This is a genomic window from Tianweitania sp., assembly GCF_032053605.1.
In the GTDB taxonomy this organism is placed as follows: domain Bacteria; phylum Pseudomonadota; class Alphaproteobacteria; order Rhizobiales; family Rhizobiaceae; genus Tianweitania.
Genome location: NZ_DAMBUH010000021.1, coordinates 1 through 47,825, shown reverse-complemented (window position 1 = coordinate 47,825; position 47,825 = coordinate 1). Strand labels below are relative to the sequence as shown.

Here is a 47,825-nt window from a genome sequence, read left to right as displayed (position 1 = left end):
TGCGCGCGATCTTGCGGATGCCGGCTAGAACAGGCCGCGCCGTTTCGCTGCGTGCACCGAAGCCACCGATGACGATCAGCGCATCCGTTGCGGCAGCTGCATCGAATGCGCCTTCCACGGCGATGGGCAGGCCGCAACTCGTCAAAGCCGGTAGCCCGTCGGCTGAAACCAGGCGGAAGTCGAACAGTCTTTCACCGGCGATGCGGTTGGCTGCCCGCAGCGGGTCGATGGCGGATGCGACGCACAGAATCGAGGCGCCTGGCACTACCAGAAAGGTGAGGCGAAGAGGCGTCGTCTCAGGCTGAAAGATCGATTGCTTTGCGTGCTTCATCAAATCAGTTTCGTAAAGTGTGAAGTGACATCTCGCAATGGTGGCCATGATGGCGGCCAACAAAGGGAGATGTTCATGCCGCTCGAAATGAACCGCGAGGTTTTCATCACCTGTGCCGTGACGGGATCGGGCGGCACACAGGATCGAAGCCCGCATGTGCCGCGCTCGCCTGAGCAGATCGCCGCATCGGCAATCGATGCTGCAAAGGCTGGTGCTGCGATCGTGCATTGCCATGTTCGCGACCCTGAAACAGGCAAACCGCGTCGCGATATCGCTCTTTATCGCGAACTCACCGAGCGCATCCGCGATGCAGATATCGATGTGGTGTTGAACCTGACCGCCGGCATGGGCGGTGACATGGTGTTCGGCAGTGTCGAGCAGCCGCTGCCCTTGAAAGAGCAAGGCACCGACATGGGCGGCGCGAGCGATCGCGTTGAGCATATCCGGCAGTGCCTGCCGGAAATCTGCACGTTGGATTGCGGCACGATGAACTTCAACGAAGCCGATTACGTCATGACCAACACGCCCGGCATGCTGCGCGCGATGGGCGCCAAGATGACGGAAATGGGCGTGAAGCCGGAGATCGAGGCTTTCGACACCGGCCATCTGTGGTTTGCCAAGCAGTTGGTCAGTGAAGGTGTGTTGGCTCCTGATGCGCTGGTGCAGCTCTGCATGGGGGTGCCCTGGGGTGCACCGGATGACCTCAACACCTTCATGGCGATGGTCAACAACGTGCCTGACGACTGGACGTGGTCGGCCTTTGCGCTGGGCCGCAACCAGATGGCCTACGCGGCGGCGGCCGTTCTTGCCGGCGGCAATGTGCGTGTGGGGCTGGAAGACAATCTGTGGCTCGACAAGGGTGTGCTCGCCACCAACGCGCAACTCGTGGAGCGCGCGGCGACGATCGTCACCAATATGGGCGCGCGGGTGCTTGGGCCGGACGAAGTCCGCAAAAAGCTCAACCTGACCAAGCGTGCCCCGCGGGCGCAGGCGGTTTGAAGGAAATGACCATGCAGATCACCAAGGCAGCCTGCATCGGCGGTGGCGTTATTGGAGCGGGGTGGGTGGCGCGGCTGGTGCTCAACGGCATTGATGTTGCGCTTTACGATCCCGATCCACAAGCGAGCCGCAAGGTTGATGAAGTTCTCGCCGGTGCGCGACGCGCTTACGCGCAGATGGTGCCGTCAGGCCTGCCGAAGGAAGGCCGCGTCACCTATGCCAGCACGGTTGCAGAGGCTGTCGCAGATGCGGACTTCATCCAGGAAAACGTACCGGAACGTCTCGACCTCAAGCACAAGGTGCTGGCCGAAATTGATGCCCATGCACGTCCCGACGCGCTGATCGGTTCATCGACCTCCGGCATCAAGCCGACGGAGATGGCGAGCGCGCTTCAGCATCCCGAGCGGCTGGTCGTCGCGCATCCCTTCAACCCGGTTTACCTTCTGCCGCTGGTGGAGATCGTCGGCGGGGAAAAGACGCAGCCTGAGTTCATCGACAAGGCCAAAGCGCTTTACGCGTCGATCGGCATGAAGCCGGTGGTGATCCGCAAGGAGATCGAGGCCTTTGTGGGCGACCGTCTGTTGGAAGCGATCTGGCGCGAATCCTTGTGGCTGATCAAGGACGGCATCACGACTGTTGAAGAGCTGGACGACATCATCCGCTATTCCTTCGGCCTGCGCTGGGCCCAAATGGGCTTGTTCCAGACCTATCGCATTGCCGGCGGCGAGGCGGGCATGCGCCACTTCATGGAACAGTTCGGCCCTTGTTTGTCCTGGCCCTGGACCAAGCTGACCGATGTGCCGGAGTTCAACGACGAGCTTGTCGATCTCATCGCGGGCCAATCCGACGAACAATCAGGCCACTACACCATCCGCGAACTGGAGAAGATCCGCGACGATAATCTCGTGGCGATCATGGGAACGCTTGCGCAGCAGAACGAGGGGCAGGGCTGGGGCGCGGGTGCGTTGCAGAAGGACTATGTGGCCAGGCTGAAAGGGGCTGGCGAAGCGCAGAGCTGAAAGACAGGCTCAGCCGTGATGGGACAGGAGAACCGTCACGGCAATGGCGGCGAGTGCAAAAACTGCAATCTTCCAGGCATCGCGTCGCGCGCGCAGGCCTGGAAGCCCGAGCGGACGCCAGAGATGCAGCGCCATCATCGCCAGGATGAGGAGGGATAGTGCCTTGCTCACAGGCGCGGTCTCGATCCGCCCGCGCCGGTCCGCCGGCCATTTCCAAACCTCTGCAAAGTCATGCCCGCCCTGTGCTCGCCGTCTCGTTCAATGGTTGGATGGACCTTTGGTGACGGCTTGCTAATCTGCCGGCTGCAGGGAGGCATCTATGACATCGCAGTATCATGAAACCATGGCCGCGTGGCGCAAAAATCCGGAAGCGTTCTTCGGAGAGGTTGCGAAGGAAATCGACTGGTTTACGCCTTGGACGAAGGTGTTCGACCCCCAAGCCGGCGTTTACGGCCACTGGTTCACCGGCGGAACCTGCAACATGTGCTACAATGCGCTCGACCGCCATGTCGCCGGCGGCCGCGCCGATCAAACCGCGCTGATCTATGACAGCCCGGTCACGTCAACCAAGAAGCACTACACCTATCGCGAGATCCTGGACGAGGTGGTGGCGCTGGCTGCCGTGTTGCGCGCGCAGGGTGTGGAGAAAGGCGACCGCGTCATCATCTACATGCCGATGGTGCCGGAAGCTGGCTTCGCCATGCTGGCCTGTGCGCGGCTCGGCGCTATTCATTCCGTGGTGTTCGGTGGCTTTGCCGCCAAGGAGTTGGCGGCCCGCATCGACGATGCACAACCAAAGGTGATCGTGTCGGCGTCCTGCGGCATCGAGACCACGCGTATCGTCGACTACAAGCCGCTGCTCGACCAGGCGATCGCGTTCTCGTCCGCCAAGCCGCCGGCCTGCATCATCCTGCAGCGGCCACAGAAGCCGTGTTCTCTCGTTGAAGGACGCGACATCGATTATGCGCAAGCAGTTAGTAATGCGCGTGCTGCTGGGACTAAGGTCGACTGTGTGCCGGTGCACGCACCCGATCCACTCTACATCCTTTACACCTCAGGCACGACTGGCAAGCCGAAGGGCGTGGTGCATGACACCGGCGGGCTCATGGTCATGCTGAAATGGACCATGTGGCACGAGTTCGGCGTGAAGCCTGGCGAGGTTTTCTTCTGCTCCTCCGATGTCGGCTGGATCGTCGGACATCATTACATCGTCTATGGCCCGCTTCTGCATGGTGCGACCTCCATCCTTTACGAAGGCAAGCCGGTCGGCACGCCGGATGCCGGCGCGTATTGGCGCGTGATTGCCGAACATGGCGCAGTCGGGCTGTTCACCGCGCCCACAGCGTTTAGAGCCATCAAGAAGGAGGATCCGGAAGGCCTGCTGATCAAGAACTATGATCTCTCCAAGTTCCGCAATCTGTTCCTTGCGGGCGAACGCGGCGATCCGGAAACCATCAAATGGGCGGAAAACAAGCTTGGCGTGCCGGTGGTCGACCATTGGTGGCAGACCGAAAGCGGCTCGCCGATCAGCCACAATCCGGTAGGCTTGGGAATGCTGCCGGTGAAATACGGCTCACCGGGCGTTCCCATGCCCGGCTATGACGTGAAGGTGGTGGATGACAATTGTGACCCTGTGGAAGCTGGAACGCTCGGCAATGTCGTGATCCGTTTGCCCTTGCCGCCTGGTGCCTTGCCCACCCTGTGGCAGGCCGATGGGCGCTTTCGCGAAGCCTACCTGGAAGAGTTCCCTGGCTACTACAAGACGGCCGATGCCGGCATCATCGACGATGACGGCTATATCTTCATCATGTCGCGTACGGACGACATCATCAATGTCGCCGGCCATCGTCTTTCAACCGGCGCAATGGAAGAGGTTGTTGCGGCCCATCCCAATGTCGCGGAATGCGCGGTGATCGGCATTGCCGATCCGTTGAAGGGGCAGGTGCCGCTTGGGCTGGTGGTGCTGAACTCGGGCGTTGATCGTGATGCTTCCGAGGTCGAGCGCGAAGTGGTCCAGCTTGTGCGCGAGCGCATCGGGGCGGTGGCGGCCCTGAAGCAGGTGATCGTGATCAAGCGCCTGCCTAAGACGCGTTCCGGCAAGATTTTGCGCGCCACCATGCAGAAGCTGGCGGATCAACAGGAATGGACCATGCCGGCCACGATCGACGATCCCCTGATCATGGATGAGATCGGCGAGGCGATGTCCCGGCATGGACTTGGCGAGGGTGCTCAAGCCGCGAAAGGTTGATTTCGCAACGCGCTCCAACCATTGTCGGCGGCGGCCCGGGGTGGGCCGCCAAGCTGGAGCAATGGAATGGCACTCGACGGCAAGGTCGCGATCGTAACAGGAGCGGCGACCGGTATCGGCTATGCCATTGCCGAACGGTTCGTGCGCGATCGCGTCAAGGTGGTCGTGGCTGATGTCGATACGGTTGCGGGCGAGAAGGCGGTGGATGATTTTCGCCGGCTGGGTGACGCGACCTTCGTCCGCGCCGATGTTTCCAAGCGGCTCGACATCCACAATCTCTTTGCGGCGACCATCGACACCTATGGCGATGTCGACATCCTCGTGAACAATGCCGGCATCGTGCGCGGCGCCGATTTTCTGGATGTCACGGAAGAGGACTTCGACCGCGTGCTCGCGGTCAATCTCAAGGGGTCGTTTCTGGCTGGTCAAGCCGCCGCACGCTTCATGGTCGACAAGATCAAGAATGGCGGTGCTGCCGGCGTCATCATCAACATGTCGTCGATCAATGCGATCTTCGGTCTGCCGGATCAGGGGCCCTATTCCATCTCGAAGGGCGGTGTGAGCCAACTCACGAAGGTCATGGCTCTTTCGCTTGCACCCTATGGCATCCGCGTCAACGCGATCGGGCCGGGTTCGATTGCCACCGCGATGCTGGATGCTGTCAACAGTGATCCTGACGCTCGGCAGCGCATCCTGTCACGCACGCCTATGGGACGGGTGGGTGAGGCCTCGGAGATTGCTGCTATCGCGGCGTTCCTGGCATCAAACGAAGCGAGCTATATCACGGGCCAGACCATCTATGCGGACGGCGGCCGCTTGCCGCTGAACTATACCGTTTCCGTAAAAAGCTGATCCCTCCTTCAACCTCCTGACAATCCTGACAGAGGGCTGTCAGGAGCCGTGTGGCATGATCATCTTGCCGTTCGAGGGGTAAGCCACCATTTTGCTGGCTACCACCGATTGTTCGGCGCGTAAGGAGGATCAGCATGCGCCGGGCAGACCGTTTATTCCAGATTGTGCAGCATATGCGTGGCAGCCGGCTAGTGACAGCACAGAAGCTGGCGCAGTGGCTCGAAGTGTCCGAACGGACGATCTATCGCGACATCGCCGACCTGCAGTCCACTGGCGTTCCCATCGAAGGTGAAGCCGGTGTCGGCTACATGATGCGCGAGGGTTTCGACCTGCCGCCACTGATGTTCACGCGCGATGAGATCGTGGCGCTGGTGGCGGGTGCTCGCATGGTGCGCGCGTTTGGCGGATCGACCATGGCGCGGGCAGCGGAAGAGGCTTTGGTCAAGATCGGCGCCGTGCTGCCGGAAGCCGAGCGCATGCGCATCGACCGCACCGAAATTCACTCTCCTATGTGGGTCGTGTCTGATGCAGATCGTACGGCGATCGACGTCATCGAACGTGCCGTGGAATCGCATGACGTGCTGACAGTCGATTATCAGGATGAACAGGGCCAGCATTCGCAGCGCGAAGTGCGCGCGCTCGGCCTTTGGTTCTGGGGTCGCGTTTGGACTTTGGCTTGCTGGTGCGAGCTGCGCGGTGATTTCCGCACGTTCCGGATCGACCGCATCAAGATCATCGGCCAGGCTGGGCGTCGTTTCAAACCGGAAAAGGGCAAGCTGCTGAGCGACTTCTACCGTGCGATGGAAAAACGCAAGATCGAGCAGGGCGGTATGGGGCTACGCTACACCGCCTGAGTTGAACCATGCAGACATGAAAAAGGCGGCTCGAGGCCGCCTTTTTTGTTGCGCTCCGATCGGCGCTTATTCTTCGTCTTCGTCCTGGTTGCGGTTCTTCAGCGACGACAGCTTCGCGAAGACTGCGTTTGCATCGAGTTCGCGATCTTCCTCGTTCTGCTCCTGGTTGACCTCGAGCCGTTCGGTCATCGAAGCCGGCAGCAGCGTTTCGCCGGTCGACGGCGCAGCCGGCTTGTCGCGCGAGGCGCGGCTGACTTCGAGGTCGAGATCGATCTGCGAGCACAGACCCAGCGTGACCGGATCCATCGGCGTCAGGTTTGCGGCATTCCAGTGCTTGCGGTCACGGATCTGCTCGATGGTCGCCTTGGTGGTGCCGACGAGGCGCGAAACCTGGGCGTCCTTCAGTTCTGGATGGTTGCGCACCAGCCAGAGAATGGCATTCGGACGATCCTGGCGCTTCGACAAAGGCGTGTAGCGCGGGCCCTTGCGCTTGGTTTCCGGCACGCGAACCTTGGGCTCCGACAGCTTGAGGCGATGGTTCTGGTCAGCTTCGGCCTTGGCGATCTCGTCGCGGGTCAGCTGGCCGCTGATCATCGGGTCCATGCCCTTGATGCCCTGCGCGGCCTCGCCATCGGCAATTGCCTTCACTTCGAGCGGATGTAGCGAGCAGAACTGCGCGATCTGGTCGAAGGACAGAGCAGTGTTGTCGACGAGCCAAACGGCGGTCGCCTTCGGCATCAGGAGGGTATTGGCCATAAGGTGCATCCTCTCGTTCGCCCGCGCTTCTCTCGCGGGCGGTGGTTTAAGCCACCGGATTTGGGAAATCGCGTTCAATATAGCGAAGCCGGAGCAAAGTCGCAACGGAAATGGCTGTCGGCCGAATGACAAGCCTGTGCGATAAAGCTGGACAGGTCCTTCGAACATCGTTCATGCTGACCATCTGCCAGGAGGAGTTCACATGGCCAAGGGTCAAGTTCGCAGCAACAAGGAAGTCCGCAAACCCAAGAAGGAAAAGGTCGTCACAAAGCCGTCTGCGCCGATTTTGGGTTCGCAGAGCAAGGATGCCGGCAAGCCGGCATCCAAGTCCAAGTAAAACCGATTGTTCTGGCGCGGGATCAGTCGCGCGCCAGAACCCGGTCGGCCCCGCCGAAACGACCGCTCGCCGTTTGCCCCTGATGCCAATAGGGGTAGAGCACTGGCGGGCGGCTGACCTCGTCCAAGCGACGCAGGTCTTCATCGCTTAGCTTCAGGGATGCGGCCGCGATATTGTCGGCGAACTGCTCCTGGTTGCGGGCGCCGACCACCAGGGTCGTCACGGCCGGCCGGGTAAGAAGCCAGGCAAGTGCGACCTGCGCGGCCGAAACATTGTGTTCCTGCCCAATCGTCTTCAACACATCGACGATGCGCCACAGCCTGTCGGCATCGCGGATCGGCGGCTCGCTCCAGCCTGCCAACTGCCGTGCGCTTTCGGTGTCGCGGCTATATTTGCCCGATAGCAGACCTCCGGCGATGGGGCTCCACACCATGATGCCCAGGCCTTGATCGACGGAGATCGGCAGAAGCTCGTATTCGGCTTCACGCGCTTCCACCGTGTAGTGGATCTGCTGCGTGATGAAGCGCGGATGGCCTTCGCGCTCGGAAATGCCCAGCGCCTTCATGATGTGCCAGCCGGAATAGTTGGAACAGCCGATATAGCGGATCTTGCCCTGCTCGACCAAGGTGTCGAGCGCGGCCAGCGTTTCCTCCAGCGGCGTCAGGCCGTCCCACTGATGCAGGAAGTAGATGTCGATAACATCGGTCTTCAGCCGCTTCAGGCTTTTCTCGCATTCGCGAATGATGTGGTAGCGCGACAGGCCTTCTTCGTTGGGGCCTTCGCCCGTACGGAAGCGCACCTTGGTGGAAATCAGCACATCGTTCTTGCGCTTGCCGCCGAGCGCTTCGCCGACAATCTCCTCGGACTGGCCGGCCGAATAGATGTTGGCGGTGTCGATCAGGTTGATGCCGGCATCCAGGCACTGGTCGATCTGGCGCCGGGCTTCATCGAGGCCAGTGCTGCCGACCTTGGCAAAATTGCCGCTGCCGCCGAAGGTCATCGTGCCCATGGTTAGGGTCGAGATCTTCAGGCCGGAACGGCCGAGTAGGCGATAATCCATTGGTGTCTCCTTGTGCTCCGATGCCTAACTACGCAACATCGAGAATGATCTTGCCGATATGGCTGCCTTCTTCCATCCGCTCATGCGCGCGCCAGGCCTCGCTGAGCGGAAAGACCTGGTCCATCACCGGTGCGACCTGCCGTGAGCCAAGCAGCGGCCAGACATGGGCTTCCAGCGCACCTGCGACGGCTGCCTTGAACTCGACTGTGCGGGGCCGCAGGGTCGAGCCGGTATGTGTCAGCCGCTTCATCATCAGCTTGGCGACGTTGATCTGGACCTTGGCGCCTTGCAGCACGGCGATCTGCACGATGCGCCCATCGACCGCTGCCGCATCGTAGTTGCGGCCGACATAATCGCCGCCGACCATATCGAGGATGAGATCGACGCCGTTCCCACCCGTAAACGCATTTACGGCTTCGACGAAGTCTTCGTCGCGGTAGTTGATCGCGCGATCGGCACCAAGCTTTTCGCAGGCGGCGCATTTCTCAGCCGAACCTGCCGTCGTGATCACCTTGGCACCGAATGCCTTGGCGAGTTGGATGGCGGTGGTGCCAATGCCGGACGTCCCTCCATGCACCAGAAATGTCTCACCCGCCTGCAAGCCACCGCGTTCGAAGACGTTGTGCCAGACGGTGAAAAAGGTTTCCGGCACCGCCGCGCCTTCGATGAAGGTGAAGCCGTCGGGAAGCGGCAGAACATTGGAGCCGTGGACGCGGCAATATTCGGCATAGCCGCCGCCTGGCGTCAGCGCGACGACTGCATCGCCCACCCGCCAGCGCGGCGTGTCGGGACCAAGGGCTGCGATTTCGCCGGAAACTTCAAGGCCTGGTAGATCGGACGCATCCTTCGGTGCGGGATAGGTGCCTTGTCGTTGCGCCACATCCGGCCGATTGACGCCAGCAGCGCGAACGCGGATCAGGACTTCGCCGGGACGAAGTTCGGGGAGAGGACGCTGTTCGGGCTTGAGCACCGATGGCTCGCCGGGTTCGGTGATGGCAATTGCCGTCATGACCTCAGGCAAATCCGTTTGCGTCGCCGTGTCGTCCATCTTGTTTCTCCAAGCTTGGGTCTTGCCGGTTGTCTTTCTTGTGTTCCGATTATCTATCCCTGGAACAAGCGGGGGCAATCGGAGGAACCCATGAGCATCTTCGACGACGAACCGACAAAGCGCGCCAAGACCCACGAGATCGGACAAGATCTCAGTCTCTTGTCGATAGGCGAGTTGAACGAACGCATCGGCACGCTGAAGGCTGAAATTAAACGGTTGCAGACCACGATCGACGCAAAGGGCGAAACGAAATCTGCCGCCGAGGCGCTTTTCCGCCGCAGTTAGGCGCGACCTGTCGCTTTCGCTCAAACCGAATCGCATAAGCGATGTCTGATAAGCGGTGCCGACGGTTCTCTGATGCTTGCTACTTACCGCCCGATCTTTTCGCTGCTGCGCGGAACAGCCTTTCTCCTGGCTGCGTCCGGTCTGCATAACCTCCTGTTGCCTTTGCGCGGGCAGGCGGAAGGGTTTTCGACCTTCGCGCTGGGTCTTCTCGGCACGGCCTGGGCAGGAGGCTTTGTTACCGGCTGCATCTTTGCGCCGCGCCTCGTGCGTCGCGTCGGCCATGTGCGTGCCTTCGGGACCTTTGCGGCTTCGGCTGCGATCATCGTTCTGTTTACCGGCCTGTTTATCAACGAGGCCGCCTGGATTCTGTCGCGAGTCTGCACCGGCTTCGTCATGGCCGGCGCCTTCATGGTCGTTGAAAGCTGGCTGAACGAGAAGGCGACGAACGAGAATCGCGGCACGGTGTTCGGCCTTTACATGATGGTAACCTACGCTTCGATCATGGCGGGGCAGATGGCGGTGGCGGCCTTCGATGTCCGGCAGAGCTCGCTGTTCATGGTGTCGGGCATCCTGTTCTGCTGCTCGCTGATCCCGACAGCGATTTCCACGGCCGTAACGCCGCGCCCGTTGCAGGAAGTCTCGCTCGATCTGCGTGGGCTTTTCGCGAACTCCCCGGTTTCGTTCATGGCCTGCCTCCTGATCGGCGTCGCCAACGGCGCCTGGGGAACGCTGGGGCCGGTTTATGGCGCACGGATCGGGATCTCCACGGCACAGATCGCTCTGATGATGAGCCTTGTGGTGATCGCCGGTGCTGCGATGCAGATGCCGGCAGGACGGCTGTCGGACAAAACCGACCGCCGCTATATCCTGGCGGGCGCCGGCTTTCTGGCCGCACTCATTGGCGTACTTGCCTTTTCCGTCGAGGCGCGATCCGGCAGTGTGGTGATCGCCTTGGCCGCTTGTTACGGAGCGATGGCCTATATTCTTTATTCCCTGGCCGTAGCGCATGCTAACGACCACGCAGACTCCAGCAACTTCGTGAAAATTTCCGGCGGGCTGCTGCTGCTTTATGGTTTCGGTACGATGATCGGGCCGCTGCTTGGCTCGTTTCTGATGGCGCGCCTGCGCCCGGAAGCTTTGTTTCTGGCCACCGCGCTGCCTCACTTCCTGCTTGGCTGTTACACGCTGGTCCGTGTCTCGCAACGCGCGGCTGTGCCGCCCGAAAACAAGGAAGCGTTCAATGCCTTGCCGGCCGAACGCGCCGTCACGCCCCAGGCCGGTTTGCTTGATCCGCGTGGGCCGGACGACCCGGAACCAGAGCCGGAGCCGGAGACATCGGACAGCACGGTATCGGACGTTGAAAACGAGCGGGAACTCGTGTCTTCTGCCTGAATGGCGGACAGTGATCCATTCCTTGCCGTTGCCGATCCCAATCGGCGCCGGTTGCTCGAAGATCTACGACGCGGACCCAAGACAGTTGGTCAGCTAGCGGCGGGTCTCACCGTTTCGCGGCCCGCAGTGTCGCAGCATCTTAGGGTCCTGCTGGATGCGGGGCTGGCAACGGTCAAGGCAGAGGGTACCAAGCGCATCTATGCCGCCGGCGGTCCGGGCTTTCTCAAGCTCAATCTTTGGGTGGATCAGTTCTGGGAACTTGAAGATTAGTTGAAACGAAAACCGCGCCACCCGGAGGGCAGCGCGGAGCGTTGAAGACGTCTGCTTCGTTCGGCCCTAAGGGCCATTGCGCACGATCAATGGGTCGTGTGCGCCACCTTGAGTTTCGTGATCTCATCCTTCAGCGCGAGCTTGCGCCGCTTCAACGTCAGAACTTGGAGGTCGTCAACTGAGGGGCTTGCCTGCGCCTGATCGATCTCGCGCTCGAGATCGCCATGCTTGCGTTCCAACACCTCAAGATGGGAAGTCAAAGACATCAACTAGTCTCCCTTCTGGTTCCTCTGAACCATCCAGGCCCGTTCCACCGCGGAACAGGCTCCGTGACAGCTCGATGACAGTTTGCCACCAAAGAACCGGGATGTCGAACGTCAGATTCTCACGATGCTGAATGTGATCGGAATCTTTTTCTAAAAAGCCGAGCGATGCCGGATGAGCCCGGTCTATTTGCTTGTGTCCGTCCCTTAGTTCTTGAGGGAGACGGATTTTATCCGCAGTTGAGGTATGCTATGCGCGAGCAAGCAGCCGGGTAGTGGCTTGAGCCATGTTCGCCCGCGTATGGATATCGGAGTTGTTTCTTTATGCCCGATCAGGATCAGGCCGAAAACCGCCTGGAATATGCCCGCATAAAGCAGGAACACGCTGATTTCGACGCGGCCATCAATGCCATGATGGCCACCGGATGCGATCCGCTTCAGATCCAGCGCATGAAAAAGAAGAAGCTTGCGCTGAAGGATCGCCTGTCTCAGGCCAACGACAAGATCATCCCCGATATCATCGCCTGATTTCAGGCGAACAGGAACAGGACGCCACATGGACGGGAAGCCCGCCGATGTCGCTGTTATCATGGGAAGCCAGTCCGACTGGGCGACCATGAAGCACGCAGCTGAAACGCTGGATCAACTCGGCATCTCGCATGATGACCGGATCGTGTCGGCACATCGCACGCCCGATCGCCTTGTTGCGTTCGCTCACGGCGCGAAAGCAGCCGGCTTCAAGGTCGTGATCGCCGGGGCAGGGGGCGCTGCGCATCTTCCGGGCATGACGGCGGCCATGACACCCTTGCCGGTGTTCGGCGTACCGGTGGAATCTAAGGCTTTGTCAGGGCAGGACTCGCTTTTATCGATCGTGCAGATGCCGGCCGGCATCCCTGTCGGCACGTTGGCGATCGGCCGTGCGGGAGCGGTGAACGCAGCATTGCTGGCTGCGGCCGTTCTCGCCCTGACCGATCCGGCTCTGGCTGAACGGCTGGATGCCTATCGCGCCGAACAGACCGCGAAAGTGGCCGCAGCACCTTCGGATGACGCATGAGCGCGCTGCCGGCCGGATCAACCATCGGCATCGTCGGCGGCGGGCAGCTTGGCCGCATGCTGGCCATGGCTGCCGCACGGCTATCCTACAAAACGATCATTCTTGAGCCCGCTGAGGATTGTCCGGCTGCGCAAGTCGCCAACCGGCAGATCGTGGCGGCCTATGACGATCCCGCGGCCTTGGACGAGCTCGCACAGGCTTCTGACGTCGTCACCTACGAGTTCGAGAACGTGCCCTTGCCAGCGGGTGAGCGGCTGGTTGCCCATGGTTTGCTGTTTCCGCCAGCGCGCGCCTTGGAAGTGGCTCAAGATCGTTTGACGGAAAAGCAGTTTCTGAATGGCATAGGCATCGAAACGGCTGACTTCGTGGCCGTCGACGACGATGCTGGGCTAGGCGCAGCGATCCAGCAATTCGGCGGCCGTGGCATCCTCAAGACGCGGCGGCTAGGTTATGACGGCAAGGGGCAACGGGTGTTCCGCGATGCGCGAGACGCGGACACGGCTGGCGCCTGTGCAGAGATGGGCAGCGTTCCGCTGATCCTGGAAGCGCTGGTGCCCTTCGAGCGGGAAATCTCGGTCATTGCCGGGCGCGGGCAGGACGGCACAATCGTCGCCTTCGATCCGGCCGAGAATATCCACCGCGAGGGCATTCTAAGAACGTCGACGGTGCCGGCCCATGTGTCAACCGAGGTGGTTGAGACCGCAAAGGCCGTCGCAGGCCGCATCCTCGAAGCGCTCGATTATGTCGGCGTCATCGGCGTCGAGTTCTTTGCGCTCGCCGATGGCACGCTCAAGGTCAACGAGATCGCGCCACGCGTGCACAACTCCGGTCATTGGACGGAAGCTGCCTGCGTCCTGTCCCAGTTTGAGCTGCATATTCGTGCCATCGCCGGGCAGGCGCTGGGATCGACTGCCCGCCACTCCGATTGCTTGATGGAGAACCTGATCGGCGACGACGTGCTGAGGGTGCCGGACTTGTTGGCTGAGCCAGATACGTTGGTGCATCTTTACGGCAAGACCGAGTCCCGGCCCGGCCGTAAGATGGGGCATGCGACCAGGCTCAAACGCAACTAAGCATCAGTCGCGCGGCACGGGGCAGCTCAGATCGCCTTCTTCGCACTGCAGAGTGCCTTCCAGCGTTTCGATGCGCTGATTGGTCATGTCCGTCAGGCACTGGTTGATCAGCGTTGCATACAAAGTGCCACCGCCTGCCTGAGCGTTGGAGAACTCGCATTCCGCATCGCGGAAGCTGATCCAGGCGCGCTGCGCCTTGGTCAGGCTGGTCTTGACCTCAGGCAGATCCGCAAGGCGGCTTGTCACCTTGCCATAGGTCTCGTTGAGCTTGCGATCGGCTTCTTCGTAAGCCTTCGCCGCGCATTCCGTCATTTCCGCCTGGGTCGGTGCTTCATTGCAATCCTGCGCTGTGGCAGTGCCTGTTACGCCTGCTATCATCAGGAACGCCAGGATCGGCAGTGTGGCTCCAAGCTTCAACATCGCATTTCCTTTAGCTCATCTGGAGGTGCAATGGGGTTCCTCATCCACAAGGTCAAGTGGCGGTTGACACGTCGGGGAAGCCTCGGCTAAGGACACCTCACAGTTTCGGCGCGTCTTCGGGCGCGTCTTTCATTTCGGCCTCAAGGCCGCATCTGACGGATTGAATCGATGAAGATCAAGAACTCGCTTAAGGCTCTCAAGGCCCGTCACCGCGACAACCAGCTGGTCCGTCGCAAGGGTCGTATCTACATCATCAACAAGACGGCGCCGCGTTACAAGGCTCGTCAGGGTTGATGTCGAGCTGGCTTTTGGCCGGCTCACATAGATATCAGTTTGACGTTCCGCATGCTGCCGCTAAGGTTGGCATCATGCGGAACGTTTTCGTTTGTCTTGCGCTTGGCGCATCTGTTTTCACGCTCTCGCCTGCCGTTGCGCAGACGGTCAGCGCGCGCCATGTTCTGGAGCCTTCCGCGCGCGAAGCGGAGCGGCAGAAGAAAGCCCTGGATGAGCTGTTCGATTCGCTGAAACGGCAGCGCAATCAGGTCGAGGCCGAGCGAACTGCTGCGCGCATCGGCGCAGCTTTTGGACAATCCGGCAGCGCCAGCATCGATTTGATGATGGGCTGGGCCGCCAAGGCTCTGACCGACAAGAAGTTCGACCTTGCGCTCGATTACCTCGATCAAGTCATCGCTTTGAAGCCAGGCTATGCGGAAGCCTATAATCGCCGCGCGACCGTTCACTTCGCCATGCAGAACTATTCCAAGTCGATGGCGGACATCGAACGGACCATCACGCTTGAACCGCGCCACTTCGGTGCCTTAAGCGGACTAGCGCAGATCATGGACAATACGGGACGCGAAGAGCTCGCTTTGCGAGCCTATGAGCGTGTTCTGGATGTTTATCCCGCCCTGCGCAGCGCGCAGGACGAGGTCGGCCGCCTCGCCGACAAACTAGCCGGCGACGGCGCTTAACGCTTTTTAGACGGCTGAGTGAGCTTCCGCGGTCAGAGACCGCGCAGCCCGTCGGAGCCGATATAGGCAATGCGCAGCATGTTGGTCGCACCCGGCGTCCTAAGCGGCACACCGGCGGTGACGATCACCCGATCCCCCGGCGATCCAAACGCTTCCGAATGCGCGATCCGGCATGCGCGGTTCACCATGTCGTCGAGATCGGCGGCATCCGGCGTTACGACGCAATGCGTGCCCCAGACCAGCGACAAGCGGCGGGCTGTTTCCACCACTGGCGACAAGGCGATAATCGGTACCTGCGGACGCTCACGGGCCGCACGCAGACCGGTGGTGCCCGATGCGGTGTAGGTTACGATCGCGGCCAGCTTCAGCGTTTCGGCGATCTGGCGCGATGCCAGCGAAATGGCGTCGGCACCGGTGGCTTCTGGTTCCGAACGCTGGGCGTTGATGATGCCGGAGTAGGTCGGATCACGCTCCACCCGCTCGGCAATCTTGTTCATCATGCTGACCGCCTCGACGGGGTATTTGCCCGCTGCCGATTCGGCCGAAAGCATGATCGCGTCCGCCCCTTCAAACACCGCGATTGAGACATCAGACACTTCGGCGCGCGTTGGCACCGGTGCTTCGATCATCGACTCCAGCATCTGGGTGGCAACCACCACCGGCTTGCCGGCTCGGCGTGCCGCACGCGTAATCTGCTTCTGGATGCCGGGCACAGCTTCGATCGGCATTTCCACGCCAAGATCGCCGCGCGCCACCATCAAGGCGTCGGACAGTTCGATGATCTCGGCCAGCCGCGTAACAGCCTGCGGCTTCTCGATCTTGGACATGAGAAGCGCGCGGCCGCGTGCCACCTTGCGCGCTTCGGCAAGATCTTCCGGACGCTGGATGAAGGACAGCGCGATCCAGTCGACGCCGGTTGCCAACACGGCATCGAGGTCGAGCCGGTCTTTCTCGGTCAGCGCACCTACCGGCAGGTCGGTATCGGGCAGGCTGACGCCCTTCTTGTCGGAAATCTTGGTGCCGGCCACCACGCGGCAGATGATGCGCTTGCCATCGGCCTCTTCCGCCAAGAGCTGGAGCTTGCCGTCATCGATCAGAAGGCGGTGACCAGCCTGCACGGATGCGAGGATCTCGGGATGCGGCAGATGCACACGCATGGCATCGCCCGGCGTCGGATCATCGTCGAGCGTAAAGGTCTGGCCGACTTCCAGCGCAACCGACTTGTCGGCGAACTTGCCGACGCGCAGCTTGGGGCCCTGGAGGTCGGCAAGAATGCCGATTGGGCGGCCGACATCCTTTTCAACCGAACGGATGCGGCGCACCAGTTCCTGCATCGAGGGATGATCGGTATGGCTCATATTGATGCGGAAGACGTCGGCTCCCGCTTCAAAGAGCTTGCGGATCATGGCTTCGTCTGACGAAGCGGGTCCGAGCGTTGCGAGAATCTTGACTTTGCGGCTGCGTCTCATGGCGTACCTGTTCCGGTGACGGCGTTGGCGCCGTCGGCTCCCGGCTCATCGGTCAACTGAACCATCCAGCTTCCCTGATCACCGGTGTCATATTCTTGAAAGCCGGAGCGCTGGAAACCGCGAGCGAAGCAGTCGTTAACGCCGGCTATTTTGAACTCTCGTTCGGCCACACACATATTGATCTGGCCGTCCCAGCGTCCTCCACGCTCGGCATCCTCCGCATAAAGATAGTAGTAACGCGACGAGAGCGGACCCTCGATCAGCGTCTTGCAGGTCGATCCCTCCACATGCCACCAGCCTTCCGTAACCCAGCCGGCATTGGCACGATAACCGATCGCCACGCCGACCAGATTCTGCGTGGCATTGCAGACCCTGAAATCCGCCTTGGCCGCCTGCGTTCCCGCAGCCAAGGCCAGCGGTGAAAGCAGGATCATGGCCAGGCTGACGCGCAGACCGCGCGGCAAAGACCCCAGCGCCGACAGCAACGATGCGAAGCGCCTCAGCGTCAATTTTCCAGCCCCAGCCAAATCGTCGTGGTTCACGTTCCTTTTCGAAGAAGTCGGCGCATGTGTCAACGAAAGGAAGCCCTCGATCTAATCGCTTGAATCGCTTCTCACTGGAAGTTCGGTGGATTGGGCTGCAACAATGTCGAAACCACGGCATTGCTCCGAGCAAGCTGGCATGGGATGCAGGCTGTTCCATCCCTCTGCTTTGGCCACATGATGACCGATCCGGATTTCCAGCCTTTTGAAGTGATCGACGGTGATTGGAGCAGGGGGCTGCTGCTTGTGGCAGATCATGCCGGGCGAAAGCTCCCTTCGCGCTACAATAGCCTCGGCTTGCCACCTTCGGAGTTCGAGCGCCATATTGCCTATGACATCGGGGTGGAAGCCACCACGCGCGGTTTGGCGAAAGCCATGGGCGTGCCCGCGGTGCTGTGCCACTTTTCCCGCCTGCTGATCGATCCCAATCGCGGTGACGACGATCCGACGCTGATCCGCCAGCTTTATGATGGCACCGTCATTTCCGGTAATTACCCGATGAGCGCTGATGAGCGCGAATCACGGCTGAACAGCTTTTATCGCCCCTATCACCAGGCAGTGGCTGAGGCCGTAGGACGCGTTACGCAGACCAGAGGCCAGGCACCGTTCATCTTTTCCGTTCATTCGTTCACGCCGATAATGCAGGGTATCGTGCGTCCGTGGCATGTCGGGGTCCTGTGGGACATGGATCACCGCGTGGCCTGGCCGCTGATCGAGATGCTGGCCGTCGACCCTGCTTTGCGTGTCGGCGACAACGAGCCTTACGACGGCGCCTTGCGCGGTGACACGATGTACAGCCATGCGATTACCCAAGGCTTTGCGCATGCGCTGATCGAAATCCGCCAGGATCTCATTGCCGATCAAGAGGGTGTCGATGGCTGGGTGGAGCGGCTCGTGCCGATCCTTGACGCGATCAATGCCCGCCCCGATATCCATGACGTCCAGCATTTCGGTTCCCGCACCGGGCCAGTGGATCATCGGAAAGGTTGATTATGACACCTGATTTGTCACCAGAGCAGCAGCGCGACTTTGAAGCGGCTGCATTCCGCCGTTTGCTTGCGCATTTATCTGATCGTAGCGACGTGCAGAATATCGACATGATGAATCTTGCGGGCTTTTGCCGCAACTGCCTCGCTAACTGGTATCGTGATGCCGCCGAGGGCGCGGGGCAGGTGCTGTCGAAGGATGAGGCGCGCGAAATCGTTTATGGCATGCCTTACGCAGACTGGCAGGCGCGGAACCAGACCGAAGCCTCGCCTCAGCAGAAAGCCGCTTTCGAGGCTGCACGTCCGCACGATCATTGATGGGCTGGTTTCCCTTGCCTGGCCGAACGGGGTTGACCCATTCGCCCGGCTTTGGCATCGAACCGCCCCGCGACTGACGGTAACGCCTCCGAGTCGCTTCCCGAATTTCTGGAGATCAGCATGGCCGATGAAGTCACCGATTCCTCGCAAACCGTAGCGGCTGGCCAGCTGCGCGCGTTCATCGAGCGCATCGAGCGCCTCGAAGAGGAAAAAAAGACCATTTCGGACGACATCAAGGATGTCTATGCGGAGTGCAAGGGTACGGGGTTCGACACGAAGGCAGTGCGACAGATCATACGCCTGCGTAAGCAGGATCAGGCTGAGCGAGAAGAAGCCGAGGCGCTGCTTGATCTTTATATGAATGCACTTGGGATGGCCTAGCTTTCGCTGCCTAAGAGTTCTTCAGCCCCGCAGGCTCAAGCCTCGCGGGGCTTCTTGTTTTCATGCGTTGGCTTCGTCGGAGCATAAAAAGCTCACGGCGCGGCGGAAGCCGTTTCAGGATTGGTAACCATGTTCAGGCACATCTGCCGGCATGGCTCAAATCATGTCCTTTCCTCTTTATCGCCGTGAGGCACTCGTGCGCGAGATTGCCGATCGCCTGCAAACACTTCATGGCCCGCATGCCAATGCTTATTGGCGTGAAAGGGTGGCAATGGTCGCTGCCGTGCTTAGGGAAGCGGGGGTCGGCCAGGACAAGGTTCGTGCGGAAATTCTGGGCCTCCAAGACGCAGTTCAGATCCGTATCCGCGGCGAGGCGGCTTCATATTACGGCGAATAGCGATAGCGCTGGTCGTTTCAGGCGAATGGCACAGGGTGCGGATATTGGCGGCTGCACCATTCGCAAGAAATCAGGCTTGTCGGGCTGAAAGTCGCTTGAAGAGAAGCAGGCTGGGCCACCGACGGATGCGTGCTTCGCACATCGTGTCGATCACCCGGCCCAGACCTGTGCAGGTCATCACAGCAGCGTCTTGCGCTACTCGGCTAATGCTTCTTTCCGCTTCCTCAGCACCGCTGGCGACAGCATCGCGATCAGCATCAATGCGACCACGCCCAGCAACACAGCGCTGATCGGACGCGTCAGGAAAACGGATGGATCACCGTCCGACAGTTGCATGGCGCGCCGGAAGTTTTCTTCCAACTGCGGGCCGAGCACGAGGCCGAGAAGAAGCGGGGCGGGTTCGACGCCGACCTTGATGAAGAAGTAGCCGAGCACCGCGCATCCCAGCATGAGCCAGACGTTGAAGGCACTGTTGGAGATGCCGTAGGTGCCGATGCAGCAAAACAGGACGATCGCCGGGAACAACAGGCGATAGGGGATTTTCAGCATCGATACCCAAAGGCCGACCAGCGGCAGGTTGATGACGAGAAGCATCAGGTTGCCGGTCCACATGCTGGCGATGACACCCCAAACGAGTTCCGGCTGCTCGGTCATGACCTGTGGACCGGGCTGGATGCCCTGCATCATCAGCGCACCGATCATCAATGCCATCAACGCATTGGCGGGGATGCCGAGCGTCAGCAGCGGAATGAAGCTGGTTTGCGCACCGGCATTGTTGGCTGCTTCCGGTCCGGCCACACCCTCGATCGCGCCCTTGCCGAAGCGCGAAGGATCCTTCGCCAGCTTCTTTTCGAGCGCGTAAGAGCTGAAGGGAGGCAAAGCGGCACCACCGCCCGGCAGAACGCCGAGAGCCGAGCCGAGGAAGGTGCCCCGAACCATGGCCGGGAAAGCTGCCTTCAGGTCTGCTCTTGAGGGGATGAGGTCGTGCAGCTTCTGGCTGACCACGCGCTGCACGCTTGGCCGCTCCAGATTGGCGATGATCTCGGCCAGACCGAACATGCCCATCGCAACCGGAACGAAGTCGAGCCCGTCGGCCAGCGAGGGAACGCCGAAGGTCATTCGCGCGGCACCGGAATTCACGTCGATGCCGATGACGCCAAGCAGCAGTCCGAGAAAGACCATGGCAAGCGACTTCATCACCGACCCGTGGGCCAGAACAACGGCCGCGATCAGCCCGAGAACCAGGAGGCTGAAATATTCGACGGCCGTAAACCGCATCGCGAGATCGGCCAGCGGCAGGCTGAGCACGGCGATAATGATGGTGGCCACGGTGCCAGCGAAAAACGATGATATGGCAGCGATCGCCAGCGCGGGACCGGCGCGGCCCTGCTTGGCCATTTCGTGACCGTCGAGACAGGTTACCACTGACGAGGTTTCGCCCGGCACGTTGACGAGAATGGCGGTCGTGGAGCCGCCATACTGTGCACCGTAAAAGATGCCGGCCAGCATGATCAGCGAGGACGCAGGCTCGAGGCCGAAGGTGAACGGCAGCAGCAGGGCGATGGTGGGGATCGGGCCGATGCCCGGCAAAACGCCGATGGCCGTGCCGATTACGACGCCGATCAGGCAGTAGAGCAGGTTGTTGAATTGCAGGGCCGTCGACAGGCCGAGCAGGAGATTGTCGAACAATTCCATGACAGACTACCAGGGCCAAAGCGGCACCGGCAGGGCCAGTACCTTGATGAAGAGAAGGATCGCCGCCGCGCTCATGAACAGCGCAAACACGATCACCTCGAAGAACCTGCTTTCTCGGCTCGCCCATGCTGCGACGATGATGGTGGCAAGCGAAGCAAGGCCCAGACCAAGCCCCTCCACCACCAGCGCGAACAAAGCGACCGCGATCCCGATCAGCGTGATCGGGCGCCACTGCATCGGTTCGATGCCCGCATGCGATCGCGTCAGACCCTTGACCGTGAAGAACAGGCCAAAGGCCAGAAGGATCAGCGCGATGGCCCAGGGGAAATATCCTGGGCCCATTTCAGCGGCCGTTCCGATGGGGAGGTTCCATGTCGCGGCGAAGGTGCCGGCCGCGACAAGAACCAGGAAGGCGCCGAAACCAAGATCGGGCCCGCCTAAGCGCAGGTTTGTCAAAGGCTGAGGCCTCAGTTCGGCTTGATACCCGAGGCGGTCACGATGCCACCCCAGTTCTTGATGTTGGTATCGAGCCAAGCTTTGACATCATCCGGCGCGCCGGGACGGACCATACCGCCTTGTTCCGCGATCTTTTCCTGGATTTCCGGCATGGCCAGGATCTTGTTCAAATCGGAGTTCAAGCGTGCGACGGTTTCAGGCGGCGTGTTGCCGGTCGTGAGAAGACCCTGCCACGTGCCGGCGTCGTCCAGCGGCAGCTTGGCTTCCTTGAAGGTCTCGACCTCCGGCAGCGCCTGCATGCGCTTTTCACCGGTGACCGCGATGCCCGCCAACTGCTTGTTGTTGACGAAAGGAAGCGTCGCAGTCGAGCCGTTGATGATGACGTTGCTTTCGCCGGACACGACCGCGCGGGACGCTGCTGCACCGCCCTTGTAGGGCACGTTCTTCCATTCGATGCCGAGATCGCGGGCAAGGGCGACGGCGGTGATGTGGTTGAGCGCGCCGACACCGGAATTGGCGACGGCCAGCTTACCGGGATTGGCCTTCGCGTAGGCGACGAGTTCAGGCACCGTTTTTGCAGGCACCGAAGGGTTCACCGCCAGCACGTAAGGGCCGAACATGACCATGCCTACGGGGGCAAGGTCCTTTTGCACGTCATAGGTCAGGTCGGTGAAGAGGCTCGGTGCCACCGCCAGGGAACCGATGTCCATGAGCAGGAGCGTGTGGCCGTCCGGCTTGGCCTTGGCGACGGAATCCGCACCGATATTGCCGGCAGCGCCTGGCTTGTTCTCGACAACCACAGGCTGACCGATGGCTTCAGAAAGCTTCGGGCTGATCAGGCGCGCCAGGATGTCGGACGTGCCTCCGGGAGCGAAAGGCACCACGATACGGACGGGCCGTTCGAATTCCTGTGCCCGGACAACAGATGGAACGGATACAGCAGCGAGCGCAGCAACGGCGGCGATCGCCTTCATCAGACGAAAGTTCATTGGGGTCTCCTCCACAAGACGGAAAGGTTGCGCCCTCCGCGCAATGTCTTTCCGGCGCGTACCCTCACGCGCTTGGTAAGCAACTTAAGGATATTTCTTCCTGTAGCGAGTTGTTTTCTGGATGGATCAATGCAAATTCAGCATCGATGTTCGAGCTGTCCCAACTCTGCTGCTTCGTGGCTGTTGCCGAAGAACTTCACTTCGGGCGCGCGGCGGAGCGTTTAAACCTGACGCAGCCGCCGCTCAGCCGGCAGATCCAGGCGCTGGAAGCGAGCCTTGGTGTTAAGCTTTTCGATCGCACAAGCCGGTCGGTTCGGTTGACGCGGACGGGGCAGAGTTTTCTATCCGAGGCGCGCGATTTGCTTAGGCAGGCTGAAGGGGCGGCACTCGCTGCCCGCCGTACGGCCTGCGGGGATGCCGGCACGTTGACGCTCGGCTTTACCGCGGCATCCGGCTACGAGTTCCTGCCGCGCTTGATCCAGCGCTTTCGCGCCGAAGCGCCGGATATCGATCTGATCCTGAAGGAGATGGTGTCGGCACAGCAGATCGACTCGCTGGTTGCTGGGCGCATCGATGTCGGTCTCGTCCGGCCCGGCTTCAATCGGCGCGAATTCGGATCGATCTGCATCGTCAGGGAAGCGCTGCTGCTCGCGGTTCCCGTGGGCCATCCGCTTGCCAGCGCCCCGGAGATCAGCATCCAGGATCTGGATGGTCAGCCCTTCGTGACCTATTCGCCCTACGAGGCCCGTTATTTCTATGATCTTGTTGCGGCGGTGTTCGCCAAGGCAGGCATCAACCCATTTTATGTCCAGCATATCAGCCAGATCCACTCGATCATGGGCTTGGTGAAGGCGGGGATCGGTCTCGCGCTTGTGCCTCAAGCGGCCGCAAACCTTCGCTTCGAAGGCGTCACGCTGCTTCCCGTTCCCATTGACCCACCCAGGCCCGTGGAACTGCATGCCATCTGGCGGGCGTCAAACACGGACATGGCGCTGGAAACACTGCGGCGAACGTTGAAGCAGATGAACGGCTGAGCCCTGCCAAGAAGCGGTCAGCTTATGCGAGGCTTCTCATGTCGCTTCGAAGGAGAAGCCCGATCGCATGATTAGGTGGCTGCGATCGGGCTGGAGCTGGGCAATAACGTTACGCTGTCCAGCAGCATCAATGTGCCTGAACAGGGTGAAGGCTTTGTGAACAAAGCCGATGTCGGCACGATAATCCGAAGGTGACAAGCGGCCGACATGCAAAAAAGGCCTCGATCGGCAGAACGATCGAGGCCTCATAGGGCGGCTAAATCTTGCGCGTGGTTGTCAGGCGGCCTGTTTGCGCTGATATTTGCCGATCAGTGCTTGCAACATCGCTTCTTCCTCGGACGTCAGATCCGAGAGCGGCGCACGCACCTTGCCGGCCTTGAAGCCCTGCAAACGGACGCCTGCCTTGATGGCGGCGACGGCATAGCCCTTGCGGCGGTTGCGGATCGCCATGAAGGGATAGAAGAAGTCGTTGAGGATGCGCTCGCAATCGGCGCGCTCGCCGGCGCGTAGGTGTTTGTAGAACTCAACCGCGAGGCCGGGCACGAAGTTGAAGACCGCCGACGAATAGGTGGTGAAACCTGCACCGAGATAGGCTTCGGCAAACAGCTCGGCCGTCGGCATGCCGCCGAGATAGGTCAGGCGATCGCCCATCTTCGCGGTAACCTGGCGAACAAGACCGATGTCTCCCGAACCATCCTTGAAACCAACAAGGTTGGGGCAAGTGTCGCACAGCCTTGCCAGCGTGTCGGCCTGCAGAATGGAGTTGTCGCGGTTGTAGACCATGACGCCGATCCCGACGGACTGGCAGACGCGCTTCACATGTTCGAAGAGCCCTTCCTGCGGTGCGTCGATGAGATAATGCGGCAGAAGCAAGATGCCCTCTGCGCCAGCCTTTTCGGCCGACTGCGCGATCTGGATGGCGATTTCGGTGCCATAGCCGCAGCCCGACACGATAGCCGTGTCGCCTGCTGCTTCCTTGGCAGCGGAAACGATCGCCGGGATCTCGTCAGGGCGAAGCGAGAAGAATTCGCCCGTTCCCCCGGCGGCGAAAAGCACAGGGGCGTCGAAGCCGGAAAGCCATTCGACATGCTGCTTGTAGCTGTCGGCAGCGAAACGGCCTTCTGCATCGAAATGCGTGACGGGAAAGGAAAGAAGTCCCGATCCGAGCTTCTGCTTAATCTCATGAGGTTCCATGACACTGCCTCTTGTTGATGTCGAGCCGCAGATAGCCCAGTCACATGATAGGTGTCAATAACTTGTATTATAAGTTTGCGCGGCTGCGTCGAAGCATGGCGCGGTAACGTGCCTGGCTTCCTTTCAGATGGCGGTGCATCGCGTCCCGTGCGCCAGTTTCGTCGCCGGTCAGGATCGCCTCGATGATCTGGCTGTGCTCGTTGTGGAGGTGCGCGATGTAGTCGCCTCCGGCTGTATCCGTGGCCCGAAGGGCGGCGCGGGGAATGACACCGCTGCCGACCATCGACAGGAACTCGCGGAAGCGTGGATTGTTGGTTGCGTCCGCAATCGCCAGATGCAGCGCGAAGTCGGCTTCAGACGTCGCTTCGCCAGCCTCAAGCTGCGCCAACACCCGGTTGTGGCAGCCGATAATGGCTTCTTCCTGCTGCGGAGAACGGCGCACGGCTGCCAGTCCTGCGGCTTCCACTTCCACTCCGGTTCTCAATTCGAGGACCTCGACGACGGACGATATGCGCTCGTAATCGAGGTTCTGAAACGGAAGCGTATCAGGCACGGGTATCTCCCGCACGAACACGCCGGCGCCTTGCCGCGCTTCCACGAGACCATCTGCCCGAAGGGCTGCGATCGCTTCACGGATAACCGTGCGACTGACGCCGAAGGCTTCCGTCAGCTTGGCTTCGCTCGGCAGCTTTTCACCGGTGGCGAAGTTCCCGGCCTGGATGGATTGCCTGAGCTCCGAGCTGACTTTCGCGACGAGATTGCCTGCAGAGCGCTGCTTGCTTTTGTCGGGCTCCATGAATGCGTCTTTCTCATTGTCTTGCCGCGCGTATGCGCCAAGAGAAAGCAGAGCGGGAAGTTATAAGTCAAGTTTGGCTGTGGGCTCGAAGGTCAGCTTGAACATGTCGGATGGCTTCTCGCCGCATGGGCTGAAGCCCAGAGATCTACGCCACTGTTTCCGCCTGGATCACCACCACCTGCGTGCCGACATCTACGCGGTCGTAAAGGTCGATGACGTCGTGGTTGAGCATGCGGATGCAGCCGCTCGACATGGCGTGGCCGATGGATTTGGGTTGGTTGGTGCCGTGGATGCGGAACATCGTGTCGCGGCCCTGGCGATAAAGATACATCGCGCGGGCGCCGAGCGGGTTGTTGGGGCCACCTGGCATGCCGCCGGCATATTGCTTGTAGCGCTCCTCGCGGCGGATCATGTTGGAAGTCGGGGTCCAGCTCGGCCATTTTGCCTTGCGTCCGACCGTTGCACCGCCGCTTAAAGCCAAGCCGGCGCGGCCAACACTGATGGCGTAGCGAATTGCGCGGCCTTCACCCAGGATGAAGTAGAGACGGCGCGCGGGCGTATCGACGACAACGGAGCCGGGCTTCAGCTTGGTGGGATAGGCGACTTCCTGGCGATGAAGTTCAGCCGGAAACACGTCGAGCGGCATGGCCGCCAAAGGAAACTCTTCGTCGGGAACGGCCGCATAGCTCAGCATCGGCGGCGGCACTTGCGATGTCGCACAGCCCGCGAGCAAGGAAGAGACTCCCAGAAGGAAGCTGCGGCGGGAAAGGGACATCGTGGCGCTCCGCGGATTGTCAAAGACACAATCCGCGATAGACGCTTTATGGTTAATGAAGCCTTAGCAGGCGTTGTAGTCGATCAGCTTGCGGGCACGAAGTTCAACGCTACGCCGTTGATGCAGTAGCGCAGATAGGTCGGCGGCGGGCCGTCTTCGAAGACGTGTCCAAGATGGCTGCCGCAGCGCGCGCAATGGCATTCGGTTCGCACCATGCCGTAGGAGCGATCCACCGTTGTTTCGACGGAGCCTTCGACCGGATCGTTGAAGCTCGGCCAGCCGGTGCCGCTTTCGAACTTGAGCTTGGATTCAAACAGCGGCTGATCGCAGCCGGCGCATTCGAAGGTGCCGGAGCGTTTCTCGTAGAGCAGCGCGCAGCTACCGGGGCGCTCGGTGCCGTGATCGCGCATGACGGCATATTGTTCAGGCGTCAGCCGCTCGCGCCATTCGGCATCGGTGCGGGTGACGGGGTAGGCGGTTGTTGCGGTGTCCATGATCGCGATCCCTTGTTCGGCACCTTATGTAGGAAGCCGCGCCGCAGGGGGCCAGAGGTCGGTCCCTGCTCAATGCTTGCGCGACAACGCCTTCGTTGCCGCTTCCAGCCCGGTCAGGGTCAATGGAAACATACGGTCGCCGAAGATCTCGCGGATCATGCTGATCGAATGCGTGTAGGGCCATAGCCGCTCGGCACCGGGGTTGAGCCAGATCGTGCTCGGCCATTGCTGAAGCGCGCGTTGAAGCCACACAGCACCGGCTTCCGCGTTCCAGTGTTCCACCGAGCCGCCAGGATGCGCGATTTCGTAGGGGCTCATGGAGGCGTCGCCGACAAAGATCGCCTTGTAGTCCGGGCCATAGCGATGCAGCACGTCGAAGGTCGGGATGACCTCCGCATGACGGCGGCGATTGTCCTTCCACACGCCCTCGTAAAGGCAGTTGTGGAAGTAGAAATATTCTAGCTGCCGGAACTCGGCGCGAGCGGCTGAAAATAGCTCCTCCACGATCTTGATGTGATCGTCCATCGATCCGCCTACATCGAAGAACATCAGCAGCTTCACGGCATTGCGGCGCTCGGGACGGGTTTGCACGTCGAGATAGCCATGTTCGGCCGTGGCGTGGATCGTGCCGGGTAGGTCGAGTTCTTCGGCTGCGCCTTCGCGCACCCAGCGGCGCAAACGCTTCAGCGCGACCTTGATGTTGCGGGTGCCGAGTTCGACGGAGTCGTCGAAGTTGCGAAACTCGCGCTTGTCCCAGACTTTCACCGCGCGACGATGTCGGCTTTCATCCTGGCCGATGCGCACGCCTTCGGGGTTGTAGCCATAGGCACCGAACGGCGACGTGCCGGCCGTGCCGATCCACTTGGAACCGCCCTGATGACGACCCTTCTGTTCCTCAAGACGCTGTTTCAGCGTTTCCATCAGCTTGTCGAAACCGCCCAGCGCCTCGACCAGCTTCTTTTCGTCTTCCGTCAGATGCTTTTCGGCGAGACGCCGCAGCCATTCTTCAGGCAGATTGGCTGCATCAATCCCGCCTTCGCCGGTGACAGCGTCCAGGCCCTCGAAGACGTGGGCAAAAACCTGGTCGAAACGGTCGATGTGGCGCTCATCCTTCACCAACGCTGCGCGGGCGAGGTAGTAAAACCCTTCGACATCATACTCGACAAGACCGGCCTCCAAGCCTTCGAGCAGGCTCAGATATTCGCGCAGCGAGACGGGAACGCGCGCAGCCTTGAGCTCAAGGAAGAAGGGGATGAACATCGCTTGCCGCCGTTATTCAATCCGGTAGCGAAGGAAGCCGGTGTTTTTCGCGACGCGATCGTAGAGCTGCCGTGCCGTGGCATTGGACTCGTGGGTGAGCCAGTACACGTTCGTCACGCCATCTTCGGCTGCAATGCGCTTTACGGCTTCGATAAGCACCCGCCCCAAGCCCGTGCCGCGGCGTTCGGGATCGACATAAAGATCCTGCAGGTAGCAATTGTTCGCGACCGTCCAGGTGGTGCGATGGTACATGAAATGCACCAGCCCCATTGGCTTCGTATGGGTCACCGCAAGCAAACACTTCGGCTCGAACTCGCCTGGCGTATGCAGCCGTTTCCATGTCTCTGCATAGACCTCTTCCGGCACCTTCGCCTCGTAGAAGTCGAGATATTCAGTCCAGAGGCGGCGCCAATCCGCTTCATCGTCCAGCGTGGGCGGGCGAACTTCCATACCTTCCATAACCGAAACTCCTCAGCCCTGCCGCCGTGCCATGAAGGCCAGCCGTTCAAACAGATGCACGTCCTGCTCGTTCTTCAACAAGGCGCCATGCAGCTTCGGCAGTGCGTTCTTGGGATCGGCGCGCAGGTCTTCCGGTTCTATGTCGTCGGCCACCAGCAGGCGTATCCAGTCTAGCGCTTCGGATGTCGACGGCTTCTTTTTCAAGCCCGGCACGTCGCGGATTTCGTAAAAGCGGGTGAGGGCGGCGCGCACCAGATTCTGCTTGATGCCGGGGTAATGGACATCAACGATTTTCTGCAGAGTCTCGGCTTCCGGAAAGCGGATGTAATGGAAGAAGCAGCGGCGCAGAAAGGCGTCCGGCAGCTCCTTTTCGTTGTTCGAGGTGATGATGACGATCGGCCGGATGGCGGCGCGGATCGTTTCGCCGGTCTCATAGACATAGAACTCGTTGCGATCGAGCTCCTGCAGGAGATCGTTGGGGAACTCGATGTCGGCCTTGTCGATCTCGTCGATCAGGAGCACGACCTTCTTACCGGCCGCAAAGGCATCCCACAGCTTGCCGCGGCGGATGTAGTTGGCAATGTCGTTGAAGCGGGGATCGCCCAACTGGCTGTCGCGCAGACGCGACACGGCGTCATATTCATAAAGGCCCTGCTGCGCCTTGGTGGTGGATTTCACGTTCCATTCGATGAAGTCCAGCCCGAGCGCTGAGGCCACCTGCCGGGCCAGTTCGGTCTTGCCGGTGCCCGGCTCGCCCTTGACTAGAAGCGGGCGCTCCAGAGCGATGGCGGCGTTGACTGCGACCATCAGATCCTTGTCGGCAACATAGGCTGCCGTGCCTTCAAAACGCATGAAGCTTGGTTCTCCCGACAGGGTGCGGTCAGACCGCGTTCTTCTGGCATATGTGCCTGCCTAAAGTCGGACGGCAAGGCGGTTGGTGGCTGAACCTGTTGCGCCAGTGTTCGTTTGTTCATCTAAACAGGACCAACCGACATGACCGATCCGCAGCAACGCCGCCTTTTTGGCATCCTCGTCGCGATCTTTGCCCTGATTCCGGTTGCGGCCGGCCTGGCGGGTCTTTTGCTCGGACCGCGTTTTCTGGGTGTACAAGCGCCGTGGCCGGCCGATCTTGGCAGTCATTTCCGGTTTCTGTCCGGCATTTTCCTGGCCATGGGCGTCGTCTGGTGGAGCTGCCTGGCTGATCTCCAGAACACCAAGGGGCGCTTCCGTTTGCTGGCTTTGCTGACGATTTGCGGCGGGCTTGCGCGGTTTGTTTCGCTGTTTGTCGACGGCCAGCCTTCGCTCGGTCATCTCGGCGGGCTTGTCATGGAGCTTGGCGTCGTTCCCCTGCTGACGCTGTGGCACTTCCGGCTGTTCGGACGCTGAGGCCTCTGGTCAAGCGCGGTTTGCAGGACTATCTGTGGTGTCGGCGTTCTGGGCTTCCCGACAGAAGTAACATATTCTCGGGGCCTTATTGATCTCTAGGGAGCTGTCCCTGTTTAGACCCGTGGGTTTGGACACACGGCGCCCACCTACTATGTAGGTTCCCGGGATCGATCTCTTCATCGGTCGTTCTGGATCGCCACTTTCATCGGAATTTTCCGGGAGAATCCTCCGGTTTCTCGCCGAAACACGGCGATTTCTTCCGCTATTTTGATCGCTTTTTCTGGTTTTCCTCGCCATAACCGGTGAATGGATACGGCTTTCTTCAAGAAATCGCTCCGCTCGGAAACGCTCAAGCGTCGCGACGCCCTGTCGCCGGATTATCGATCGAAGGCGGCGGCCAAGATGGCGGATCGCGTCGGCGAATTCGGCATCGCCAAAGGCACGGTGGTGTCCGGCTTCTGGCCGATGCGGACCGAGGTCGATGTGCATCCGCTGATGGCAACCTTGGCAGAAAGTGGAGCGCGGATTTGCCTGCCGGCGATCCTCGACAAGACCACCATCGTGTTTCGCGAGTATTTTCCCGATGGCGAGATGATCGACATGGGCTTCGGCACGATGGGGCCGCCCGAAACTGCCACAGTGCTCGAACCGACGGTGATGCTGGTCCCGCTGGTTGCCTTCGACGGGCGAGGGCATCGGATCGGCTATGGCGCCGGCTATTATGATCGCGCGATCGCCGGTCTGCATGCCAAGGGTATCCTGCCGCGATTGATCGGGGTGGCGTTCGACTGCCAGCAGGTGGAGTTCGTGCCGGACGAGCCGCATGATGTGCGGCTAGCGGAAATGCTGACAGAGAGCGGCTTGCGCCCATTCGAGCCGGGCTGATAGGACACGTCTCAAAGCTGGCTGATCAATGCGCCGGCGGAGGTTTGTGGTGCGACTTCTCTTCCTCGGCGACATGGTAGGCAAATCCGGACGAACGGCGGTGTGGGAGCGGTTGCCGGGCCTGATCGCCGACCTCAAGCTCGACTTCACCATCGTCAATGGCGAGAACGCGGCCGGCGGCTTCGGCATCACCGAAGATATTTTCCACGAGACCATCAAGGCCGGCGCCGATGTGGTGACCACCGGCAACCATGTCTGGGATCAGCGCGAGGCGCTCGGCTTTGCAGCACGCGAAGACCGCTTCCTGCGCCCGGCCAACTTTCCCAAAGGCACGCCGGGCAAGGGCGCCGGGCTCTACATTGCTAGGAATGGCGCACGCGTCATGGTGTCGAACATCATGGGCCGCATCTTCATGCATCCCGAACTGGACGATCCGTTCCAGGCCGGCGAGCGCGAGTTGGCGGCTTGTCCGCTGGGCGAACAGGCGGATGCGGTGGTGTTCGACTTTCATGCCGAGGCGACAAGCGAGAAGGTCTGCTTCGGCCATTTCGTGGACGGCCGCGCCAGCCTGGTGATCGGCACGCATACGCACCAGCCGACGGGCGATCATCAGATCCTGAACGGCGGCACCGGCTATATGTCGGATGCCGGCATGTGCGGCGATTATGACTCATCGCTTGGCATGGACAAGGAAGAGCCGTTGAACCGCTTTCTGTCCAAAGTGCCGAAGGGCCGCATGGAAGCGGCATCAGGACCGGCGACGATCTGCGGCGTCGGCGTGCAGATCTCGGACCGTACCGGACTGGCGGAAAAGATCGCACCGTTGCGGCTTGGACCGCGCCTGGAAGAAACGATCCCGGCCTTCTGGCAATAGCGCACAGTGATGACAGGCCCGTGATAACGGGAATGTCAGAATTGATCGTGTTGTAGAAGCTGAAATCGACCCTACGTCTTGCCGACTTTTACCGGCAAAGAGAGGGATTTTCAGGCCGTGGCCGAGTATTTCGGGTTTATCAACGATCCAACAGCATGGGTCGCGCTGGCGACGCTGGTCGTCATGGAGATCGTGCTGGGGATCGACAATCTGATCTTCATCTCGATCCTCACCAACAAGCTGCCGCCTGAAAAGCAGCAGTTTGCGCGCCGCCTCGGCATCGGTGCAGCGCTGGTGCTGCGTCTCGGCCTGCTTTTCACCATCTCCATCATCGTTCAGCTGACCGAGCCGGTTTTCACCGCCTTCGATATCGCCTTCTCCTGGAAGGACCTCATCCTGATCGCCGGTGGCCTGTTCCTTGTCTGGAAGGCGACCAAGGAAATCCACCATACGGTGGATGTCGAAGACGATAAGGGCAACATGGTCGGCAACACCGTTCAGTTGACGGTGGGCTCGGCGATCGTTCAGATCCTCGTGCTGGATCTGGTGTTTTCGGTCGACTCGATCATCACGGCCGTCGGCATGACCGACCATATCGCGATCATGTTCATCGCCGTCATCACGGCCGTGACCGTGATGCTGGTGGCAGCCGAGCCGCTGTCGCGCTTCATCGCCAAGAACCCGACCATCGTCATGCTGGCGCTGTCGTTCCTCCTCATGATCGGCATGACGCTGATTGCGGAAGGTTTCCACTTCCATGTGCCCAAGGGCTACATCTATGCCGCCATGGGTTTCTCCGCGGCGGTGGAAGCGCTCAACATGTTTGCGCGGCGACGCAAGACGCGGGTCAAGACGACCAGCCTGCACTAAGGCGTAGCAATCAAGAAAGGCCCGCTTCGGCGGGCCTTTTTCTTATTCGGCGGCCTGGAAGGCGTCTGCTCCGCGTTCAAACTGGAGGCGGGCGAGCTTGGCGTAAACGCCGTTCTTTTGCACCAGCGTATGGTGCGTGCCTTCCTCGACGATGCGGCCGCCATCCAGCACCAGGATGCGATCGGCCTTGAGGATGGTCGCCAGGCGATGCGCGATCACCAGCGTGGTACGGCCCTTCATCAGGCGTTCCAGTGCCGTCTGCACCAGCGTTTCGCTTTCGGCATCGAGCGCGGAGGTGGCTTCGTCGAGCAGCAGGATCGGCGCGTCGCGCAGAATGGCGCGGGCAATGCCGATACGCTGACGCTGGCCGCCCGACAGCATGATGCCGCGCTCGCCGACCTGCGTATCGTAACCGTGTTCGAGATTGCCGATGAAGGTGTCGGCCAGGGCATCCCGTGCGGCAGCTTCGATCGCATCGCGGCTGGCGCCCGGTTTGCCGAAGGCGATGTTGTCACCGGCCGTATCGGCGAAGATCGCGACATCCTGCGGCACCACGGCCATGCGGGCGCGCAGATCGAGCGGATCGGCTCGCGTCAACGGCACGCCGTCGATGGTGATCGACCCTTCCAGCGGATCGTAGAAGCGCATCAGCAGCGAAAAGATCGTGCTCTTGCCCGACCCCGAGGGGCCGACGATCGCCACCGTTTCACCCGGCCGGACCGCAAAGGACAGGTCGGTCAGGGTCGGCATGTCCGGACGCGCCGGATAGGCAAAGGACACCTGCCGGAACTCGATGGCGCCAAGCGGCTTGGCGGGCAAGGGTTGCGACTGCGCCGGCGTGGTGACTTGCGGCACTTCGTCGAGGATGTCGCTCATGCGCTCGGCGGCACCGGCGGCCTGGCTGATCTCGCCCCAGACTTCCGACAAAGAACCCAGCGCGCCGGCGGCCAGCACCGCATAAAGCAGGAATTGGCTCAGCGTGCCGGCAGTGATGGCGCCGGTCAGCACATCGCGCGAGCCGAACCAGAGAACGGCGACGACGGATGAGAAAATGAAGAAGATCGCGAAAAAGGTCAGGATCGAGCGCGCCAGGATCGATGAGCGCGCCGCCTCGAAGGCGCGATCCACCGCGGCACCGAAACGGCCGACGACCATGCCCTCATTGGTGAAGGCCTGCAGCGTGCGCACGGCGGAAATCTGCTCGCCGGCATAGGCGCTGGCCTCGGCCAGCATGTCTTGCGCATGACGCGACTTGGCGCGCACATTGCGGCCAAAGCCGACCAGGATCAGCACGATCACCGGAATGGCGCCGAGCACCATCAAGGACAGTTTCGGGCTGGTGACCACCATCATCACCACGCCGCCGATCGCCATGATGGCGTTGCGCAGGGCCTGCGAGGCGGTGGAGCCGACGACTGACTTGATCTGCGTGGCATCGGCCGTCAGCCGCGACACGATTTCGCCGGAGCGGGCTGTATCGAAAAAGGCAGAGGACAGCGTCGTGACATGGGCAAAGACATCGCGACGCAGATCGGCCACGACGCGCTCGCCAATCGTGATGACGAAATAATAACGCAGCGCGGAGGCGGCCGCGAGCACGGCCGCGATGCCGATCAGCATGCCGAAATAGCCTTGGATCATGCCGGCTTCCACGCCGTTGAAGCCGTGATCGATCATGCGGCGCACCGCGATCGGCAGGGTCAGCGTGGTGACCGCCGCAATGATCAGCGAGACGATGGCGCCCCCAACCAGGCCGCGATAGCGCTTCAGATAGGGAAGCAGGCGCGACAGGGGAGCAAGTGAGCGGCGGCGAGCGTCGGGCGACGGCTCTTGAGCGGCCATTTTCAACTCCTGGCTTAACCGACTGAGCGCATGCGGGCCGGCCTTGTGCTTGGTCGGAGGCTGATGTATAGGCTCGCCGACCCTTTATGAAGCCGTAGCGGTCATTCGCTGCGGCTTCAAGTTTTCCAGACCGGGTGACATCGCCGCAGGGCCGAAGCGAGCTTCTCGCATCAGGCTCGGCGCAAGCCCAGTAGAACCAGGACAAGCGCCATGAAAGACAGCATTCACCCCGATTACCACACGATCAAGGTCGTGATGACCGACGGCACCGAGTACCAGACCAAGTCGACCTGGGGCGCAGCCGGCGACACGATGAACCTCGACATCGACCCGACCACCCATCCGGCCTGGACGGGCGGCACGCAGACGCTGCTCGATCGCGGTGGTCGCCTGTCGAAGTTCAAGAAGCGCTACGAAGGCCTCGGCATCTAATCTGCCGATTTCGGTTGGAATTGAAAACGCCGTTGCAGGTTTGCAGCGGCGTTTTTCGTTTTTGGGATGTGGTGCGTCCTTCGAGGCTCGCCAGGATGGGGCGGAGGTTCGTTCTGGACGCCGTTTCGTCATCCTCGGGTCTGCGTCTCCGCTTGCGTTCCGGCTCCGCGCGAGGATGACGAAGCGGGAAGGGTGGTGCGTCCTTATCTGCCCTGCGCACTGCCCTTAACCAACAAGATCCATGGCGGGCGGTCGAGCTTCGGTAAGGCTGGTGCTTGGTTGGCAAGCGGGGTAGCTTCTATGATCTTCGGCGAGAAAGCTCACCTGGTTGTCTGCTTTAGAAGCGAATGTCAGCAAGCGGTCTGCAATCGACATCATGCGGGTCGTCATGGCCCTTCTTGTCGTGGCGCTTCATGGTCAGCTCTTCAAAGAAATCAGCGCAGAAGCCAAATTCGTCATTTCAGACACGCTGTCGCGCCTCGCCGTTCCATGGTTTCTGGTGGTGACCGGATTTTACTTTCGGGCAAGCAGCCTTGCCGAACTGCGCGTCTGGCTGATCCGAATGGCCGTCATCTACGCAGTGTGGATGATCGCGTATTCGCCCTTCTACCTCGCCGACTTGAACCTTAAGAGCGCCGTGCTGCTCGCCGGCTTCGGCTATCGTCATCTTTGGTATCTGTTCGCAGCCTTGCAGGCGGGGCCTATCCTTTATTGTCTTCGCGGTCGGAGCTTTGTTCTGCTGTTACCGATTGCGAGTGTCCTGTTTGCGATAGGGATGGTGATCCAGCACTTCGAGTTGACTGAGTCCGCCGACTACCGGGTCGTCCTGTTCCGAAACTTCCTCTTCTTTGCATTGCCCTTCATGCTGCTCGGGCATCTGATGCGCCGTGTCGATTGGAAGCGCGTGTCGTCGAGCCTGCTTGTTCTTCTGTGTGTGGCAGGCTGTTGCATCCTGCTTCTGGAAGCCGCGTTCTTTTCGTCCCGAACCTGGTTCTCACAGGATCTGTATGTCAGCCTGTTCTTTGTCAGTCCGGCTGTTTTCGCTCTGTGTCTTCACTTCGACAATGGGCGGCTGCGGTCTGCTGCGGAAATGGCAACCGGCATTTACCTCATTCACCTGATGGTCTTGCTGACGACAAAATCGAGCACAAGCCTTACGGAAACGCCGGCGACACTGGTCACCATCGGGCTATCTGTTGCAGCGGCATTCGCACTGCGGAAATTGAACAAGCTTGTTCCGGTGCTTTAGCGCGGCAGCGGGAGGCTCGTTAAGGCGAGCCTCCGACTGGATGCCGCCTACGCCTCAAGCGCGCGCTGCACGATCGCCGTATCGGTGTGCTGGATGAAGCGCGCCAGCTTGTTGTCTCGGACCGTCCAGACATGAACGAAGGGGGCGCGGAAGCTCTTGCCGGTGTTGTTGTAGCGGCCGCTGTAGTGGCCGAGCGCAACCACTGTGTCGCCTTCGGCGACAGTGCTGTCGGGCACCGCCTGGTAGCCTTCCCACTCGGTCATGAGCTTGGCGAAGACGGACTGAACGACCGCATCATGCCCGACAAAGGTGCCGGCATAGGGATAGCCTTCGGCCTCGGTCCACTCGATGTCGGAGGCCATGGTGGAAAGAACCGCAGGCAGGTCTCCCGCAGCAAAGCCGGCATAGAGTTTCTGCACCAGAACGCGGTTCTGCTCGATATTGCTCATTGAACATCCTCCCCCAAGGGAACCACCATGACAGCGCCGTGGCAGGACCGCAACGGGTTTGCGGGCAGCATGAGCAAAGATCAAGCTGGCGATGGCACTCAGGAAGGAGGCGCTTACCGGTCTGAGTGCCCCAGCCCGCGCTCCGGCCAGACGAGATCGCGGACGCGCTGCTTGAGCACCTTGGCTTCGGGGAAGCCGGCGTCGCGTTTGCGCTCCCAGATCAGATGGGGCTCGGCGCCGTCGGCCTGGCAGTGGATCTCGAAGATGCCGCCGGTGCCCGGTACGAGCGCGACTTCGCCGAGATCAGCGCCAAAGGTGGAGAGCAGTTCCTGGGCAAGCCAGGCTGCACGCAAAAGCCATTGGCACTGCGTGCAGTAGGTGATGGTGATGCGGGGCAGGGTGGCCACGCTCAAAACTCAGGCCGCGCTGAGCTTGGCCATGGTGGCCTCGTCGACTTCGAAGTTGACGTAGACATTCTGCACGTCGTCGTCGTCTTCGAGCGTGTTGACGAGCTTCAGGATCGACTGGGCGCGATCCTCGTCCACCGGCACGTTGTTTTGCGGCTTCCAGATGGTCTTGACGGATTCGGCCTCACCAAGCGTGCTTTCCAGCGCCGACGAGACTTCGCCGAGATCGCCGAAGGCGCACAGGATGGTGTGGCCTTCCTCGTCGCTCGTCACGTCCTCGGCGCCGGCTTCGATCGCGGCTTCCATGACCTTGTCGGCGTCACCGACCTTGGCGGGATAGGTGATTTCGCCGGTGCGGTCCCACATGAAGGACACGGAATTTGTTTCGCCGAGCGCGCCGCCCGCCTTGGTGAAGGCTGCGCGCACATTGGCCGCGGTGCGGTTGCGGTTGTCGGTGAGCGCTTCCACGATCAGCGCGACGCCGCCTGGGCCGTAGCCCTCGTAGCGCACTTCTTCGTAGTTTTCGGCATCGCCGCCTGAGGCCTTGGCGATGGCGCGGGCAATGTTGTCCTTTGGCATGGACACGGCCTTGGCGTTCTGGATGGCCAGACGCAGGCGCGGGTTCATGTCGGGATCGGGCAGGCCAGCCTTTGCGGCCACCGTGATTTCGCGGGCGAGCTTCGAGAACATCTTGGATCGAACCGCGTCCTGGCGGCCCTTGCGATGCATGATGTTCTTGAATTGGGAATGGCCGGCCATAGTACCTCTGTCGAGTCGAAGATCGGAGTTGACGGTTTGTCGGAATTGCCCGGTCTATAAAAGGAATTCCGAGCAAAATCCAGCGTGGGGCTTAGCCGTAGCGCTGTTCCAGATGGCGCTTGAAGTGGGTGGCGTCGAGGGCCGAGCCGGTGGCGCGCTGCATTAGCTCGGGCGTCGACCAGCGCGAGCCTTGGCTCCAGATGTTGTCGCGGCGCCAGTCGTTGACGCGCTCGAAGCGGCCCGCGGCGAGATCGTCCTCGATGTCCGGCATGTCTTTGGCGATCGTCGCCCATTGCTGCGCGGCCATCATGGCGCCGAGCGAATAGGACGGGAAATAGCCGAGCATGCCGGCCGGCCAATGGACGTCCTGCATCGGGCCGTCGCCAGGTGAATCGATGGTGGACAGGCCGAGCGTGTCCTGCATCCGGGCATCCCAGGCTTCCGGAATGTCGCGGGTTTGCAGGCGGCCGGCAAGGAGATCCTGCTCCATTTCGAAGCGCAGGATGATATGCAGGGGGTAGGTGACCTCATCGGCATCGACGCGGATCAAACCGCGCTCGACATGATGGACGTGGGGCAGGATGTCGTCGATCGCCCAATCTTCGCCGAGATGCTTCTCCACCACCGGCAGCGCCCACGCCCAAAAGGCCGGGTTGCGGCCGAGCTGCTTTTCCACGAACAGGCTCTGGCTTTCATGCACGGCCATGCCGCGCGCCTTTCCAAGCGGCCAGTGCGCCCAGGCTTTCGGCAGGTTCTGCTCGTAAAGCGCGTGGCCGGTTTCGTGCAGCACGCCCATCAGGGAGGACAGGAATTCGGTGGTCTTGTAGCGCGTGGTGATGCGCACATCGGTAGGCACGCCGCCACAGAAGGGGTGGTGCGACACCGACAGGCTGCCGTGGGTGAGATCGAAGCCGACCGCCTGCATCATGGCCAGCCCAAGTTCGCGCTGACGCTCGATGGGGTACGAACCCGATAACGCCTTCAACGGGTGCTTGGCGCGTTTTTCTTCCTGGACTGACAAGGCGCGCGGCACGAAGTCGACGAGGAAGGTCTTCAGGTCGTCGAAGACCGGGGCGATTGTAGCGGCCCGGGTGCCGGGGTCGTATTGCTCCAGCAGCGCATCATAGGTATCGAGCTTGAGGACGTCGGCGCGCATGGCGGCTTCCTCGCGCACCAGCTGGATCACGCCATCCAGTGCCGGCTCGAAGGAAGCCCAATCGTTCTTGGCGCGCAGATCGCGCCACAGCTGCTCGGAGCGCATGCGGGTTCGCATCTGCTTTTCCACGAACTCGGCGGGCAGGCAGGTGAGGTTGATATATTGCCGCTTGAACTCGCGGACGGCGGCTTGTTGCTCGTCGTCGAGGTCTTCGCGTTCGGCCGCGTCGATCCAGTCGGCGATTTCGGGAGCGGAAGCCTGGCGATGCTGCATGCCGGCAAGGGCTGCCATGCTTTCGGCCCGCGCTTCGCCGCCGCCGACCGCCATCGACACGGCTTCATCGACGCCCAGGATCGAAAGGGCGTGGCTGAAAGCTTCGAGTCGGCGGTTGAGGTCGTCGAGTTTCTGAAAGGAGTCGGGTTTCTGGAAGGACATGGGGGGAACACCATCCTCGGGCTGCGTGATTACCCTGCTGTAGCGCACAACACGGCGTGATTGAACCGGCCTCGTCTTTCGTCGCACTTGCCGTGAGGAAAGGTGGCGTTCATGCTGTGTTTCTTAACAGGGGAAAAGGGAGGAGTTTCAGTGGTGGGATTGAACAGACGCAGTGCGCTCGGTCTGGCGCTGGCGGCCGGCCTGGCTTTCGGTAGCCCGGCGCAGGCGCAGGAGTTTCCGTCGCAGACGATCACGCTGGTGGTGCCGTTTGCGGCCGGCGGCTCGACCGATCTGGTTGCGCGCGTGATCGCCGAAAAGATGTCGGGCGAACTCGGTCAGAACGTCATCGTGGAAAATGTCGGCGGGGCCGGCGGCAATCTCGGTGCCGACCGCGTCGCGCGCGCGGAACCCGACGGCTATACGATCCTGATGGGCACGGTGGCGACCCATGCGCTGAACCCGCTGATCCTGAAGACCAAGCCCTATGATCCCGTGACCGACTTCACGCCGGTTTCGCTGCTGGTGCTGGTGCCCAACGTGCTGGCGGTGAATCCGCAGCTGCCGGTCAACACGGTGCAGGAGCTGATCGACCTGCTGAAATCGAAACCCGGCGAATACTCCTATGCTTCATCGGGCAACGGCACGCCGCTGCATCTGTCCGGCGAGCTGTTCAAGAGCATGACGGGCGTCGACATGCAGCACGTGCCCTACAAGGGGTCCGGCCCAGCACTGACCGATGTGCTGGCGAACCAGGTGCCGATTATCTTCGACAACCTGCCATCGTCGTCCGGCCATATGAAGAGCGGCACGCTGAAGGCGCTGGGCGTCACCACGGTGGAGCGCGCGGCCTCCTTCCCCGACGTGCCGACCATCGCAGAAACCGTGCCGGGCTACGAGACCTATTCCTGGAACGCGCTGTTTGCGCCCAAGGACACGCCGGCGGACGTCGTCGCCAAACTCAACGCCGCCGCCAACAAGGCGCTGACCGACGAGACGGTGAAAGCCCGCATGAAAGATTTCAGCGCCACGATCGTTGGATCAACCCCGGAAGAATTGGGCGCGCATGTGAAGGCGGAACTGGCGAAGTGGGAGCCGATTGTGAAGGCGGCTAACGTGCAGTTGGATTGAGGTGATAGGGGCTGCGGGCTGCCGGGGGTGGCCGGCTGTCGTGCCCATTTAGCTCCTGTAGCCACAGCTTGAACAATACTGCCGGCTTTTTTCGGTACCGTCGACGAAAGCTTAACGGCTTCAATCCAACATGATTGAAGCACAGGGGTAGTTTATGGCTGAAACTTCAATCGAGTGGACCGATGCGACGTGGAACCCCGTAGCTGGTTGTACCATTATCACCGCAGGTTGCACCAACTGTTACGCGATGCGGATGGCGGCTAGGTTGGAAGCCATGGGGACAGAAAAGTACGTAGGCACAACTCGCAAAAGCGGCGGTCGGGCAAAATGGTCAGGAAAGATCACTCTTGATCCGAAGGCCATGTCAATACCGCTAACATGGTCGCGACCGAGGCGCGTTTTCGTCAACTCCATGTCTGATCTTTTCCACGAAGACGTACCAGCTGATTTCATTCGCGATGTCTGGGCCACGATGGCGCAGACATCGCGCCATACGTACCAAGTGCTCACAAAGCGCCCTAAACGAATGGCAGAGGTACTTACAAGAGGTGACTTCCCGGTACTGCCGAATGTGTGGCTTGGAACTAGCGTGGAAGATGACCGGGTCGTATCTCGCCTGGATGATCTGCGCCGCGTCCCAAGTGCTATTAGGTTTGTTTCGTTCGAGCCCCTGATTGGCTCGGTTGCTGGCGCGGAACTGCACAACATACATTGGGCTATCGTGGGTGGGGAGTCTGGCCCAAATGCACGCCCTATGGAAGCCATTTGGGTCGATGAAATCGAAGCAGCGTGCCGGCGGTCTGGAGCAGCTTTCTTCTTCAAGCAGTGGGGAGGCCGGAACAAGAAGGCCACCGGCCGCGAGCTTCGCGGTCGGACTTACGACGAGATGCCATCGCTGCCGGCTTAGAAATCGAAGGTACCCTGATCTTTCTTGGACGAAACCTTCCAGAACTTGTGGGCCAAGTCATGCTTAGCGGCGAGCAGAAGCCAATAGAGATGTTGCCCCTTTGATCCCGTAATGAGTGTCGTGTCTTCGGACGTCGCAATGCCTGTGCTCGCGACAGACTTTCTCCAGTACTCCATAACATCCCGCCTGATGGTGGGCTGCTGCTGCTTAAGATCGACAGCGTGTCGCCAGCCGGGCGCGAACTGGTCGAACTGCGAAATTTCGGCAGCAACGTTGATGCTAAGGTTTCTTTGAAGATCCATTTTGCTGATGTGGGCAAGTATGTCGATGCGCTTAAGCCTAGAAAGTGTTTTGAAGATTTCAAAATTCAGCGCTCCGATGTTAAACGGATCGAGAAAAGCGAAATTCAATCCATGAACTGCTGATTGCTGCAGCGCACGCGCTGCTGTCTCGTTAGCAGGTCCATGTATAGGAAAGACCGGTGCACCCATTTCTTTGAGACGTGTTGTTGCTGCTTCCAGCCGATCCTTGTCAAGATCGGCGATGATGACCTTGGAAAATGGTGCCCCACCTTCACAGCTCTTCTTCCAAGCGGCTACAGGACTGCCGTCGATCCACTCTCCTGTGTCCTTGACCAGCGATCTGCCCGGTCCGCAAAACAAATCAATGTAACATGCTCCTCCCGCTCCCTGTGGAGCTAGGTACTTTGCTCGTACACCACGTGAAATATCGATATATCGGCAGAGGTATGCTTGCTTCTCCCTGGCCCAACCGCCAACTTCCTCAGCGGGTAGTTTATCGTCTCCCTCGATTAGATCACCCAATGAATGCGCCCCTACCCAATCAAAAGCTAAGGTCTTCCAGTCGTATCAATCGGTCAAGCGCTTCGTCTTGTTTCATTGCAAGATGTTGTGCAACAAGGACCGGCGATCATGAGTTCATAAGGCAGGCTAAGGGTACGCAGCGTTAGCTAGGACCTGTATAAACTTTACGCTGGAATGAAAGCTTAGATGTCCGATAGTCAAAAATCTTCAGAGACAAACGGTAGGAAGGCATTTTGTAGCGCCTGCGGCGGCGATCGGAACTGCACTGTTAGAGGTGAGTTCCTCCAGGCCGGCGGCGACGAAGATTTTCAGTGGCACACATATTGGTACATCCTTGAGTGTCGGGGCTGCGATCATACATTCGTCCAGACAGTTAGCACGGACTCTGAATCTATCGAATATGACTATGGTCCAGATGGTGAGACTATCTCGTGGGCGCGCGAGACCTCGCTGTATTGGCCCGCGAAGGCAAAGCGCAAAAAGCCGGATTGGCTATCGGAAATAGTACTAGAAGACGTTGACGTAACGGTACTGGACCAGTCTCTAGTAGAGCTTTACGGAGCTTTAGATAATGACCTGATAGTCTTGGCAGGAATTGGGATCCGAACAACTTTCGACATAGCGTCCAAGCTGTTGGGGGTGGATCCTGACTTGACGTTCAAGAAAAAGCTTGCGGCGTTGATGGACGCAAATCACATCGGCCCGTCTGACATCTCTCATCTCGAGACGCTGGTGGATGCTGGTAGTGCATCTGCTCACCGCGGGTGGCGTCCAGGGCCGGCAGCTCTAAGCACCATGATGGATGTCTTGGAGCATTTTCTTCAAAACGCGTTCATTGAACCGCATCGAAAGAAGCAGCGAGATGAGGCTGTCAGAAAGTTGAAGGTTCCCCGACGCAAACCGCAAGGCAAGAACAACGAAAACAAACAGGTCTTACTCGTTACGGGCATTGATGACCTTGGTATATGATCGCTGAGTATCGCCGCTAGGGCGTCCTTCAGCCATGTTTCTCAAAGTGAAGGATCGCATCGAGGGGCAGATACTACGTCGAGCCGAAACGGATCAGCACGCGCTCGTCGGGCAACATCAGCGCGAAGCCGATCGTGTAGAGGTTGGACGCGAACGGCGCACCCGGAGAGACAGGGCCTTCGAACACATAGTCCGCCCCATGCTTGAAGCGGCTCAGGTCCACCTCCGCCAACAGCCATGCGGGTGGCGCATCCAGCGTAATTGGCGGCAGCGAGGCGTCTGTCTTCAGAGCGTGCGAAATCGCGGCGAGATCGGCTTCGGAATAGCGCAACACCGCCCATAGTTCATTGTCCGTCGGACCGAGACCGCCTTCCGTGCCGATGGGGGTGACCGACCATTTCGCTTCTACCGGGGCGGGGTGCAGGGTTATGAACTTGGCCAGGAGGGCGATGTCGGTTTGCACTTCGGCGACCTTGGCCGGCTGGCTTTCCGAGCAGCCGGGGGCCGCCATCATGACCAGCGCGGTTAGGGCGAGGGCGCGTGCGAGGTGTTTCACGCAAGCGATCCGTTCGCGCCGGGTTTTGGAGCGCGTGAAAGCCGGACGGGCCGTGATCCACGCCATCTCCGCGAACTCCTTCAAGCGCGCGCCGTTCAGCGCTCCGTCAGCTTCAGCTCAATGCGGCGGTTGCGGTCGCGGGCTTCCGGGGTGTCGGCGGCGTCGAGGGGTTGGTATTCGCCGAAGCCGGCGGCGACCAGGCGGTTGGCGGGAACGCCGCTGGCGATCAGGAACTTGACCACCGAGGTCGCGCGCGCCGACGACAGTTCCCAGTTGTCGCGGAAGCGGCCGGTGCCCGACAGCGGGCGGTTGTCGGTGTGGCCATCAACGCGCAGCACCCAGTTGATTTCGGGCGGGATTTCGCGCTGCAGCTCGATGATGGCCTGGGCGAGTTTCTGCATCTCGTCCTGGCCGGCCGGGTTGATCTCGTCGCCGCCGACGGGGAACAAGACTTCCGACTGGAACACGAAACGGTCGCCGACGATGCGGATGTTTTCGCGGTCGGACAGGATTTCGCGTAAACGGCCGAAGAAGTCGGAACGGTAGCGGTTCAGTTCCTGCACGCGCTGGGCGAGCGCCACGTTCAAACGGCGGCCGAGATCGGCGATCTTGGTGTTGGACTCGCGGTCGCGGCTTTCGGACGCGTCGAGCGCGGATTCCAGCGCGCCGATCTGCATGCGCAGAGCCGAAATCTGCTGGTTCAGCAATTCGACCTGGCTGAGTGCGCGCTGGCTGATCTCGCGCTGTCCTTCAAGCTCGCCGGACAGCGTGCCGATCTGCGCGGTGGCGGCGGCATCGGCGCCGGTGCCCTGGTTCAACAACTGCTGCAAACGGCTGCGGTCCTGCTCGGCCTGGCTGAGCGAAGCCTGGAGGCCGGCCAGCTGGTCGGTGGCGTCCTGGTTGTTGGAGCGTTCCAGCGCCAGCAGCTGCGTCAACTCGTTGATCTGCGAGTTCAGGCGGTTCAGCGCCTCATCCTGGCCGCTGACTTCGCGCGACAGAAGGAACTGCGCCAGCACGAACACGGACAGCAGGAACATGATGGCCAGCAGCAGCGTCGACAGGGCGTCGACGAAGCCCGGCCAGTAATCGACGGTGCGTTGGCTGCGTCGGCCGCGAGCAAGCGCCATGGTTCTAGCTGCGCTCCTTCTCGGCCAACGTATCGGCGAGGCGGTCGAGCGTGGCGCGCACGGCCTTTTGTTCTTCGGCCTGCGCTTCCACCCAATCGCGCATGATCTGCTGTTCCGAGCGCATGTTCTTCACCAGACCGGAAATGCCGTCGGCGAGATTGGCCATGGCGGCTGCGACGCGCTGGTTGGAGCCGCCGCTGTCCTGAATGGCGCGCAGGCGCTCTGACAGGAGCTTCAGCTCTTCGCTGGAGGTCGCGGCGGAGGCGGTGTCGACGATCGGCAGGGTGGATTCCAGATCGGTGACGGAGGACAGCCAGTTTTCGAGCTCGGTATAGAAGCGGTTCTGCGCGCGGCCGGCCTGAAGGTCGAGGAAGCCGAGCACGAGCGATCCGGCCAGACCGAACAGGCTGGACGAGAACGCCGTGCCCATGCCCTGCAAAGGTGCCGACAGACCGGACTTCAGGGAGTTCAGCACATCATTGGTGCTGCCGGTGCCGGGATCGAGCGACTGGATGGTCTGGCCGATCGAGCCGATCGTGCCGAGCAGACCCCAGAAGGTGCCGAGCAGGCCGAGAAACACCAGCAGGCCAATGAGATAGCGCGAGATGTCGCGGCTTTCATCGAGGCGGTTGGCGATGGAATCGAGGATCGCGCGGGTGGAATTGGTGGTGAGCGCGATGGCCGAGGAGCGGCTGAGCAGCGCGCGCATGGGCGCCAGCAAAACGGGATCACCGCTATCATTGCCGGCGCGAAAATTCTTCACCCAGCGCACTTCGCGGAACAGGCGGATGACCTGCATCAGCGCAAGCAGGATGCCGACGACGAGGACGCCGAGAATCAATCCGTTCAAACCGGGATTGGTGCGGAAGGCGGTGGCAATCTGCCTTGTCAGGATAACGGCGACAAAGCCCGCGATCGCCAGAAAGACGACCATGGAAGCCAGGAAAACCTGCGGATTGGACAGTTTGTAGGGATCGGCTTCCGGCCGGTCCACCATGCGTTCCAATCCGAGCGTCTTTGCCAACGCCATTCACCCGCCTCCAAGGCCTGCGACTTAACCTTCGCCAAGCTTTAAACGGAAACGGGTGGGAAAAGAAAGGCGCGCGTGCAACAGCGCGCGCCGCTTCCCCTTGATTTAGCTGCGCTGCAGGGGCTTGTTCAGCGTCTTGACCAGCGCGCCGTGGATGATCTCGTTGCCGGCCACCACCGAACCGGTCTCCAGCATGTCCTGTCCGCCGTCACGGGTGGACAGGAAGCCGCCGGCTTCGCGGATCATCAGGATGCCTGCCGCCATGTCCCAGGGCTTCAAGCTGTCTTCCCAGAAGGCATCGAAGCGCCCGGCAGCGACATAAGCGAGGTCGATCGCGGCTGCGCCGAAGCGGCGGATGCCGGAACTATCGGCCATGACGTTGCGCAGGTCGATCAGAGCACGGCCGTGATTGCCGAGGCCGAGATGCGGAATGCCGGTGGCAACCACGCAATCCGACAGCTGGCGGCGTGCAGCCACCCGCATGCGGCGGTCGTTCATGAACGCGCCGCCGCCACGCTCGGCTACGAACATCTCGTCCATGGCCGGGTTGTAGATCACGCCGGCGACGATCTGGCCCTGGCGCTCAAGGGCGATCGAGATGCCGAACACCGGAATGCCATGCAGGAAGTTTGTGGTGCCATCCAGCGGATCGACGATCCAGCGGTGCTGGTCGTCATCGCCATGCACGGCGCCGCGCTCTTCCATCAGGAAGGAATAGCCGGGGCGGGCGCGTGACAGTTCGGTGTAGATGATGTCCTCGGCCTTGCGATCGGCCTGGCTGACATAATCGCCCGGACCCTTCACCGAAACCTGAAGGTTCTGCACTTCGCCGAAATCACGCGCGAGCGAGCGGCCGGCCTTGGTGGCGGCACCGATCATGACATTGATGAGAGCCGAACGCGCCATGCTTGATCCCGATCGTTAAAAAGAACTGTCCGCGCGGGCCAACTGCCCCCGAAGAACCAACCGCGCTTAGTCGGCGCGGCGGATATAGGTGATCTCGTTGGTATCAACGATGATGCGCTCGCCCGACGAGATGAAAGGCGGCACGAGAACGCGCACGCCGTTTTCCAGAACAGCCGGCTTGTAGGACGAGGCAGCGGTCTGACCCTTTACGACAGGATCGGCTTCCGTGATGGTCAGCGTGACCTGATCCGGCAGGGCAATGCCGATCGGGCGCTCTTCATAAAGCTCGACCGTGACCATCATGCCGTCCTGCAGGAAGGCCGCGCGATCGCCGACGAAGTCCTTGGCGAGTTCGAGCTGCTCGTAGCTTTCGGTGTCCATGAAGACCAGCGCGTCGCCCTGCTCGTAGAGGAAGGAGAAGTCCTTCTGCTCGAGGCGGATCTTTTCCACCGTCTCAGCGGCGCGGAAACGCTCGTTGAGCTTGGTGCCGTTGATCAGGTTCTTGAGTTCGACCTGATTATAGGCGCCACCCTTGCCGGGCTTCACCGCATTGGTCTTTACCGCAACCCAAAGGCCACCATCATGCTCGATGACGTTGCCTGGACGGATTTCGTTGCCGTTGATCTTTGCCATGGTGGTTGATTGTCCGGGATTGTTGGCGCCGGAGCGGCGCGATTGGCGCTCCCACAACCATACTTCGCCGCCAGAAACAAGATGCGACGCAATAGGCTTGAGCTAAAGCGGGTGCCTCAACGCAGCTTGTCGGCCTGGTCTTCGGCCGCTTTGAGCTGCGCTTCGGTGAGGCCGGCGAGGTGATCGTCCATCTCGGGATCGCGCAAACCGGCGCGTTGCGCGCGCAGATACCAGGCAGCGCCCGCGATCGGATCGCCCTCGACGCCGATGCCGGCGACGTAGAGCTTGGCAAGACGATTGCGCGCCGCGACATTGCCGCCTTCGGCCGCGCGCTTCATCCAGGCAAAGCCGGCGACCGCATCGCGCTTGCCGCCGCGACCGGCAATCAGCCAGCTGGCATATTCGAGCTGTGCGGTATCATAGTTCTGCCGGGCGGCGCGTTCCAGAAAGCTGCGCGCCATGGCTTCATCGGCGGTTCGGCCGCCAAGGCCGTTGGCGTAAACTTCGGCCATCGCATATTCGGC

58 protein-coding genes, 1 other RNA gene and 1 pseudogene are annotated in these 47,825 nt (G+C 60.9%); 29 read left to right on the top strand and 31 right to left on the bottom strand.

Annotation, left to right across the window (positions count from 1 at the left end; translation table 11 throughout):
• A pseudogene (locus tag RTX98_RS07645) lies at window positions 1-331 on the bottom strand (GlxA family transcriptional regulator); the annotation flags it as partial.
• A 75-nt stretch (window positions 332-406) separates the two neighbouring features.
• Between RTX98_RS07645 and RTX98_RS07640 the strand changes: the two are divergent.
• Together RTX98_RS07640 and RTX98_RS07635 are read left to right on the top strand one after the other, a co-directional pair.
• A complete protein-coding gene (locus tag RTX98_RS07640) occupies window positions 407-1,330 on the top strand; it encodes a 3-keto-5-aminohexanoate cleavage protein (RefSeq protein ID WP_312795725.1) in 924 nt (307 codons plus the stop codon).
• A gap of 11 nt (window positions 1,331-1,341) precedes the next feature.
• Entirely contained in the window at window positions 1,342-2,349 is a 1,008-nt protein-coding gene (locus RTX98_RS07635) for a carnitine 3-dehydrogenase (protein ID WP_416223080.1), read from the top strand.
• Between the two features lie 9 nt (window positions 2,350-2,358).
• Here RTX98_RS07635 and RTX98_RS07630 read toward each other — a convergent pair whose 3' ends face one another.
• Entirely contained in the window at window positions 2,359-2,520 is a 162-nt protein-coding gene (locus RTX98_RS07630; RefSeq protein ID WP_312795723.1) for a hypothetical protein, read from the bottom strand.
• A 148-nt stretch (window positions 2,521-2,668) separates the two neighbouring features.
• On the opposite strand from RTX98_RS07630, the gene RTX98_RS07625 reads away from it, so the two are divergent.
• From RTX98_RS07625 to RTX98_RS07615, 3 genes are all read left to right on the top strand, one after another.
• Complete coding sequence (locus RTX98_RS07625; protein ID WP_312795722.1) at window positions 2,669-4,597, top strand: propionyl-CoA synthetase; 1,929 nt, start codon at window positions 2,669-2,671, stop codon at window positions 4,595-4,597.
• Window positions 4,598-4,663: 66 nt separating this feature from the next.
• Entirely contained in the window at window positions 4,664-5,449 is a 786-nt protein-coding gene (locus RTX98_RS07620) for a glucose 1-dehydrogenase (RefSeq protein ID WP_312795721.1), read from the top strand.
• Window positions 5,450-5,583: 134 nt separating this feature from the next.
• On the top strand, window positions 5,584-6,303 hold the full coding sequence (locus tag RTX98_RS07615; RefSeq protein WP_189500686.1) for a helix-turn-helix transcriptional regulator: 720 nt from the start codon (window positions 5,584-5,586) through the stop codon (window positions 6,301-6,303).
• 66 nt (window positions 6,304-6,369) lie between these two features.
• On the opposite strand, the gene RTX98_RS07610 is transcribed toward RTX98_RS07615, so the two are convergent.
• Window positions 6,370-7,059, bottom strand: coding sequence for a DUF1013 domain-containing protein (locus RTX98_RS07610; RefSeq protein ID WP_189500688.1), 690 nt, complete (start codon window positions 7,057-7,059; stop codon window positions 6,370-6,372).
• Window positions 7,060-7,261: 202 nt separating this feature from the next.
• Here RTX98_RS07610 and RTX98_RS07605 point away from each other — a divergent pair, with 202 nt between their 5' ends.
• Window positions 7,262-7,396: a hypothetical protein gene (locus RTX98_RS07605; protein WP_312795720.1), complete on the top strand. Its 135-nt coding sequence runs from the start codon at window positions 7,262-7,264 to the stop codon at window positions 7,394-7,396.
• 22 nt (window positions 7,397-7,418) lie between these two features.
• On the opposite strand, the gene RTX98_RS07600 is transcribed toward RTX98_RS07605, so the two are convergent.
• Both RTX98_RS07600 and RTX98_RS07595 read right to left on the bottom strand, forming a co-directional pair.
• Window positions 7,419-8,456: an aldo/keto reductase gene (locus tag RTX98_RS07600; protein ID WP_312795719.1), complete on the bottom strand. Its 1,038-nt coding sequence runs from the start codon at window positions 8,454-8,456 to the stop codon at window positions 7,419-7,421.
• Between the two features lie 28 nt (window positions 8,457-8,484).
• The gene (locus RTX98_RS07595; protein ID WP_312795718.1) at window positions 8,485-9,504 is read right to left on the bottom strand and encodes an NAD(P)H-quinone oxidoreductase; all 1,020 of its coding nucleotides are present in this window, start codon (window positions 9,502-9,504) and stop codon (window positions 8,485-8,487) included.
• A gap of 90 nt (window positions 9,505-9,594) precedes the next feature.
• Here RTX98_RS07595 and RTX98_RS07590 point away from each other — a divergent pair, with 90 nt between their 5' ends.
• The 3 genes from RTX98_RS07590 to RTX98_RS07580 all read left to right on the top strand — a co-directional run bounded on the left by RTX98_RS07590 (window position 9,595) and on the right by RTX98_RS07580 (window position 11,451).
• Window positions 9,595-9,789, top strand: coding sequence for a DUF1192 domain-containing protein (locus RTX98_RS07590; RefSeq protein ID WP_312795717.1), 195 nt, complete (start codon window positions 9,595-9,597; stop codon window positions 9,787-9,789).
• A gap of 72 nt (window positions 9,790-9,861) precedes the next feature.
• Window positions 9,862-11,181, top strand: coding sequence for an MFS transporter (locus tag RTX98_RS07585; RefSeq protein ID WP_312795716.1), 1,320 nt, complete (start codon window positions 9,862-9,864; stop codon window positions 11,179-11,181).
• Window positions 11,182-11,451: a metalloregulator ArsR/SmtB family transcription factor gene (locus RTX98_RS07580; protein ID WP_312795715.1), complete on the top strand. Its 270-nt coding sequence runs from the start codon at window positions 11,182-11,184 to the stop codon at window positions 11,449-11,451.
• 86 nt (window positions 11,452-11,537) lie between these two features.
• On the opposite strand, the gene RTX98_RS07575 is transcribed toward RTX98_RS07580, so the two are convergent.
• Window positions 11,538-11,717, bottom strand: coding sequence for a YdcH family protein (locus RTX98_RS07575; protein ID WP_189500697.1), 180 nt, complete (start codon window positions 11,715-11,717; stop codon window positions 11,538-11,540).
• Between the two features lie 321 nt (window positions 11,718-12,038).
• Here RTX98_RS07575 and RTX98_RS07570 point away from each other — a divergent pair, with 321 nt between their 5' ends.
• Genes RTX98_RS07570 through RTX98_RS07560 form a run of 3 tightly spaced genes read left to right on the top strand, consistent with a single transcriptional unit; the run spans window position 12,039 to window position 13,841 of the window.
• Window positions 12,039-12,242, top strand: coding sequence for a YdcH family protein (locus RTX98_RS07570; protein ID WP_189500699.1), 204 nt, complete (start codon window positions 12,039-12,041; stop codon window positions 12,240-12,242).
• A gap of 28 nt (window positions 12,243-12,270) precedes the next feature.
• On the top strand, window positions 12,271-12,768 hold the full coding sequence (purE, locus tag RTX98_RS07565; RefSeq protein ID WP_312795714.1) for a 5-(carboxyamino)imidazole ribonucleotide mutase: 498 nt from the start codon (window positions 12,271-12,273) through the stop codon (window positions 12,766-12,768).
• A complete protein-coding gene (locus tag RTX98_RS07560; RefSeq protein ID WP_312795713.1) occupies window positions 12,765-13,841 on the top strand; it encodes a 5-(carboxyamino)imidazole ribonucleotide synthase in 1,077 nt (358 codons plus the stop codon). Before purE ends, RTX98_RS07560 begins: the two co-directional genes overlap by 4 nt.
• A gap of 3 nt (window positions 13,842-13,844) precedes the next feature.
• On the opposite strand, the gene RTX98_RS07555 is transcribed toward RTX98_RS07560, so the two are convergent.
• Window positions 13,845-14,261, bottom strand: coding sequence for a lysozyme inhibitor LprI family protein (locus RTX98_RS07555; protein WP_312795712.1), 417 nt, complete (start codon window positions 14,259-14,261; stop codon window positions 13,845-13,847).
• Window positions 14,262-14,429: 168 nt separating this feature from the next.
• On the opposite strand from RTX98_RS07555, the gene ykgO reads away from it, so the two are divergent.
• Entirely contained in the window at window positions 14,430-14,555 is a 126-nt protein-coding gene (gene ykgO / locus RTX98_RS07550; protein ID WP_006203764.1) for a type B 50S ribosomal protein L36, read from the top strand.
• A gap of 74 nt (window positions 14,556-14,629) precedes the next feature.
• Window positions 14,630-15,232 (top strand): tetratricopeptide repeat protein, encoded by a 603-nt coding sequence (locus tag RTX98_RS07545; RefSeq protein WP_312795711.1) that lies wholly within the window; start codon window positions 14,630-14,632, stop codon window positions 15,230-15,232.
• 32 nt (window positions 15,233-15,264) lie between these two features.
• On the opposite strand, the gene pyk is transcribed toward RTX98_RS07545, so the two are convergent.
• Window positions 15,265-16,701, bottom strand: a complete 1,437-nt coding sequence (pyk, locus tag RTX98_RS07540) for a pyruvate kinase (protein WP_312795710.1) — start codon at window positions 16,699-16,701, stop codon at window positions 15,265-15,267.
• Window positions 16,698-17,153: a DUF1036 domain-containing protein gene (locus RTX98_RS07535; protein ID WP_416223081.1), complete on the bottom strand. Its 456-nt coding sequence runs from the start codon at window positions 17,151-17,153 to the stop codon at window positions 16,698-16,700. Before RTX98_RS07535 ends, pyk begins: the two co-directional genes overlap by 4 nt.
• A 267-nt stretch (window positions 17,154-17,420) precedes the next feature.
• Here RTX98_RS07535 and RTX98_RS07530 point away from each other — a divergent pair, with 267 nt between their 5' ends.
• From RTX98_RS07530 to RTX98_RS07515, 4 genes are all read left to right on the top strand, one after another.
• A complete protein-coding gene (locus RTX98_RS07530) occupies window positions 17,421-18,233 on the top strand; it encodes an N-formylglutamate amidohydrolase (protein WP_312795708.1) in 813 nt (270 codons plus the stop codon).
• A gap of 2 nt (window positions 18,234-18,235) precedes the next feature.
• The gene (locus tag RTX98_RS07525) at window positions 18,236-18,547 is read left to right on the top strand and encodes a DUF1244 domain-containing protein (RefSeq protein WP_312795706.1); all 312 of its coding nucleotides are present in this window, start codon (window positions 18,236-18,238) and stop codon (window positions 18,545-18,547) included.
• Window positions 18,548-18,667: 120 nt separating this feature from the next.
• On the top strand, window positions 18,668-18,928 hold the full coding sequence (locus tag RTX98_RS07520) for a DUF2312 domain-containing protein (protein WP_189500713.1): 261 nt from the start codon (window positions 18,668-18,670) through the stop codon (window positions 18,926-18,928).
• Between the two features lie 163 nt (window positions 18,929-19,091).
• The gene (locus RTX98_RS07515) at window positions 19,092-19,325 is read left to right on the top strand and encodes a DUF6074 family protein (RefSeq protein WP_312795704.1); all 234 of its coding nucleotides are present in this window, start codon (window positions 19,092-19,094) and stop codon (window positions 19,323-19,325) included.
• A 195-nt stretch (window positions 19,326-19,520) separates the two neighbouring features.
• Here the strand turns inward: RTX98_RS07515 and RTX98_RS07510 are convergent, their stop codons facing one another.
• Genes RTX98_RS07510 through RTX98_RS07500 form a run of 3 tightly spaced genes read right to left on the bottom strand, consistent with a single transcriptional unit; the run spans window position 19,521 to window position 22,465 of the window.
• A complete protein-coding gene (locus RTX98_RS07510; protein ID WP_189505485.1) occupies window positions 19,521-21,020 on the bottom strand; it encodes a tripartite tricarboxylate transporter permease in 1,500 nt (499 codons plus the stop codon).
• 6 nt (window positions 21,021-21,026) lie between these two features.
• Window positions 21,027-21,476: a tripartite tricarboxylate transporter TctB family protein gene (locus RTX98_RS07505; protein WP_244641490.1), complete on the bottom strand. Its 450-nt coding sequence runs from the start codon at window positions 21,474-21,476 to the stop codon at window positions 21,027-21,029.
• Window positions 21,477-21,487: 11 nt separating this feature from the next.
• Window positions 21,488-22,465, bottom strand: coding sequence for a tripartite tricarboxylate transporter substrate binding protein (locus tag RTX98_RS07500; protein ID WP_312795700.1), 978 nt, complete (start codon window positions 22,463-22,465; stop codon window positions 21,488-21,490).
• Window positions 22,466-22,611: 146 nt separating this feature from the next.
• Between RTX98_RS07500 and RTX98_RS07495 the strand changes: the two genes are divergently transcribed.
• The gene (locus RTX98_RS07495; protein WP_312795698.1) at window positions 22,612-23,499 is read left to right on the top strand and encodes a LysR substrate-binding domain-containing protein; all 888 of its coding nucleotides are present in this window, start codon (window positions 22,612-22,614) and stop codon (window positions 23,497-23,499) included.
• Window positions 23,500-23,775: 276 nt separating this feature from the next.
• On the opposite strand, the gene kdgD is transcribed toward RTX98_RS07495, so the two are convergent.
• The 7 genes from kdgD to RTX98_RS07460 all read right to left on the bottom strand — a co-directional run bounded on the left by kdgD (window position 23,776) and on the right by RTX98_RS07460 (window position 29,329).
• Entirely contained in the window at window positions 23,776-24,693 is a 918-nt protein-coding gene (kdgD, locus tag RTX98_RS07490; RefSeq protein ID WP_312795697.1) for a 5-dehydro-4-deoxyglucarate dehydratase, read from the bottom strand.
• Window positions 24,694-24,760: 67 nt separating this feature from the next.
• Entirely contained in the window at window positions 24,761-25,489 is a 729-nt protein-coding gene (locus RTX98_RS07485) for a FadR/GntR family transcriptional regulator (RefSeq protein ID WP_312795696.1), read from the bottom strand.
• A 145-nt stretch (window positions 25,490-25,634) separates the two neighbouring features.
• Window positions 25,635-26,264 carry a L,D-transpeptidase gene (locus RTX98_RS07480; protein ID WP_312795695.1) on the bottom strand — a complete coding sequence of 210 codons (630 nt, stop codon included), beginning with the start codon at window positions 26,262-26,264 and terminating at the stop codon, window positions 25,635-25,637.
• An 83-nt stretch (window positions 26,265-26,347) separates the two neighbouring features.
• Window positions 26,348-26,758, bottom strand: a complete 411-nt coding sequence (gene msrB / locus RTX98_RS07475; protein WP_312795693.1) for a peptide-methionine (R)-S-oxide reductase MsrB — start codon at window positions 26,756-26,758, stop codon at window positions 26,348-26,350.
• 69 nt (window positions 26,759-26,827) lie between these two features.
• A complete protein-coding gene (locus tag RTX98_RS07470) occupies window positions 26,828-28,018 on the bottom strand; it encodes a VWA domain-containing protein (RefSeq protein ID WP_312795691.1) in 1,191 nt (396 codons plus the stop codon).
• Between the two features lie 12 nt (window positions 28,019-28,030).
• A complete protein-coding gene (locus tag RTX98_RS07465; protein WP_312795690.1) occupies window positions 28,031-28,477 on the bottom strand; it encodes a GNAT family N-acetyltransferase in 447 nt (148 codons plus the stop codon).
• Between the two features lie 12 nt (window positions 28,478-28,489).
• Window positions 28,490-29,329, bottom strand: coding sequence for a MoxR family ATPase (locus RTX98_RS07460; protein WP_312795689.1), 840 nt, complete (start codon window positions 29,327-29,329; stop codon window positions 28,490-28,492).
• Between the two features lie 141 nt (window positions 29,330-29,470).
• Between RTX98_RS07460 and RTX98_RS07455 the strand changes: the two genes are divergently transcribed.
• The 5 genes from RTX98_RS07455 to RTX98_RS07435 all read left to right on the top strand — a co-directional run bounded on the left by RTX98_RS07455 (window position 29,471) and on the right by RTX98_RS07435 (window position 32,492).
• A complete protein-coding gene (locus tag RTX98_RS07455; RefSeq protein ID WP_312795688.1) occupies window positions 29,471-29,863 on the top strand; it encodes a DUF4345 domain-containing protein in 393 nt (130 codons plus the stop codon).
• A 42-nt stretch (window positions 29,864-29,905) separates the two neighbouring features.
• A non-coding RNA gene (gene ssrS, locus RTX98_RS07450) (6S RNA) lies at window positions 29,906-30,062 on the top strand.
• Window positions 30,063-30,169: 107 nt separating this feature from the next.
• Entirely contained in the window at window positions 30,170-30,748 is a 579-nt protein-coding gene (locus tag RTX98_RS07445; RefSeq protein ID WP_312795687.1) for a 5-formyltetrahydrofolate cyclo-ligase, read from the top strand.
• Between the two features lie 49 nt (window positions 30,749-30,797).
• Window positions 30,798-31,622, top strand: coding sequence for a YmdB family metallophosphoesterase (locus RTX98_RS07440; RefSeq protein WP_312795686.1), 825 nt, complete (start codon window positions 30,798-30,800; stop codon window positions 31,620-31,622).
• Window positions 31,623-31,739: 117 nt separating this feature from the next.
• On the top strand, window positions 31,740-32,492 hold the full coding sequence (locus RTX98_RS07435) for a TerC family protein (protein ID WP_416223079.1): 753 nt from the start codon (window positions 31,740-31,742) through the stop codon (window positions 32,490-32,492).
• A gap of 42 nt (window positions 32,493-32,534) precedes the next feature.
• On the opposite strand, the gene RTX98_RS07430 is transcribed toward RTX98_RS07435, so the two are convergent.
• Complete coding sequence (locus tag RTX98_RS07430) at window positions 32,535-34,334, bottom strand: ABC transporter transmembrane domain-containing protein (RefSeq protein ID WP_312795684.1); 1,800 nt, start codon at window positions 34,332-34,334, stop codon at window positions 32,535-32,537.
• Between the two features lie 210 nt (window positions 34,335-34,544).
• On the opposite strand from RTX98_RS07430, the gene rpmE reads away from it, so the two are divergent.
• The gene (gene rpmE, locus RTX98_RS07425) at window positions 34,545-34,766 is read left to right on the top strand and encodes a 50S ribosomal protein L31 (protein WP_189505516.1); all 222 of its coding nucleotides are present in this window, start codon (window positions 34,545-34,547) and stop codon (window positions 34,764-34,766) included.
• Between the two features lie 376 nt (window positions 34,767-35,142).
• A complete protein-coding gene (locus RTX98_RS07420; RefSeq protein ID WP_312795726.1) occupies window positions 35,143-36,015 on the top strand; it encodes an acyltransferase family protein in 873 nt (290 codons plus the stop codon).
• A 47-nt stretch (window positions 36,016-36,062) separates the two neighbouring features.
• Here RTX98_RS07420 and RTX98_RS07415 read toward each other — a convergent pair whose 3' ends face one another.
• From RTX98_RS07415 to RTX98_RS07400, 4 genes are all read right to left on the bottom strand, one after another.
• Window positions 36,063-36,464, bottom strand: a complete 402-nt coding sequence (locus RTX98_RS07415; RefSeq protein ID WP_312795682.1) for a nuclear transport factor 2 family protein — start codon at window positions 36,462-36,464, stop codon at window positions 36,063-36,065.
• 113 nt (window positions 36,465-36,577) lie between these two features.
• Window positions 36,578-36,871: a SelT/SelW/SelH family protein gene (locus tag RTX98_RS07410; protein ID WP_312795680.1), complete on the bottom strand. Its 294-nt coding sequence runs from the start codon at window positions 36,869-36,871 to the stop codon at window positions 36,578-36,580.
• A gap of 9 nt (window positions 36,872-36,880) precedes the next feature.
• Window positions 36,881-37,630, bottom strand: a complete 750-nt coding sequence (locus RTX98_RS07405; protein WP_189505522.1) for a YebC/PmpR family DNA-binding transcriptional regulator — start codon at window positions 37,628-37,630, stop codon at window positions 36,881-36,883.
• Window positions 37,631-37,721: 91 nt separating this feature from the next.
• Window positions 37,722-39,221 (bottom strand): carboxypeptidase M32, encoded by a 1,500-nt coding sequence (locus RTX98_RS07400; protein ID WP_312795679.1) that lies wholly within the window; start codon window positions 39,219-39,221, stop codon window positions 37,722-37,724.
• Window positions 39,222-39,332: 111 nt separating this feature from the next.
• Here RTX98_RS07400 and RTX98_RS07395 point away from each other — a divergent pair, with 111 nt between their 5' ends.
• Complete coding sequence (locus tag RTX98_RS07395) at window positions 39,333-40,349, top strand: tripartite tricarboxylate transporter substrate binding protein (protein WP_312795677.1); 1,017 nt, start codon at window positions 39,333-39,335, stop codon at window positions 40,347-40,349.
• Window positions 40,350-40,503: 154 nt separating this feature from the next.
• Window positions 40,504-41,256 (top strand): DUF5131 family protein, encoded by a 753-nt coding sequence (locus tag RTX98_RS07390; protein WP_312795675.1) that lies wholly within the window; start codon window positions 40,504-40,506, stop codon window positions 41,254-41,256.
• Here the strand turns inward: RTX98_RS07390 and RTX98_RS07385 are convergent.
• Window positions 41,253-42,080 (bottom strand): three-Cys-motif partner protein TcmP, encoded by an 828-nt coding sequence (locus RTX98_RS07385; RefSeq protein ID WP_312795673.1) that lies wholly within the window; start codon window positions 42,078-42,080, stop codon window positions 41,253-41,255. The two genes, RTX98_RS07390 and RTX98_RS07385, sit on opposite strands and share 4 nt — an antisense overlap.
• 186 nt (window positions 42,081-42,266) lie before the next feature.
• Between RTX98_RS07385 and RTX98_RS07380 the strand changes: the two genes are divergently transcribed.
• Window positions 42,267-43,049, top strand: a complete 783-nt coding sequence (locus tag RTX98_RS07380) for a DUF4145 domain-containing protein (protein WP_312795671.1) — start codon at window positions 42,267-42,269, stop codon at window positions 43,047-43,049.
• A 73-nt stretch (window positions 43,050-43,122) separates the two neighbouring features.
• Here the strand turns inward: RTX98_RS07380 and RTX98_RS07375 are convergent, their stop codons facing one another.
• The 6 genes from RTX98_RS07375 to RTX98_RS07350 all read right to left on the bottom strand — a co-directional run.
• Window positions 43,123-43,671, bottom strand: coding sequence for a hypothetical protein (locus RTX98_RS07375; RefSeq protein ID WP_312795670.1), 549 nt, complete (start codon window positions 43,669-43,671; stop codon window positions 43,123-43,125).
• Window positions 43,672-43,700: 29 nt separating this feature from the next.
• A complete protein-coding gene (locus RTX98_RS07370; protein ID WP_312795669.1) occupies window positions 43,701-44,732 on the bottom strand; it encodes a peptidoglycan -binding protein in 1,032 nt (343 codons plus the stop codon).
• Between the two features lie 4 nt (window positions 44,733-44,736).
• Window positions 44,737-45,762 (bottom strand): MotA/TolQ/ExbB proton channel family protein, encoded by a 1,026-nt coding sequence (locus RTX98_RS07365; protein ID WP_312795667.1) that lies wholly within the window; start codon window positions 45,760-45,762, stop codon window positions 44,737-44,739.
• A 105-nt stretch (window positions 45,763-45,867) separates the two neighbouring features.
• Complete coding sequence (locus tag RTX98_RS07360; RefSeq protein WP_312795666.1) at window positions 45,868-46,668, bottom strand: inositol monophosphatase family protein; 801 nt, start codon at window positions 46,666-46,668, stop codon at window positions 45,868-45,870.
• 66 nt (window positions 46,669-46,734) lie between these two features.
• Window positions 46,735-47,301 carry an elongation factor P gene (efp, locus tag RTX98_RS07355; protein WP_312795664.1) on the bottom strand — a complete coding sequence of 189 codons (567 nt, stop codon included), beginning with the start codon at window positions 47,299-47,301 and terminating at the stop codon, window positions 46,735-46,737.
• 116 nt (window positions 47,302-47,417) lie between these two features.
• A partial coding sequence (locus tag RTX98_RS07350; protein WP_416223078.1) for a tetratricopeptide repeat protein occupies window positions 47,418-47,825 on the bottom strand: 408 nt, incomplete at its 5' end.

Coding starts and splice junctions, on each gene's coding strand:
- RTX98_RS07640 (WP_312795725.1), top strand. CDS start 407: ATGCCGCTCGAAATGAACCGCGAGGTTTTCATCACCTGTGCCGTGACG.
- RTX98_RS07635 (WP_416223080.1), top strand. CDS start 1,342: ATGCAGATCACCAAGGCAGCCTGCATCGGCGGTGGCGTTATTGGAGCG.
- RTX98_RS07625 (WP_312795722.1), top strand. CDS start 2,669: ATGACATCGCAGTATCATGAAACCATGGCCGCGTGGCGCAAAAATCCG.
- RTX98_RS07620 (WP_312795721.1), top strand. CDS start 4,664: ATGGCACTCGACGGCAAGGTCGCGATCGTAACAGGAGCGGCGACCGGT.
- RTX98_RS07615 (WP_189500686.1), top strand. CDS start 5,584: ATGCGCCGGGCAGACCGTTTATTCCAGATTGTGCAGCATATGCGTGGC.
- RTX98_RS07610 (WP_189500688.1), bottom strand. CDS start 7,059: ATGGCCAATACCCTCCTGATGCCGAAGGCGACCGCCGTTTGGCTCGTC.
- RTX98_RS07605 (WP_312795720.1), top strand. CDS start 7,262: ATGGCCAAGGGTCAAGTTCGCAGCAACAAGGAAGTCCGCAAACCCAAG.
- RTX98_RS07600 (WP_312795719.1), bottom strand. CDS start 8,456: ATGGATTATCGCCTACTCGGCCGTTCCGGCCTGAAGATCTCGACCCTA.
- RTX98_RS07595 (WP_312795718.1), bottom strand. CDS start 9,504: ATGGACGACACGGCGACGCAAACGGATTTGCCTGAGGTCATGACGGCA.
- RTX98_RS07590 (WP_312795717.1), top strand. CDS start 9,595: ATGAGCATCTTCGACGACGAACCGACAAAGCGCGCCAAGACCCACGAG.
- RTX98_RS07585 (WP_312795716.1), top strand. CDS start 9,862: ATGCTTGCTACTTACCGCCCGATCTTTTCGCTGCTGCGCGGAACAGCC.
- RTX98_RS07580 (WP_312795715.1), top strand. CDS start 11,182: ATGGCGGACAGTGATCCATTCCTTGCCGTTGCCGATCCCAATCGGCGC.
- RTX98_RS07575 (WP_189500697.1), bottom strand. CDS start 11,717: ATGTCTTTGACTTCCCATCTTGAGGTGTTGGAACGCAAGCATGGCGAT.
- RTX98_RS07570 (WP_189500699.1), top strand. CDS start 12,039: ATGCCCGATCAGGATCAGGCCGAAAACCGCCTGGAATATGCCCGCATA.
- purE (WP_312795714.1), top strand. CDS start 12,271: ATGGACGGGAAGCCCGCCGATGTCGCTGTTATCATGGGAAGCCAGTCC.
- RTX98_RS07560 (WP_312795713.1), top strand. CDS start 12,765: ATGAGCGCGCTGCCGGCCGGATCAACCATCGGCATCGTCGGCGGCGGG.
- RTX98_RS07555 (WP_312795712.1), bottom strand. CDS start 14,261: ATGTTGAAGCTTGGAGCCACACTGCCGATCCTGGCGTTCCTGATGATA.
- ykgO (WP_006203764.1), top strand. CDS start 14,430: ATGAAGATCAAGAACTCGCTTAAGGCTCTCAAGGCCCGTCACCGCGAC.
- RTX98_RS07545 (WP_312795711.1), top strand. CDS start 14,630: ATGCGGAACGTTTTCGTTTGTCTTGCGCTTGGCGCATCTGTTTTCACG.
- pyk (WP_312795710.1), bottom strand. CDS start 16,701: ATGAGACGCAGCCGCAAAGTCAAGATTCTCGCAACGCTCGGACCCGCT.
- RTX98_RS07530 (WP_312795708.1), top strand. CDS start 17,421: ATGATGACCGATCCGGATTTCCAGCCTTTTGAAGTGATCGACGGTGAT.
- RTX98_RS07525 (WP_312795706.1), top strand. CDS start 18,236: ATGACACCTGATTTGTCACCAGAGCAGCAGCGCGACTTTGAAGCGGCT.
- RTX98_RS07520 (WP_189500713.1), top strand. CDS start 18,668: ATGGCCGATGAAGTCACCGATTCCTCGCAAACCGTAGCGGCTGGCCAG.
- RTX98_RS07515 (WP_312795704.1), top strand. CDS start 19,092: ATGTCCTTTCCTCTTTATCGCCGTGAGGCACTCGTGCGCGAGATTGCC.
- RTX98_RS07510 (WP_189505485.1), bottom strand. CDS start 21,020: ATGGAATTGTTCGACAATCTCCTGCTCGGCCTGTCGACGGCCCTGCAA.
- RTX98_RS07500 (WP_312795700.1), bottom strand. CDS start 22,465: ATGAACTTTCGTCTGATGAAGGCGATCGCCGCCGTTGCTGCGCTCGCT.
- RTX98_RS07495 (WP_312795698.1), top strand. CDS start 22,612: ATGTTCGAGCTGTCCCAACTCTGCTGCTTCGTGGCTGTTGCCGAAGAA.
- kdgD (WP_312795697.1), bottom strand. CDS start 24,693: ATGGAACCTCATGAGATTAAGCAGAAGCTCGGATCGGGACTTCTTTCC.
- RTX98_RS07485 (WP_312795696.1), bottom strand. CDS start 25,489: ATGGAGCCCGACAAAAGCAAGCAGCGCTCTGCAGGCAATCTCGTCGCG.
- RTX98_RS07480 (WP_312795695.1), bottom strand. CDS start 26,264: ATGTCCCTTTCCCGCCGCAGCTTCCTTCTGGGAGTCTCTTCCTTGCTC.
- msrB (WP_312795693.1), bottom strand. CDS start 26,758: ATGGACACCGCAACAACCGCCTACCCCGTCACCCGCACCGATGCCGAA.
- RTX98_RS07470 (WP_312795691.1), bottom strand. CDS start 28,018: ATGTTCATCCCCTTCTTCCTTGAGCTCAAGGCTGCGCGCGTTCCCGTC.
- RTX98_RS07465 (WP_312795690.1), bottom strand. CDS start 28,477: ATGGAAGGTATGGAAGTTCGCCCGCCCACGCTGGACGATGAAGCGGAT.
- RTX98_RS07460 (WP_312795689.1), bottom strand. CDS start 29,329: ATGCGTTTTGAAGGCACGGCAGCCTATGTTGCCGACAAGGATCTGATG.
- RTX98_RS07455 (WP_312795688.1), top strand. CDS start 29,471: ATGACCGATCCGCAGCAACGCCGCCTTTTTGGCATCCTCGTCGCGATC.
- RTX98_RS07445 (WP_312795687.1), top strand. CDS start 30,170: ATGGATACGGCTTTCTTCAAGAAATCGCTCCGCTCGGAAACGCTCAAG.
- RTX98_RS07430 (WP_312795684.1), bottom strand. CDS start 34,334: ATGGCCGCTCAAGAGCCGTCGCCCGACGCTCGCCGCCGCTCACTTGCT.
- rpmE (WP_189505516.1), top strand. CDS start 34,545: ATGAAAGACAGCATTCACCCCGATTACCACACGATCAAGGTCGTGATG.
- RTX98_RS07420 (WP_312795726.1), top strand. CDS start 35,143: ATGCGGGTCGTCATGGCCCTTCTTGTCGTGGCGCTTCATGGTCAGCTC.
- RTX98_RS07415 (WP_312795682.1), bottom strand. CDS start 36,464: ATGAGCAATATCGAGCAGAACCGCGTTCTGGTGCAGAAACTCTATGCC.
- RTX98_RS07405 (WP_189505522.1), bottom strand. CDS start 37,630: ATGGCCGGCCATTCCCAATTCAAGAACATCATGCATCGCAAGGGCCGC.
- RTX98_RS07400 (WP_312795679.1), bottom strand. CDS start 39,221: ATGTCCTTCCAGAAACCCGACTCCTTTCAGAAACTCGACGACCTCAAC.
- RTX98_RS07395 (WP_312795677.1), top strand. CDS start 39,333: ATGCTGTGTTTCTTAACAGGGGAAAAGGGAGGAGTTTCAGTGGTGGGA.
- RTX98_RS07390 (WP_312795675.1), top strand. CDS start 40,504: ATGGCTGAAACTTCAATCGAGTGGACCGATGCGACGTGGAACCCCGTA.
- RTX98_RS07380 (WP_312795671.1), top strand. CDS start 42,267: ATGTCCGATAGTCAAAAATCTTCAGAGACAAACGGTAGGAAGGCATTT.
- RTX98_RS07375 (WP_312795670.1), bottom strand. CDS start 43,671: ATGGCGTGGATCACGGCCCGTCCGGCTTTCACGCGCTCCAAAACCCGG.
- RTX98_RS07370 (WP_312795669.1), bottom strand. CDS start 44,732: ATGGCGCTTGCTCGCGGCCGACGCAGCCAACGCACCGTCGATTACTGG.
- RTX98_RS07365 (WP_312795667.1), bottom strand. CDS start 45,762: ATGGCGTTGGCAAAGACGCTCGGATTGGAACGCATGGTGGACCGGCCG.
- RTX98_RS07360 (WP_312795666.1), bottom strand. CDS start 46,668: ATGGCGCGTTCGGCTCTCATCAATGTCATGATCGGTGCCGCCACCAAG.
- efp (WP_312795664.1), bottom strand. CDS start 47,301: ATGGCAAAGATCAACGGCAACGAAATCCGTCCAGGCAACGTCATCGAG.